This is a genomic window from Kitasatospora albolonga (assembly GCF_039535905.1).
Lineage (GTDB): Bacteria > Actinomycetota > Actinomycetes > Streptomycetales > Streptomycetaceae > Kitasatospora > Kitasatospora albolonga.
In genome coordinates this window covers 1-53,716 of sequence record NZ_BAAAYB010000028.1, presented here as the reverse complement: position 1 = coordinate 53,716, position 53,716 = coordinate 1, and the positions used below count along the sequence as shown (strand labels likewise).

47 protein-coding genes and 4 pseudogenes are annotated in these 53,716 nt (G+C 74.2%); 23 read left to right on the top strand and 28 right to left on the bottom strand.

Going from position 1 to position 53,716, the window contains the following annotated elements:
* Positions 1–165: 165 nt before the first annotated feature.
* From ABD946_RS07265 to ABD946_RS07235, 7 genes and pseudogenes are all read right to left on the bottom strand, one after another.
* Positions 166–414 carry a GNAT family N-acetyltransferase gene (locus tag ABD946_RS07265; RefSeq protein ID WP_345281238.1) on the bottom strand — a complete coding sequence of 83 codons (249 nt, stop codon included), beginning with the start codon at positions 412–414 and terminating at the stop codon, positions 166–168.
* Positions 415–1,277: 863 nt separating this feature from the next.
* Positions 1,278–2,414: pseudogene (locus ABD946_RS07260) on the bottom strand (FAD-dependent monooxygenase).
* Positions 2,415–2,457: 43 nt separating this feature from the next.
* Complete coding sequence (locus ABD946_RS07255; RefSeq protein WP_345281244.1) at positions 2,458–2,757, bottom strand: hypothetical protein; 300 nt, start codon at positions 2,755–2,757, stop codon at positions 2,458–2,460.
* A gap of 80 nt (positions 2,758–2,837) precedes the next feature.
* Positions 2,838–2,957, bottom strand: a pseudogene (locus tag ABD946_RS07250) (ATP-binding protein); the annotation flags it as partial.
* Positions 2,958–3,033: 76 nt separating this feature from the next.
* Positions 3,034–3,354 (bottom strand): DUF742 domain-containing protein, encoded by a 321-nt coding sequence (locus tag ABD946_RS07245; protein WP_425558536.1) that lies wholly within the window; start codon positions 3,352–3,354, stop codon positions 3,034–3,036.
* 81 nt (positions 3,355–3,435) lie between these two features.
* Positions 3,436–3,878: pseudogene (locus ABD946_RS07240) on the bottom strand (roadblock/LC7 domain-containing protein).
* Positions 3,879–3,923: 45 nt separating this feature from the next.
* A complete protein-coding gene (locus ABD946_RS07235; RefSeq protein WP_345281237.1) occupies positions 3,924–6,581 on the bottom strand; it encodes a nitrate- and nitrite sensing domain-containing protein in 2,658 nt (885 codons plus the stop codon).
* Between the two features lie 210 nt (positions 6,582–6,791).
* Here ABD946_RS07235 and ABD946_RS07230 point away from each other — a divergent pair, with 210 nt between their 5' ends.
* Both ABD946_RS07230 and cobC read left to right on the top strand, forming a co-directional pair.
* Positions 6,792–7,268 (top strand): OsmC family protein, encoded by a 477-nt coding sequence (locus ABD946_RS07230; protein ID WP_345281235.1) that lies wholly within the window; start codon positions 6,792–6,794, stop codon positions 7,266–7,268.
* 78 nt (positions 7,269–7,346) lie between these two features.
* Positions 7,347–8,858, top strand: a complete 1,512-nt coding sequence (gene cobC / locus ABD946_RS07225) for an Rv2231c family histidinol phosphate aminotransferase CobC (protein WP_345281233.1) — start codon at positions 7,347–7,349, stop codon at positions 8,856–8,858.
* A gap of 7 nt (positions 8,859–8,865) precedes the next feature.
* Here cobC and ABD946_RS07220 read toward each other — a convergent pair whose 3' ends face one another.
* From ABD946_RS07220 to ABD946_RS07205, 4 genes are all read right to left on the bottom strand, one after another.
* Entirely contained in the window at positions 8,866–9,459 is a 594-nt protein-coding gene (locus ABD946_RS07220) for a hypothetical protein (RefSeq protein ID WP_345281231.1), read from the bottom strand.
* 89 nt (positions 9,460–9,548) lie between these two features.
* Positions 9,549–10,901: a VWA domain-containing protein gene (locus tag ABD946_RS07215; protein ID WP_345281229.1), complete on the bottom strand. Its 1,353-nt coding sequence runs from the start codon at positions 10,899–10,901 to the stop codon at positions 9,549–9,551.
* A gap of 85 nt (positions 10,902–10,986) precedes the next feature.
* Complete coding sequence (gene nadE / locus ABD946_RS07210; protein WP_345281227.1) at positions 10,987–11,817, bottom strand: ammonia-dependent NAD(+) synthetase; 831 nt, start codon at positions 11,815–11,817, stop codon at positions 10,987–10,989.
* A gap of 41 nt (positions 11,818–11,858) precedes the next feature.
* The gene (locus tag ABD946_RS07205; RefSeq protein ID WP_345281225.1) at positions 11,859–12,401 is read right to left on the bottom strand and encodes a hypothetical protein; all 543 of its coding nucleotides are present in this window, start codon (positions 12,399–12,401) and stop codon (positions 11,859–11,861) included.
* A gap of 199 nt (positions 12,402–12,600) precedes the next feature.
* On the opposite strand from ABD946_RS07205, the gene ABD946_RS07200 reads away from it, so the two are divergent.
* On the top strand, positions 12,601–12,900 hold the full coding sequence (locus ABD946_RS07200; RefSeq protein WP_345281223.1) for a hypothetical protein: 300 nt from the start codon (positions 12,601–12,603) through the stop codon (positions 12,898–12,900).
* 14 nt (positions 12,901–12,914) lie between these two features.
* Here the strand turns inward: ABD946_RS07200 and ABD946_RS07195 are convergent, their stop codons facing one another.
* The 5 genes from ABD946_RS07195 to ABD946_RS07175 form a co-directional block, all read right to left on the bottom strand.
* Positions 12,915–14,042, bottom strand: coding sequence for a M48 family metalloprotease (locus tag ABD946_RS07195; RefSeq protein WP_345281222.1), 1,128 nt, complete (start codon positions 14,040–14,042; stop codon positions 12,915–12,917).
* Between the two features lie 108 nt (positions 14,043–14,150).
* Positions 14,151–15,173, bottom strand: a complete 1,023-nt coding sequence (glnII, locus tag ABD946_RS07190; RefSeq protein ID WP_345281242.1) for a glutamine synthetase GlnII — start codon at positions 15,171–15,173, stop codon at positions 14,151–14,153.
* Between the two features lie 184 nt (positions 15,174–15,357).
* The gene (locus tag ABD946_RS07185; protein WP_345281220.1) at positions 15,358–16,281 is read right to left on the bottom strand and encodes an SCO1860 family LAETG-anchored protein; all 924 of its coding nucleotides are present in this window, start codon (positions 16,279–16,281) and stop codon (positions 15,358–15,360) included.
* 133 nt (positions 16,282–16,414) lie between these two features.
* The gene (locus ABD946_RS07180; protein WP_345281219.1) at positions 16,415–17,092 is read right to left on the bottom strand and encodes a uracil-DNA glycosylase; all 678 of its coding nucleotides are present in this window, start codon (positions 17,090–17,092) and stop codon (positions 16,415–16,417) included.
* Positions 17,093–17,125: 33 nt separating this feature from the next.
* The gene (locus tag ABD946_RS07175) at positions 17,126–18,211 is read right to left on the bottom strand and encodes an amidohydrolase family protein (RefSeq protein ID WP_345281217.1); all 1,086 of its coding nucleotides are present in this window, start codon (positions 18,209–18,211) and stop codon (positions 17,126–17,128) included.
* A gap of 88 nt (positions 18,212–18,299) precedes the next feature.
* Here ABD946_RS07175 and ABD946_RS07170 point away from each other — a divergent pair, with 88 nt between their 5' ends.
* The 4 genes from ABD946_RS07170 (at position 18,300) to tmpA (ending at position 23,872) form a co-directional block, all read left to right on the top strand.
* Positions 18,300–19,412: a pyridoxal-phosphate-dependent aminotransferase family protein gene (locus ABD946_RS07170; protein ID WP_345281215.1), complete on the top strand. Its 1,113-nt coding sequence runs from the start codon at positions 18,300–18,302 to the stop codon at positions 19,410–19,412.
* Between the two features lie 80 nt (positions 19,413–19,492).
* The gene (locus ABD946_RS07165; protein ID WP_345281212.1) at positions 19,493–20,938 is read left to right on the top strand and encodes an ATP-binding protein; all 1,446 of its coding nucleotides are present in this window, start codon (positions 19,493–19,495) and stop codon (positions 20,936–20,938) included.
* Between the two features lie 210 nt (positions 20,939–21,148).
* The gene (locus ABD946_RS07160; protein WP_345281210.1) at positions 21,149–22,150 is read left to right on the top strand and encodes a zinc metalloprotease; all 1,002 of its coding nucleotides are present in this window, start codon (positions 21,149–21,151) and stop codon (positions 22,148–22,150) included.
* Between the two features lie 114 nt (positions 22,151–22,264).
* Positions 22,265–23,872 carry a 2-trimethylaminoethylphosphonate dioxygenase gene (gene tmpA / locus ABD946_RS07155; RefSeq protein WP_345281209.1) on the top strand — a complete coding sequence of 536 codons (1,608 nt, stop codon included), beginning with the start codon at positions 22,265–22,267 and terminating at the stop codon, positions 23,870–23,872.
* Positions 23,873–24,014: 142 nt separating this feature from the next.
* On the opposite strand, the gene ABD946_RS07150 is transcribed toward tmpA, so the two are convergent.
* Together ABD946_RS07150 and ABD946_RS07145 are read right to left on the bottom strand one after the other, a co-directional pair.
* On the bottom strand, positions 24,015–24,845 hold the full coding sequence (locus ABD946_RS07150; RefSeq protein ID WP_345281207.1) for an inositol monophosphatase family protein: 831 nt from the start codon (positions 24,843–24,845) through the stop codon (positions 24,015–24,017).
* A gap of 242 nt (positions 24,846–25,087) precedes the next feature.
* The gene (locus tag ABD946_RS07145) at positions 25,088–25,855 is read right to left on the bottom strand and encodes a GntR family transcriptional regulator (protein WP_345281205.1); all 768 of its coding nucleotides are present in this window, start codon (positions 25,853–25,855) and stop codon (positions 25,088–25,090) included.
* 265 nt (positions 25,856–26,120) lie between these two features.
* Between ABD946_RS07145 and ABD946_RS07140 the strand changes: the two genes are divergently transcribed.
* From ABD946_RS07140 to ABD946_RS07105, 8 genes are all read left to right on the top strand, one after another.
* Positions 26,121–27,296, top strand: coding sequence for an ABC transporter substrate-binding protein (locus ABD946_RS07140; RefSeq protein WP_345281203.1), 1,176 nt, complete (start codon positions 26,121–26,123; stop codon positions 27,294–27,296).
* An 8-nt stretch (positions 27,297–27,304) separates the two neighbouring features.
* Entirely contained in the window at positions 27,305–28,261 is a 957-nt protein-coding gene (locus ABD946_RS07135; protein WP_345281201.1) for an ABC transporter permease, read from the top strand.
* Positions 28,261–29,076 (top strand): ABC transporter permease, encoded by an 816-nt coding sequence (locus ABD946_RS07130; RefSeq protein ID WP_345281240.1) that lies wholly within the window; start codon positions 28,261–28,263, stop codon positions 29,074–29,076. Before ABD946_RS07135 ends, ABD946_RS07130 begins: the two co-directional genes overlap by 1 nt.
* A gap of 22 nt (positions 29,077–29,098) precedes the next feature.
* Positions 29,099–30,175: an ABC transporter ATP-binding protein gene (locus ABD946_RS07125; protein ID WP_345281199.1), complete on the top strand. Its 1,077-nt coding sequence runs from the start codon at positions 29,099–29,101 to the stop codon at positions 30,173–30,175.
* Positions 30,176–30,199: 24 nt separating this feature from the next.
* Positions 30,200–30,940 carry an HAD family hydrolase gene (locus ABD946_RS07120; protein WP_345281197.1) on the top strand — a complete coding sequence of 247 codons (741 nt, stop codon included), beginning with the start codon at positions 30,200–30,202 and terminating at the stop codon, positions 30,938–30,940.
* Positions 30,940–31,260, top strand: a complete 321-nt coding sequence (locus ABD946_RS07115; RefSeq protein WP_345281195.1) for a DMT family transporter — start codon at positions 30,940–30,942, stop codon at positions 31,258–31,260. Before ABD946_RS07120 ends, ABD946_RS07115 begins: the two co-directional genes overlap by 1 nt.
* A gap of 170 nt (positions 31,261–31,430) precedes the next feature.
* Positions 31,431–32,576 carry a serine hydrolase domain-containing protein gene (locus tag ABD946_RS07110; protein WP_345281193.1) on the top strand — a complete coding sequence of 382 codons (1,146 nt, stop codon included), beginning with the start codon at positions 31,431–31,433 and terminating at the stop codon, positions 32,574–32,576.
* A 103-nt stretch (positions 32,577–32,679) separates the two neighbouring features.
* The gene (locus ABD946_RS07105) at positions 32,680–34,227 is read left to right on the top strand and encodes a S8 family peptidase (RefSeq protein WP_345281191.1); all 1,548 of its coding nucleotides are present in this window, start codon (positions 32,680–32,682) and stop codon (positions 34,225–34,227) included.
* Positions 34,228–34,250: 23 nt separating this feature from the next.
* On the opposite strand, the gene ABD946_RS07100 is transcribed toward ABD946_RS07105, so the two are convergent.
* Together ABD946_RS07100 and ABD946_RS07095 are read right to left on the bottom strand one after the other, a co-directional pair.
* The gene (locus tag ABD946_RS07100) at positions 34,251–35,183 is read right to left on the bottom strand and encodes a S1 family peptidase (protein WP_345281189.1); all 933 of its coding nucleotides are present in this window, start codon (positions 35,181–35,183) and stop codon (positions 34,251–34,253) included.
* Between the two features lie 133 nt (positions 35,184–35,316).
* A complete protein-coding gene (locus tag ABD946_RS07095) occupies positions 35,317–36,348 on the bottom strand; it encodes an NADP-dependent oxidoreductase (RefSeq protein ID WP_345281187.1) in 1,032 nt (343 codons plus the stop codon).
* A gap of 136 nt (positions 36,349–36,484) precedes the next feature.
* On the opposite strand from ABD946_RS07095, the gene ABD946_RS07090 reads away from it, so the two are divergent.
* A complete protein-coding gene (locus tag ABD946_RS07090) occupies positions 36,485–39,739 on the top strand; it encodes an ATP-binding protein (RefSeq protein ID WP_345281185.1) in 3,255 nt (1,084 codons plus the stop codon).
* On the opposite strand, the gene ABD946_RS07085 is transcribed toward ABD946_RS07090, so the two are convergent.
* Together ABD946_RS07085 and ABD946_RS07080 are read right to left on the bottom strand one after the other, a co-directional pair.
* Positions 39,721–40,278, bottom strand: coding sequence for a phosphotransferase (locus ABD946_RS07085; RefSeq protein WP_345281183.1), 558 nt, complete (start codon positions 40,276–40,278; stop codon positions 39,721–39,723). The genes ABD946_RS07090 and ABD946_RS07085 overlap by 19 nt on opposite strands.
* Before the next feature lie 57 nt (positions 40,279–40,335).
* On the bottom strand, positions 40,336–40,716 hold the full coding sequence (locus tag ABD946_RS07080; RefSeq protein ID WP_345281181.1) for a hypothetical protein: 381 nt from the start codon (positions 40,714–40,716) through the stop codon (positions 40,336–40,338).
* Between the two features lie 104 nt (positions 40,717–40,820).
* Between ABD946_RS07080 and ABD946_RS07075 the strand changes: the two genes are divergently transcribed.
* Both ABD946_RS07075 and ABD946_RS07070 read left to right on the top strand, forming a co-directional pair.
* On the top strand, positions 40,821–41,447 hold the full coding sequence (locus tag ABD946_RS07075) for a 3'-5' exonuclease (protein WP_345281179.1): 627 nt from the start codon (positions 40,821–40,823) through the stop codon (positions 41,445–41,447).
* Positions 41,437–41,856, top strand: a complete 420-nt coding sequence (locus tag ABD946_RS07070; protein WP_345281177.1) for a DUF3224 domain-containing protein — start codon at positions 41,437–41,439, stop codon at positions 41,854–41,856. Before ABD946_RS07075 ends, ABD946_RS07070 begins: the two co-directional genes overlap by 11 nt.
* Before the next feature lie 86 nt (positions 41,857–41,942).
* Here the strand turns inward: ABD946_RS07070 and ABD946_RS07065 are convergent, their stop codons facing one another.
* Positions 41,943–43,007, bottom strand: coding sequence for a caspase, EACC1-associated type (locus ABD946_RS07065; protein WP_345281174.1), 1,065 nt, complete (start codon positions 43,005–43,007; stop codon positions 41,943–41,945).
* Positions 43,008–43,483: 476 nt separating this feature from the next.
* On the opposite strand from ABD946_RS07065, the gene ABD946_RS07060 reads away from it, so the two are divergent.
* Positions 43,484–44,272 (top strand): cupin domain-containing protein, encoded by a 789-nt coding sequence (locus ABD946_RS07060; RefSeq protein WP_345281173.1) that lies wholly within the window; start codon positions 43,484–43,486, stop codon positions 44,270–44,272.
* The gene (locus ABD946_RS07055) at positions 44,269–44,652 is read left to right on the top strand and encodes a hypothetical protein (RefSeq protein ID WP_345281171.1); all 384 of its coding nucleotides are present in this window, start codon (positions 44,269–44,271) and stop codon (positions 44,650–44,652) included. Before ABD946_RS07060 ends, ABD946_RS07055 begins: the two co-directional genes overlap by 4 nt.
* 173 nt (positions 44,653–44,825) lie before the next feature.
* On the opposite strand, the gene ABD946_RS07050 is transcribed toward ABD946_RS07055, so the two are convergent.
* Positions 44,826–45,338, bottom strand: a complete 513-nt coding sequence (locus ABD946_RS07050) for a pyridoxamine 5'-phosphate oxidase family protein (protein ID WP_345281169.1) — start codon at positions 45,336–45,338, stop codon at positions 44,826–44,828.
* Positions 45,339–45,443: 105 nt separating this feature from the next.
* Positions 45,444–46,091 (bottom strand): phosphatase PAP2 family protein, encoded by a 648-nt coding sequence (locus ABD946_RS07045; RefSeq protein WP_345281168.1) that lies wholly within the window; start codon positions 46,089–46,091, stop codon positions 45,444–45,446.
* A gap of 204 nt (positions 46,092–46,295) precedes the next feature.
* Here ABD946_RS07045 and ABD946_RS07040 point away from each other — a divergent pair, with 204 nt between their 5' ends.
* Positions 46,296–47,654, top strand: coding sequence for a helix-turn-helix domain-containing protein (locus ABD946_RS07040; protein WP_345281166.1), 1,359 nt, complete (start codon positions 46,296–46,298; stop codon positions 47,652–47,654).
* Here ABD946_RS07040 and ABD946_RS07035 read toward each other — a convergent pair.
* Complete coding sequence (locus tag ABD946_RS07035; RefSeq protein ID WP_345281164.1) at positions 47,641–48,141, bottom strand: SsgA family sporulation/cell division regulator; 501 nt, start codon at positions 48,139–48,141, stop codon at positions 47,641–47,643. The two genes, ABD946_RS07040 and ABD946_RS07035, sit on opposite strands and share 14 nt — an antisense overlap.
* A 276-nt stretch (positions 48,142–48,417) precedes the next feature.
* Here ABD946_RS07035 and ABD946_RS07030 point away from each other — a divergent pair, with 276 nt between their 5' ends.
* Positions 48,418–49,392 carry a hypothetical protein gene (locus ABD946_RS07030; RefSeq protein ID WP_345281162.1) on the top strand — a complete coding sequence of 325 codons (975 nt, stop codon included), beginning with the start codon at positions 48,418–48,420 and terminating at the stop codon, positions 49,390–49,392.
* A 195-nt stretch (positions 49,393–49,587) separates the two neighbouring features.
* Here ABD946_RS07030 and pepN read toward each other — a convergent pair whose 3' ends face one another.
* Positions 49,588–52,068 (bottom strand): aminopeptidase N, encoded by a 2,481-nt coding sequence (gene pepN, locus ABD946_RS07025; RefSeq protein WP_345281160.1) that lies wholly within the window; start codon positions 52,066–52,068, stop codon positions 49,588–49,590.
* 147 nt (positions 52,069–52,215) lie between these two features.
* Here pepN and ABD946_RS07020 point away from each other — a divergent pair, with 147 nt between their 5' ends.
* Positions 52,216–53,403, top strand: a complete 1,188-nt coding sequence (locus tag ABD946_RS07020; protein WP_345281158.1) for a TerD family protein — start codon at positions 52,216–52,218, stop codon at positions 53,401–53,403.
* Positions 53,404–53,470: 67 nt separating this feature from the next.
* Here the strand turns inward: ABD946_RS07020 and ABD946_RS07015 are convergent.
* Positions 53,471–53,572 (bottom strand): annotated as a pseudogene (locus tag ABD946_RS07015) (proline dehydrogenase family protein); the annotation flags it as partial.
* Between the last annotated feature and the right edge of the window lie 144 nt (positions 53,573–53,716).

Genomic DNA, 53,716 nt, shown 5'->3' with positions numbered 1-53,716 from the left:
GGGTTTAGGGGCGCGAGGAACTGCGCGAGACGGGAGCGGCGACCCGTGTGCCGGGTACGGACGCTCACGTGCAAGTGCATCTCCGTACCCGGCACACGGGTCTGTGCCTTCCGCTTCGCGCAGTTCCTCGCGCCCCCGAAGCATCACGTTCTTCCCGAAGGGGCGCTACCGGAGCGGGAGTTCGTAGATCAGCTCCAGGCCGTCCTCCTCGTCCCACTGTTCGCCGACGTGGGTGAAGCCGAAGGCGGCGACGGTGGCGAGGGAGGCCTCGTTGTCGGGGCTGATGGTGGCGGCGGACGACGGTTCACACGTCCCGTTTTCGGCCTCCGCCTGCCGGATCAGGCGCGAGGATGCACTGGCGTAGCCGCGGCGGCGGTGTGTCGGGTCGACCCGTAGGCCGACCTCGGAGACCATGGCCGCGGCTCGTCCCGGTCGGGCCGTGGAATGCCGGGGCGGCGGCGGGGTTGGAGCGGGGGGGGTGCGGGGGCGTGCGGTGGGGCTTGTGGCGGCGGTCTGGCTGCCAGGGCGGGGGCCGTTGGGGTCGGGCCGGCATGAAGACAGCCCAGGCAGTGGAGTCTCCCGGGATGGACCAAGCCGCGCAGTGTCGAGGTCCGCCAAAACAAGCCCGGGATCCCTGGGGCGCGCATGCGGGCGGGGGGTGGGGAGCGGGACGCCGGCTGGAGCCGCGTGCTGGCGGGGGGCGGCGGCGCGCGGCACCGAGCGGGGCGAGGGCTGGCGGGCGGGCGGGCCAGGTCTGCGGGGGAAGGGCCAGGTCGGTCGGCGAACTCGCGAGTGGTAAGCGGAGGCCGGTGGCGCCGGTTGGCGGTTGGGCCGGGGGCGGGAGCTGGGGAGGGGTGGCGGGGCGGGCTGGGGGGCGGGCCGGCAGGCGCCAGGGGGCGGCCGTCGGGCGCCGGATCGGAAAAAAAAGAAAGAAAAAAAGTAAAAAACCTCGCCGGAGAGCGCGGCCCGGGTGACCCAGTCGGCGCTGGTGGGGGTCGTCGGCGATCTGGTGGTAGCGGCGGCGCCAGGTGCCGCGCATCTTCTCGTCCGCGGCGTAGTCGGCCAACGGCAGGCCCAACTCGGCGACGGCGGCGGTGAGGTCACCCTCCATCAGGAGGCCCATCACGGGGCGGGGCACCTGCACCAGGCTGACCTGGAGCGGGGCGTCGGGGGCGGAGGTCCACGGGGCTGATCGTTCTGTCACGCACGGATGCTCGCCCACCGGACGGGGGCTGTCCACCGGTTATCGGCCGGACAGCCCCCTGCCGGGGAGTGCGTCAGTAGGGCTTCACCAGGACGTGGGCGGCGCCGGGGATGCCGATCTTGAGGAGCTCGTCCTCCTCGGGGGTGGTGGGGGTGCCGGTCTCCTGCTTGAGGACGGCGCGGGAGAGCGACTGCACGAACATCGCGCGCGGGCGGCGGCGGGCCTCCCAGGCGGCCAGGGCGGCGGGCACGGACTCGGCGGCGTCCAGCTCCTGGGCGAGCACCAGGGCGTCCTCGACGGCCATCGCGGCGCCCTGGGCGAGGTGCGGGGTGGAGGCGTGCGCGGCGTCGCCGGCCAGCACCACCCGGCCGACGTGCCAGGGCTCGTCGACGGTGACCTGGGAGATCCGGGAGTAGACCACGGCGGCCGGGTCGGTGACGTGGCCGAGCGCCTCGGCGACCGGGCCGGAGAAGCCGGCCAGGCGCTCGGCGAGCTGCTCGTGGGCCCGCTCCGGGTCCGGGCGGAAGTCCTCGGTCTCGGCGAACACGGCGCCCAGGTACATGAGGTCGTCGGTGATCGGGGTGAGCAGGGCCTTGGCGGCCTGGTTCCCGGTGCTCATCACCACGCCCTGCACCTCGGGCTGCCGGGGCACGGTGACCCGCCAGTTGGCGAAGCCGGTGTACTCGGGGGCGGTAGCGCTCGCCGTACAGGCGGGTGCGCAGCGGGGAGCCGATCCCGTCGAAGCCGACCACCAGGTCGTAGCGGGCCGGCGGTGCCGTCGGAGAGGGTGACGTCCACGCCCTCGCCGTCGTCGGCGAGTTCGGCGACGGTGGTGGAGAAGCGCACCGTGGCGCCGGCCTCCGCGGCGGCCCGGCCGAGCAGCCCGGCCAGGGCGGGGCGGGGTATGCCGTTGTTGGCGGGGGGCGTCGTCCATCCGGGGCTGCGGGATCTTGGCCAGGGTGGCGCCGGCCGGGTCGCAGATGGTCAGCACCTCCCACTCGAAGCCGGCCTTCAGGCAGTCGTCCAGGACGCCGAGTTCGCGCATCACGTGCAGCGCGTTGGAGGGCTGGATGATGCCGACGCCGAGCGCGTCGAGCTCATCGCGCACCTCGGCGACCTCGACGGTGTGGCCACGTCGGGCGAGGGCGACGGCGAGGCTCAGGCCGCCGATGCCGCCGCCGTGGACGAGGACGCGCAGGGGTTGTGCCATGGGGTGTCTCCGTTGGTTCGGGGGAGGTTCGCGGGGGACGGGGTCAGGCGACGGGGAGGGCCATCAGGTGGTCGACCAGGGCGAGCAGCACGTCCCGGCCGAAGGGCCGTTCGCGGATGTCGCCGACCAGCATCGGGACGTGCGGGTCGAGGTCGAGCGGCGGCCCCGGATCTCGTCCGGGGTGCGGGTGTTGACGCCGTGGAAGCAGTTGGATCGCCACCACGAACGGGATGCCGCGGCTCTCGAAGAAGTCGATCGAGGCGAAGCTGGTCTCCAGCGTCGGCGGGGTGTCGGCGATGACCACCCCGGCCGAGGGCGCGCCGTTGACCAGGTCGTTCCACATGAACCAGAACCGTTTCCTGACCCGGGGGTGCCGAACAGGTAGACCACCAGCTCGGGCTGACGGTGATCCGGCCGAAGTCCAGGGGCGACGGTGGTGGTCTCCTTCTGGCCGACCCCGGCCAGGTCGTCCACGCCGACGCTGGCGGTGGTGAGGTACTCCTCGGTGCGCAGCGGGGCGACCTCGCTGACGGCCCCGACCATGGTGGTCTTGCCGACGCCGAAGCCGCCGGCGATCAGGATCTTGACGGCGTTGGCGCCCGCCTGAGTGGTCGTCATCTCAAAGCCTCCTCAGGCCTTCGCGTACGGCGGCCAGCAGACTCCGGTCGGCCCCGCCGGCGGCCCGGGCCACCGAGATCGGGGCGCGGGCGGTCAGCAGCCCCTGCTCGACCAGGTCGCCGAGCAGGATCTTGGTCACCGAGACCGGCAGGTCCAGGTCGGCGGCGACCTCGGCCACCGCGGCGGGGCGGCGGCAGCGGTCCAGGATCATCCGGTGCTCCGGCTGGAGCCGGCCGGGCCGGGCCGGCGCGCCGTAGGCGTCGACCGGTGCCGGCACGCTGGTGAGCAGGGTGATCAGGGTGAGGTCGTCCCGCTCGGACACGGTGCGGCCGGAGGTGATGGTGTAGCGGCCGGACCATGCTGTCCGCACCGTCGTCGCCCTCCTCCTCGTCCCAGTAGGAGGTCACCCGCGCTGCCCGCTCCGGGCGGCGAACGCGTCGAACTCGCCGCGCTGGCGGCGGCGCCGAGCTTCTGGCCGACCTGCTGCACCAGGTTGTGCATGGCCAGCGACATCACCTCGGCGTCGACGTCCTGGGAGGCGACGACGGCCAGGTGGGTGCCCTGCCCGGCGGCGATGACGAACAGCCAGAGCTCGGCCAGCTCGACGATCACCTGGTGCACCGGCCCGCCGTTGAACAGCTGGCCGACGCCGCGGGCCAGGCTCTGCTGGCCGGTGGCGACGGCAGCCAGCCGCTCGGCGTCGGAGCGGTCGATGGTGCGGGAGTGGCTGACCACCAGGCCGTCGTCGGACAGCAGGACGGCGTGCCTCGTCCCGGCCACCTGGTCCACCAGGCCGTCCAGCAGCCAGTCGAGGTCCTGGTGGGTGGCGGTTGTACGCGTCGTCATGTCCGGTCTTCTCTCGTCGGGATGGTGGTGTGGTGGTTTCCGGTGTCACCGGAGCGGGCCTCCCGGGACCGCCGCTGGAACGCACCGATGGCTGCTCCGGCCCGTCGGGGGGGCCGGTCGGAACAGCGGGTTCTCGTCCCAACGGGGCGGCACGGGGGCGGGCTGCGGACCGTCGAGGTCGATCCGCAGCTCGTCCACCAGGCTGGCCTGGCGGACCCGGCGGGGCAGCGGCGGTTCGCCGCCCGGAAGGTCGGACACCGGCTCCGGGCGGTACGGCTCCGGCTGGTGGGGCTCGGGCCGGACGTGCTCGGGGTCGGTGCGGTGCGGCTCCGCCGCGTACGGCCCGGTCCCGTACGACTCCGCCCCGTACGGCTCGGCCTGCCACTGCGGCTCGGGGCGGTGGGGCTCCGGCTGGAACGGCGCGGGCTCGTAGGGCTGCGGCTGGTGTGCCTGCGGCTGGAACGGATCCGGCTGGAACGGCTCCGGCTGGAACGGCTCCGCGCGGAACGGCTCCGGGGCGGCGAACCCCGCGGGCAGCGCGGGGAGGTCGTGACGGACCGTCACCTGCTCCCCGAACGGTGTCGCCGGCGGCCCGCCGAGCTGCGGGAGCGGCTCGACGGTGGCGTACCGGTCGGCGCCGCCGATGGCGGTGACGCCGGCCAGCGCCTGGCCGCGCGAGCGGGTGGGCAGGCCGCCGTCCTGCTGCGGGGCGACGGCGAGCGGGCGGACCGTCGGGTCCGGGACGATCAGCTCCTCCGGGACGAGCACCACGACCCGGGTGCCGCCGAAGGCCGACTGGCGGAACTCGATCCGCAGGCCGTGCTGCGCCGCCAGGCGGGCCACCACGTAGAAGCCGAGCCGGATGTCGTCGCCGCGGGCCAGCACGTCGGTGCGGGGCGGACGGGTCATCAGGCGGTTGGCCTCGTCGATCTGGTCCTCGTCCATGCCGAGGCCGCGGTCCTCGACCTCGATCGCCACGCCCCGGCTGACCCGGCCGGCCCGGAGCTCGACCGGGTTCGGCGGGCGGGAGAAGCTGAGCGCGTTCTCGATCAGCTCGGCGAGCACGTGGGCCACCGGACCGACGGCGCGCTCGGAGAGCCAGGGGCTGCCGTCCAGGTCGATGACGACCCGGCGGTAGTCCTGCACCTCGCCCTGGGCGGCGCGCATCACGTCCAGCAGCGGGACCGGCTTGCGCCAGCGGCGGTGCGGGGTGCCGCCGGCCAGGATCACCAGGTTCTCCTCGTAGCGGCGCAGGCGCGCGGTGAGGTGGTCGAGGTCGAAGAGGCCCTCCAGGATCTCCGGGTCCTCGTGCCGGCGCTCCAACTCGTCCAGCTTCTTCAGCTGCTGACCGATCAGCAGCTGGGTGCGGCGGGCGATCCGCTGGAGCAGCCGCTCGAAGCCGCGGTGCTGGTCGGCCTGGGCGACGGCGGCCTGGATCGCACTGGCGCGGGCCAGGTTGAAGGCCTCGGCCAGCTTGGCCAGCTCGTCCTCGGTACGGGCCCAGGGATCGGGCTCGATCGCCCGGGCCTGCTCCTCGGCGTCGATCTGCTCACCGTTGCCGAGGCGTTCGACCACGGCGGGCAGGGTGTTCTCCAGCTCCTCGGCCTGCTCCTGGAGCCGGCCGATCCGGCGGCGCAGGGTGCGGGTGAGCCGCCAGCTGGTGATCGCGACCGCGACCACCGCGATCAGGCCGACCACGGTGGTCAGCAGCAGCCGCAGCGCGAGGGACATGATGCTGCCCTTGCCCTCCTCGACCACCAGCCCGGTGCGGTGCTCCAGCAGCGCGACCAGCTGCGGGGTGATGGCGTCGACCGACTGGCGCCAGACGTCCCGGTCGACGGTCAGCGCGATCCGGCCGTCGCGGCCGGGGGCGGCCTGCTTGAGCAGCTCCTGCTCGGCCCGGGTCTTGGCCTGCCAGGACTGGCCGGTGGCGATCTGCTGCCACATCGCGGTCTCTTCGGCCGGGAGGTAGGGCGCGACCTGGGTGTTGAACTGGAAGGTCTGCTCGGCGATCGCCTGCCGCAGCAGGAGGTGGTCGTCGGGGGCGAGCGAGCCGCTCGGCCAGCCGCGGGCCAGCAGCGCGTCCGAGCGGGAGATCATCTCCTTGGCCCAGAACAGGTTCACCAGCGGCTGGGAGATGGTGGTGATCCGGCCGTTGTCGACGTGGCTGAGCGCGGAGAACAGCTTGAGGTCCACCGCGATCAGGTCGGTGTAGTAGCCGTAGACGGCGGCCTGCTGCTGCTCGCTGCCGCTGTTCACCAGGGCCCGCTGGGCGGGCAGCTGGTTGATCGCCTGCCGGGCCTGCCGGACCGCCTCGCGGACCTCCTCGGGCGCGTCGTCGGCCGACACTCCCGAGAGCTTCTGGAAGTCGGCGATGGCCTGGTCGGTCTTGACCCGCTGCGCCCGCAGCGCGTCGTTGACCCCGCTGTGCGTGGCCAGGACGTCGGCGCTCAGGCGCCGCTCCTCCTGGAGGTTGTAGTACACGATGTTGGACGGCTGACCGGCCTCCTGCGCGAGCAGGCCCTGGGCCGCCTGGCGCTGGAAGTCGAAGAGGAGCTGTCCGCTGGTGACCGCCCAGAGGGCGGCCAGCGCCAGCCCGGGGACAATGGCCAGCACGAGCAGGGTCGCGCGGAGCGACAGTCGGCCCGTGACGATCCGGCTGGAAGCGCGCGTGCGCAGGGCTAGCTCCTTCGGACGTGGCACCAGTCGTTCACAACTGGTCGAATCTGATAGGACTCTGACGGATGGATATTAGTCGTACCGCATATCGACGGGTGAAACCCCCATGGCGGTCTCGTGAACGACAGACCGTCACACCCCCTCTGAACTGCCGTTCCACACAACTGAACTGATGCAGCGACCAGGGCCGACAGGTCCAGACCTCACGACCACCCCGCACCCTCCGGAGACGTGATGAGCCGTCAGCACACCTACACCCTCGCCGTGACCTGGACCGGGAACACCGGCGCCGGCACCGCGAACTACCGCGCCTACGAGCGCTCCCACGAAGTCGCGGCCGAGGGCCTGCCGACCATCATCGGCAGCTCCGACCCCCTCTTCCGGGGCGACCCCTCCCGCTGGAACCCGGAGCAGCTGCTGCTCGCCGCGCTCTCCCAGTGCCACCTGCTCTCCTACCTGCACCTCTGCGCGGTGAACAAGGTGGTGGTCACCGCCTACGTGGACGAGCCGGTCGGCACCATGGTCGAGGGGGCCGGGGACGGGCGCTTCACCGAGGCGGAGCTGCGGCCCCGGGTGGTGGTGACCGAGCCCGGCATGGTGGAGAAGGCGATCGCCCTGCACGCCGACGCCAACCGGGCCTGCTTCATCGCCAACTCGGTCAACTTCCCGGTGCACCACCGGCCCGAGGTGACGGTCGCCACGGCCGACTGAGCGGCATTGACCGCCTCTGGCCAGGCGTGATGGGATTCCGGCGGTCCATCGGTCGTCAGGAGTCCGGAGAAGCCCCCCGTGCAGCAGCCCTCCCTGGTCATCGGCGTCGGCGGCGGCAGCGGAGTGCCGGGAGCCGAGGTGCTGGCCCTGATCGACGCCACCCTGGCCGGCCTCGGCCGCGACCGCCGCGACGTGGCCCGGCTGGCCACCGTCAGCGCCAAGACCGCCGAGGCCGGGCTGCTCGCGGCGGCCGCCGCCCTCGCCGTCCCGCTCACCGGCTACCCCGCCGAGCAGCTCGCCGCCGTCCCGGTCCCGCACCCCTCCGGGACGGCCGCGGCGGCGGTCGGCACCCCGAGCGTGGCCGAAGCCGCCGCCCTGCTCGCCGCCGGCACCGGCGCCCGCCTGCTCGCCCCCAAGCACCGCTCCGCCCGCGCCACCGTCGCCATCGCGACGCCGGGCCCGGCCAGGGCCGCCGAGGGGAACGGGCACGGAAGCACCGCGACGGGGACCGGACCTGACACGGCGGAGCCCGGCACGGCCCTCCCGGGAGGGCCCGGCGGGGAGCCGGATCTGCGGCATCACGGGGACGCGGAGGTGCGGGCGGCCGGGCTGGTGGACCTGGCGGTGAACGTGCGGACCGGGACGCCGCCGCAGTGGCTGCGGGAGCGGCTGGCCGCGACGCTGGGCGACCTGGCGGCGTACCCCGAGGGGAGCCGGGCCAGGGCCGCCGTCGCGGGGCGGCACGGGCGGCCGGTGGAGGAGGTGCTGCTGACCTCGGGGGCGGCGGAGGCGTTCGTGCTGCTGGCCCGGGTGCTGGCGCCCCGTCACGCCGTGGTGGTGCACCCGCAGTTCACCGAGCCGGAGGCGGCACTGCGCGACGCCGGGCACCGCGTCGGCCGGGTGCTGCTCTCCCCCGCCGACGGCTTCCGCCTCACCCCCGGCGCCGTCCCCGAGGAGGCCGACCTGGTGGTGGTCGGCAACCCGACCAATCCCACCTCGGTCCTGCACCCCGCCGCCACCCTCGCCGCCCTCGCCCGCCCCGGCCGGACCCTGGTGGTGGACGAGGCCTTCGTCGACACCGTCCCCGGCGAGCGCGAGAGCCTGGCCGGCCTGCGCGGCCTGCCCGGTGAGGTGGTGGTGCTGCGCAGTCTGACCAAGACCTGGGGCCTGGCCGGACTGCGGATCGGCTACGTGCTGGGCCCCGCCGGGCTGATCGCCCGCCTCGCCGCCGCCCAGCCGCTCTGGCCGGTCTCCACCCCCGCGCTGGCCGCCGCCGAGGCGTGCAGCACCCCCGCCGCGCTGGCCGAGGCGGAGGCCGCCGCCCACACCATCGCGGCCCAACGCGCCCATCTGCTGGCCCGGTTGGCGGAGTTCCCGGCCGTCACCGTGCACGGGGAGCCGGCCGCCTCCTTCCTCCTCGTCCACGTCCCCGGCGCCGCCGCGCTGCGCGAGCGCCTGCGCGGGGCCGGCTACGCGCTCCGCCGCGGCGACACCTTCCCGGGCCTGGGCCCGGACTGGCTGCGGATCGCGGTCCGGGACGAGGCCACCACGGACGCCTTCGTCGCGGTGCTCCAGGAGCTGCTGCCCTGACGGGTGGTCAGTGCCCGCCCTTGGGTTCGAGGCAGCCGCCCTCCATGTAGACGCCGTGCACCTCGGCGTTCACGGTCGGCCCGAAACGGACCGTCACGCACGGCCCGACGCCCGGGACGAAGAGGGCCAGCAGCCCCGGCGCGTAGTCCAGTTGGACCTGGACGATCTCGCGCGGGTAGCCGAGGTTCTCCACCGTGGCCCGCACCGAGGCCTCCCCCGCCGCCATCCCGTCGCGCGGAAGCGCCGCCACCAGGCGGGCGGCGTGCGCCTCGCCCCGGCAGCGGGCCGTGGCGGAGAGTCCGAGGGTGGTCTTGAAGGCGTGGTTCTCCGCGTACTTGGGGTTCTCCGGCGCGGGGCCGCCGCCGGTGGCCGCAGTGGGCGTCGCGGTGGGCGTCGCGGTGGCGTCAGTGACGGCGGCACAGCGCCGCGCCACCTCCGGGAAGCGCGCGTCGTGCTCGGCCAGCGCCTCGGCCGCCCGCTGCGCGGCGGAGGGCTGGACCGGGGGCACCATCGCCCCGGGGCCGGTCGGCGCCGGACGGCTGCCGCAGGCGGCCGTGGTCAGGAGCAGGCCGGCGAGGGCGGGCAGCAGCAGGCGTCTCACGGCGGGGCTCCGGTTCACGAGGGGTGCGGCACGGTCGTGCCGATCATGCCGCACCCGTCCCACGGCGGTCGTGAGTACCCCTGCTCACCTCAGGCCCGGCGCACGATCCCCAGCGCCGTGGCCTCGGTCAGCCAGCGCGGGTACTCCTCCAGCAGGGCGTCGTAGAGCGCGTCCTCCTGCCAGGAGCGCGGGTCGTCGCCGGCCGCGAAGAAGTCGGCGTTGTCCACCTTGCGACCGTCCAGGTCGTCCAACCCGGCCAGGAAGCCGAGCTGTTCGCGGCGGCCGAAGCCGACGAACTTCCAGAACAGCGGCTGCTTGGACGCCGACTTCAGGGCCCGCCGGGTGGCACCGCCGTCCGAGGGGTCGCCGTCGGTCTGGAAGACCACCAGCGCCGGGGTCCCGGGGGCGCGGCGCTCGTGCAGCTTGGTGACGGCCTTGATGGCCGGGGCGTAGTTGGTGCCGCCCATGAAGACGCCCTCGCGGACCTCGTTGATCCGGCCCTGGTGGGTGGCGAGTTCGAGCTCGGTGGTCTTGGCGATGGTGTGGGAGAAGAGCACCAGCGGGACGGTGCCGTCGTCGTCGAGGTTGGCCGCCAGGCCGAGCACCTGCTCGGCGAAGACCTGGACGTCGCCGCGGTCGTAGAAGCGCCCCATGCTGCCCGAGTAGTCCAGCACCAGGTAGACGGCCGCCCGCTGTCCGGCGAGCCCGAGCCGCTGCAGGGAGGCCCCGGCGCTCTGGTACTTCGTCAGCAGCGCGGGGGCGACGGCGGCGACCTTCTCCAGGCTGATCGCGGGGGCGGCGAGGGCGGGAGTGTGAGCGACGGAAGGAGCGGGGGTGACCGCAGGAGCGGGGAGGACCGCAGGAGCGGGGGCGACCGCGGGAGCGGGGGTGGGGGTGGGGGTGGGGGCGACGGCGGGTTCGGGAGCGGCCGGTGCGGGTTCGTCCTCGACGCTCACGCCGTAGTCGGTGGCCAGCGCGGCCAGCCCGCCCGCGTAGCCCTGGCCGACGGCGCGGGCCTTCCAGAGCGTGCCGCGCCGGTAGAGCTCGGCCAGCACCAGGATCGTCTCGCCGTCCGCCATCCCCGGCGGGACGAACTCCAGCTCCGCCGCCGTCCCGTCGCCGATCCGCACCGAGGGCGTGGTCTCCGGCCGGAAGGTGGTGCCGGGCAGCTCCACGTCCACGCTGGCGACCACCACCACGGCAGCCACCTCCGTGGGGAGCTCGGCCAGCCGGGCGGTGATCCGTGCCCCGTCCAGGCGCACGCCGTCGCGGTGCGGGTTGTTGAAGAAGACCAGGTCCTGGTCGGTCCTGACCTTGCCCCGCTCGTCGACCAGCAGCGCCGAGACGTCCACCGCCACCCCGCCGGAGGTGACCGTGACGGTCACCTCCGGTCCGGTGAGCGGGGCGTTGGCGCCCTTGGCGAGGCTTCTGGTGTCGGGCATCTGGGTCCCCCGTGTCGTTCCTGCGGAGGTCACAGGGTCACGGCCGGGCGGACGGCGCGTCAAGGGAGGCGGCGGGCCCGGGACTTCAGGGGGCGATCGGGAGGCGGCGCTTGTGGTCGGTCAGCCGGTAGCGGTTGACGATCTTCTCGAAGGAGGCCGCGTCGACCGGCTTGCCCTCCAGGAAGTCGTCGATCTCGTCGTAGGTGACGCCGAGCGCGTCCTCGTCGGCCTTGCCCGGGTCGAGGTTCTCCAGGTCGGCGGTCGGCACCTTCCAGACCAGCTCGGCCGGGGCGCCGAGGGCGTCCGCGACGGCGCGCACCCGGCGCTTGGTCAGGCCGGTCAGCGGCACCAGGTCGGCGGCGCCGTCACCGAACTTGGTGAAGAAGCCGGAGACCGCCTCGGCCGCGTGGTCGGTCCCGACCACCAGGCCGTCGTGGGCACCGGCCACCGCGTACTGGGCGATCATGCGCTGGCGGGCCTTGACGTTGCCGAGCAGGAAGTCCTGGTGGTGGGCGTCCCGGAAGGCGGTGCCGCCGGCCAGCACGGCGGCCAGCATGGCGTCGCTGGCGGGCTTCACGTCCACGGTCAGCACGTGGTCGGCCTCGATGAAGGAGAGCGCCAGCTGCGCGTCCTTCTCGTCCGCCTGCACCCCGTAGGGCAGCCGCATCGCGTAGAACTCCGCCTGGTGCCCCGCCGCCCGGGCCCGCTCGACGGCCAGCTGGCAGAGCCGGCCGGCGGTGGTCGAGTCCACCCCGCCGCTGATCCCCAGCACCAGCGACCGCAGCCCGGTGGAGGTCAGCCGCTCGGCCAGGAAGGCCACCCGCCGCTCGATCTCCGCCTCGGCCTCGAACGCCTCCGCGACCTCGAGCTCCCGGGCGATCTCCCGCTGGAGGGCACTGCCGGCCGGCTCACTCACGTCTGCTCCCACTGCTGTCCCGACACTCTGTCCCACCCACCCTACTCAGCCCCACCGCGCAGGCCTCCGGCCCACTCCGCCAGCAGCCCGAAGTGCGCCTCGCCGAGCCCGTGGCGGTGGTCCACCCACACCGTCAGCGCGGGCCCCGGATGGTGCGCCTCGATCCACTCGGCATCCCGCGGCTCCAGCTCGTCGTCCACCCAGGCGAACGGCCGTCCGGCGGCCCACTCGACGATCCGCCGGGTCTTCCAGTGCAACCCGTCGGGATCGCCGCTGTGCGCGGACGGCCAGTCCACGTACGGGAGTTCGGGCAGGCCGAGGAGCGGGGAGATCCAGGCGTTGGCCTCCCCCTGCCAACTGGTGCACCAGACCGGCCGGTAGGGCAGGGCGCGCAGCGCGGGGCCGTGCGCCGGGTTCAGCCGAACCGTCCGGGGCAGCCGCGCGGAGAGCGGACGGACCGGGTGCGGGGCGTAGCCTCCCGGACAGTGGTCCGGGTCGGCGGTGTAGGGGCTGAGCGGGCCGTCCACGTCGAGGAGGAGCAGGGGGAGGTCCGCAGCGGGGTCGGCCTTCCGTTCGACGGTCACGCCGTGCATCGTGACCGGCGGGTCCGCGCGGGTCAAACGAGTTGATCAGCCGCGGCGGCCGGGGATCCACCGTACGGGTGAGGGAGCGTCACCCCTGACGGCGAAGTCGGGCCGGGAGGGCCGGACTTCGGGGGGACGGGGGTGCGGCGGGCGGGATGATCGGGGGCGACCGCGAACCGCTTTCCGAGAGGCTGCTCTGATGATCCGTAAGGCCGCGACCGCCGTGACCGCCGCCACCCTGGCCGCGCTGGCCTTCGCTCCCGCCACCGCCCAGGCCGTGCAGGAGGAGAACGGGCTGCAGGGTGCGCTGGACACCTCCTGCGAGGAGGTCGGCAAGCTGGGCACCCAGCAGGGGTTGGCGATGGCGGCCTTCCTCACCCCGGACCTGCCGGGCGGCCGCGTGCTGGGCAACTGCACCGCGCACGCGATCTCCGAGGGCGACGGCCAGCTGGCCTCGCTGCTGAACTCCACCCCGATCCGCTCGGTCGACCTGCGCTGACCCCCGCGAGGCCGCTACGCCGCCGTCCAGGCCCGGGCGGCGGCGATCCGGGCCGTGGTGGTGGGGTGGGTGGCGAAGAGCAGGACGACCCAGCGCGGCGGGTCCACGTCGGCGACGTTGGTGACCGCGAGGCGGCGCTGCATGGCGATGAACTGCGCCGGGTCGCCGGTGAGTTCGAGGGCGTGCCGGTCGGCCCGGCTCTCGATCCGGCGGCTGGCGGCGCACTGGGCGGGCCCGGCCACGGCGGAGAGCAGTGCCCCGCAGGCGGCGAACAGGAAGAGCGAGCGCGGGTCGGCCGCCGAGTCGGCCCCGGCGGCCGTGAGCAGCGGCTGCCAGGAGGTCAGCAGGCCGAGCAGGACGACCGCGAGGGCTGCGCCGAGGGCGGCGAGGGTGGTGCCGGTGAGGACGTCCCGGTGCTTCACGTGGCCGAGCTCGTGCGCGACCACCAGCTCGGTCTCGCGCGGGTCGGCGGTGGCCAGCAGGGTGTCGTAGCAGACGATCCGCCGGGTGGCGCCGAAGCCGGAGACGTAGGCGTTGAGCGCGGTGGTGCGCCGGGAGGCGTCGGCGACCAGCACCTCGCGCACCCGGATGCCGTCCCGGCGCGCCAACTCCAGCAGCTCGGTGCGCAGTTCGCCCTCGGGCAGCGGGGTGAAGCGGTTGAACAGCGGCTCCACCAGCAGCGGGAAGAGGAAGGACAGCAGCACCACCAGCACGGCCGCCGCCCCGGCGGCGGGCAGCCACCAGCCGTCCGGGGAACGGTCGGTGAGGGCGTACAGGCCGTACCCGAGCGGGAGGCCGAGCAGCAGGCTCAGCGCCAGGCCGCGCAGTTGGTCGACCGCCCAGCCGCCCCAGCCCTGGGTGACCAGCCCGTACCCGCGGCGGACCTCCCGCAGCCGCGCCCCGAACGGGAGCCCGGCGAGCTGGGAGAGAAGCACCAGGGCCGCCACCCCGGCGAGCACCTCGGCGGTGCGCGAGCCCCCGAACAGGCCCCCGGCCCAGGAGACCAGCCCGGCCCCGGCGGGGGTCAGGCCGAGCACGAGCGGGAGCAGCAGACCGACCGCGCGGGCTCCGAGCGCCCAGGGCAGTTGGGCCCGGCGCAGGGCCCGGCCGCGGGCGAGCTGGTCGGGGGTGAAGTCGTCCATGCCGGCAAGGATGGCAGGGATGGCGGGGAACGGCGGAGACCCGCTCTCCCCCCGGGGGTGAGCGGGTCTCCGTGACACTCGGTCAGCCGTGGTGCGGCGTCGGCCGGATCAGACCTGGCCGGCCTTCTCCAGGGCCTCGCAGCAGGTGTTGATCAGGAGGCGGGTCACGACGTACGGGTCGACGTTGGCGTTCGGGCGACGGTCCTCGATGTAGCCCTTCTGGTCCACCTCGACCTGCCACGGGATGCGCACCGAGGCACCGCGGTCGGAGACGCCGTAGGAGTAGACGTTCCACGGGGCGGTCTCGTGCTTGCCGGTCAGGCGGGACTGGATGTCGTCGCCGTACTGGTTGACGTGCTCCAGGACGATCTCCTGCGAGGCGCCGAGCGACTCGCAGGCGGTGATGATGGCGTCGTAGCCCTCACGCATCGCCTTGGTGGAGAAGTTGGTGTGGGCACCCGCACCGTTCCAGTCACCACGGGCCGGCTTGGCGTCCAGGGTGGCGTCGATGCCGAACTCCTCGGCGGTGCGGTAGAGCAGGTAGCGGGCGATCCACATGTCGTCCGAGACGGTCAGCGCGTCGACGGGGCCGATCTGGAACTCCCACTGGCCGGGCATGACCTCGGCGTTGATGCCGCAGATCGCCAGACCGGCGTCCAGGCAGCGGTCCAGGTGCAGCTCGACGATCTCGCGGCCGAAGACCTCCTCGGCGCCGACACCGCAGTAGTAGCCGCCCTGCGGGGCCGGGTAGCCGCCCTCCGGGAAGCCGAGCGGACGGGAGCCCTTGAAGAAGGTGTACTCCTGCTCGATGCCGAAGATCGACTCCTGCGAGGCGTACTTCTCGGCGACCTCGCGCAGCGCGGCGCGGGTGTTGGACTCGTGGGCGTCGCCGTTGGTCTCCAGCACCTCGCAGAGGACGAGGATGTTGTCACCGCCGCGGATCGGGTCCTTGACGACCTTCACCGGGTCGAGCACGCGGTCCGAGGCGTGGCCCTCGGCCTGGTTGGTCGAGGAACCGTCGAAGCCCCAGGTCGGGATCTTGTCGGCGTTCGGCAGGACGCGAGTCTTGGAACGGAGCTTCGCGGTCGGCTTGGTGCCGTCGATCCAGATGTACTCGGCCTTGATCGCCATTGCGGTGAACCTCACTGCTTGGGTGGTGGGTGCCCGCGTAGCGTCGCAAGCCGCCGTTTCCCGGTTGTTCCTCCGATGTAACGCCCATGTGAACCAACCGTCCGCAGCGGCACCGGCACGGTCCGACAGTGTCAGGTCCGGAATGTGGGCCGACGATTCCGTCAGACGGGCACATTCCGGGACCTCAGTGCCTGCGGGCGTGCGCCCGGCGGCGGCGGGTGAGGCGGAGCGCGACCGCGCCGACCAGCAGCAGGGTGCCGGCGACGGCCACCGTCGTGCCGGTGCCGCTGCTGCCGGTGGCGGCCAGCTGCTCGCCGGACCGGGTGGGGCTCTGGCTCGCCACGGCCGGGACGGCGCGGTTGGCCCTGCTCGGCTCGGCGGAGGGCGAACCGCTCGGCGAGGCGCTCGCGGAGGGGCGCGGGGCGGGCTTCTCGCAGCTGACCGAGGCGACGGTGATCTTCCCGGTGACCTTGGCGACGTTCAGCTGGAGCGGGTTGAGGTCCAGCTCCACCTCCAGGGCGGAGGCCGCGGCGGTGCTGCTCGTGGTGGCGCGCTTGGAGAAGGTGACGTCCAGCTTGCCGACGCCGGGGACGTCCACCTTGGTCGGACCCTCGACCTTGAGGGTGACCGGCTTGCCCAGCACCGTGATCCTGGCCGGGGAGTCCACCTTGGCGGTGGGCGGCCCGTCCACCGGGCAGGTCGCCTCGGCGGTGAGCGCCTCGACCGCGAGCAGCGGGGCCCCGACCAGGCCGGGCACCCCGAGGTCGGCCTTGGTCAGCTGCACCCGCGCGGAGGCGCCGCTCCCGTCGGCCTTGGTGGTCGAACGCCCCACCTCGGCACGGACCAGCTCGACCGGGCGGCCCTGGTCCACGCCCGCCACGGTGGCGGTCAGGGCGGTGCCGTCCTTGCTGGCCGGGGACTGCACCTTGTTCAGCGAGATGTTCACCGGCACGGCGGCCGTCCGGCCCAGCACGCTGACGTCGAGGTCGAGTTCGGCCGTGACGGCGTTGGCCTTGCCGGGGCTCGGCTCGGCGGCGTGTGCGGCGGGCACCGTCAGGAAAGCGACGAGGGCGGTGGCGGCGGCGGTACGGAGAACAGTGCTGGGCACGGGCATGACGAACGAGACCCCTGTGGAGTTGGCCGGACTGGATGAGCCGCCCAGTCTGGTCCGAACAGTCCGTCACATCAGTAACACTGTCGGTTAGTTCACTCGTTGGGGTTGTTTACCGAGAAGATGCCGCCTACGGGAGGCGCCAGTCGACCGGGGTGGCGCCCTGGTCGGCGAGCATCTGGTTGGCGCGGCTGAAGGGGCGGGAGCCGAAGAAGCCGCGGTCGGCGGACATCGGGCTGGGGTGGGCCGACTCCACCGCGGGGACGGTGCCGAGGAGGGGGCGGAGGTTGCGGGCGTCGCGGCCCCAGAGGATGGCGACCAGCGGGCCGCCGCGGGCGACCAGGGCGCGGATGGCCTGCTCGGTGACCTCCTCCCAGCCCTTGCCGCGGTGGGCGGCGGGCTTGCCCGGGGCGGTGGTGAGGGCGCGGTTGAGGAGGAGGACGCCCTGCTGGGTCCACGGCGTCAGGTCGCCGTTGGCGGGCGGCGGGAAGCCGAGGTCGCGGCCGTACTCCTGGTAGATGTTGACCAGGCTGCCCGGGATCGGCCGCACGTGCGGCGCCACCGAGAAGCTCAGCCCCACCGCGTGCCCCGGCGTGGGGTACGGGTCCTGACCGACGATCAGGACCCGGACGGCGTCGAAGGGCTGCTGGAAGGCCCGCAGCACGTCCGGCCCGGCCGGCAGGTACGTCCGCCCGGCGGCGAGCTCGCCGCGCAGGAAGCCCCCCATCTCGGCGACCTTGCCGGCCACCGGCTCCAGCGCCCTGGCCCAGCCAGGTTCGACGATCTCGTTCAGCGGACGTGCACCCATACGGCCCAGCCTATCCGTACGGGCGGACAGCGCTCAGCGCACGATCCGCCCCCGCAGCACCACCAGCTGAGGGTCCGCCAGCACCCGGACGTCCGCGCGCGGGTCCTCCGCGTAGACCACCAGATCCGCGGGGGCGCCCTCGTCCAGGCCGGGGCGGCCGAGCCACTCCCGGGCTCCCCAGGTGGTGGCGGAGAGCGCCTCGACGGCGGTCAACCCGGCCTTGGTCAGCTCGGCCACCTCGTCGGCCACCAGCCCGTGCGCCAGCGAGCCGCCCGCGTCGGTGCCGACGTAGACCGGCACGCCCGCGTCGTGCGCGGCCGCCACGGTGTCGTAGCGGCGCTCGTGCAGCCGCCGCATGTGGGCCGACCAGGCGGGGAACTTGCTCTCGCCGCCGGCCGCGAGCTTGGGGAAGGTGGCGATGTTGACCAGGGTCGGCACGATGGCAACGCCGCGTTCGGCGAAGGCCGGGATCAACTCCTCGGTCAGGCCGGTGGCGTGCTCCACGCAGTCGATCCCGGCGGCCAGCAGGTCCGGCAGCGACTCGGCCGCGAAGCAGTGCGCGGTGACCCGCGCGCCCTCCTCGTGCGCCGCCGCGATCGCCTCCTTCAGCGCGTCCCCGGGCCAGCAGGCGGCCAGGTCGCCGCGGTCCCGGTCGATCCAGTCGCCGACCAGCTTGACCCAGCCGTCCCCGCGCCGGGCCTCGTCCCGGACGTAGGCGGCCAGGTCGCCTGGCTCGATCTCGTGGGCGTAGTTGCGGATGTAACGCCGCGTCCGGGCGATGTGGCGGCCGGCCCGGATGATCCTCGGCAGGTCCTCCCGGTCGTCGATCCACCGGGTGTCGGCGGCCGAACCGGCGTCCCGGATCAGCAGGGTGCCGGCGTCCCGGTCGGTGACGGCCTGGCGTTCGCTGGTCGCGGCGTCCACCGCGCCGTGCGCGTCCAGTCCGACGTGGCAGTGCGCGTCCACCAGGCCGGGCAGCACCCAGCCGCGCACCGTGCGGGCCTCGGCGGCGGGCCGCCGGTACGTCACCCGGCCGTCCACCACCCAGAGTTCGTCCCGGACGTCCTGCGGACCGACCAGCACCCGACCCTTGACGTGCAGCACCGCACCATCGCTCATGGGCGCACTCTACCGACGGGGAAACCCACTGCCGAGGGGACGAACAGGGCAGACTGTCCACGAAGCGCTCCCGACGAAAGGCCGTTCCGTGAGTCCCGCCAGCCCCGTCAGCCCCGCGAGCCCGTTCCTCGACCTGCCGCCGCTCGGCGCGGCCCGGTTCGCCGCGATCGAGGACCGGGTCGCGGCCCTGCTGCACACCCGGGCCGACGTGATCGTCATGCAGGGCGAGGCGCTGCTGCCGCTGGAGGCGGCCATCCGCGGCGCGGTGCGGCCGGGCTCCACCGCGCTGAACGTGGTCACCGGCCCGTACGGGCAGACCTTCGGCGGGTGGCTGCGCAGCTGCGGCGCCGAGGTCGTGGACCTGGCGGTGCCGTTCACCGGCGCGGTGACGGCCGCTCAGGTGGCCGAGGCGCTGACGGCCCGTCCGGAGATCGACTTCGTCTCGCTGGTGCACGCCGAGGCCGCCACCGGGAACACCAACCCGGTCGCCGAGATCGCCGAGGTGGTCCGGGACCACGGCGCGCTGCTGATGCTGGACGCCGTCGCCTCGGTGGCGGCCGAGCCGCTGTACACCGATGCCTGGGGCGTGGACCTCTGCGTGATCGGCGGCCAGAAGGCGATGGGCGGCCCGGCCGGGGTGTCCGCCGTCTCGGTCAGCGACCGGGCCTGGGAGCGGATCACCGCCAACCCGGCCGCGCCGCGCCGTTCCTACCTCTCGCTGCTGGACTGGAAGGAGCGCTGGACGGACGCCGGGCGCTCCGTACTGCCGCACGCCCCGGCCCAGTTGGAGATGCTCGCGCTGGAGGCCTGCCTGGACCGGATCGAGGCCGACACCCTGGACGCGACCGTCGCCCGGCACCGCGCCGCCGCCGCGGCCCTGCGGGCCGGCGTCCGCACCCTCGGCTCGCTCTCCCCCTACGTCGTGGATGACGCCGCCGCGGCCCCGGTCGCCACCACCCTCCTCACCCCGTTCAGCCTGGACGCCACCACCCTGGCCGCCGCCCTCGCCGCCCGCTCCCTCCCGGTCCAGTCCGGCGGCGGAGCCCTCGCCACCACCATGCTCCGGGTCAACCACTACGGCCCGCACGCCTCCCTGGAGACGGTGCTCTCCGTCCTGACCGCCCTCGCCGAACACGCCCCGGGCGACGAGGGCTTCCTGACGGCCGCCGAGAAGGCCTGGGCCGAGGCGATCGGCGACTGAGGGCGAGCGGTCAGGGACACTGGGCAACATACATGGATGTATGATACTTCGATGTATGTTGCCCTAGCCCGAGGTGCCACGTGTCCTTCTACGGCCGCAAGACCGTCCTTCGGCAGCTGACCGAGCACCTGGACGGCATCCGCCGGAACGGCCAGGGCCGGATGCTCGCCGTCCGTGGCCGGCGCCAGGTGGGCAAGTCCCGCCTCTTCACCCGGTTCGTGGAGGAGTCCGGACTCCCGTACCTCTACTTCACCGCGGTGAAGAACGCCGACCCCGCCACCCAGCTCCAGGTCCTGACCGCCGACCTGGAGACCTCGCGGACCAGGCTCCCGAACGCCGAGGCCCTGTTCGCCACACCCCCGTCCTCCTGGAGCGACGCCCTGGGCCGGATCGGACTGGCCGCCGCGGACCAGCCGGTGATCGTCGTCCTCGACGAGTTCCCCTGGGCCGCCGCCACCGACCCGACCCTGGAGGGGACGCTCCAGAACGCCTGGGACCGCCGGCTCGAACGGACCCCGGTCATGCTGGTGCTGATCGGCTCCGACGTCACCATGATGGAGCGGCTGACCGAGCACGACCGCCCGCTGTTCGGCCGGGCGCGGGATCTGGTGATCAAGCCGTTCGACCCGGCGGAGTGCGCCGAGGCGATGGGCGCGGGCCACGGTCCGACCGAGGCGTTCGACGCCCACCTGGTGACCGGCGGCTACCCCCGGCTGCTGCTGGAGTGCGCACGGGCGGGCGGCGCCGGGGAGTTCGTCCGGCAGGAGCTGCGGGACGAGAACAGCAGCCTGGTGATCACCGGTCAACGGACCCTCGACGCCGAGTTCCCGGAAGGACCGCAGGCCCGCCGCGTGCTCTCCGCGATGGGCGGCCACGAGGTGGGCGTCGCCGCCTTCTCCCAGATCGTCGGCCGCCTGCCGGAGTCGGCCGGCACCGCAGCGCAGACCGCGACCACCAGGGCACTCACCCAACTCATCGACCAGAAGGGCGTGGTGGTCGCCGACACCCCGGTCGGCGCTCCGCCGAAGGGCCGGCTCAAGAGGTACCGGATCGACGACCCCTACCTGCGGTTCTGGTTCAGGTTCGTCGAGCAGCAGGTCGCACAGATCACCCGCGGGCGGGCCGACATCGCGATCGGCGCGTTCGAGCGCGACTGGGCCACCTGGCGGGGGAAGGCGATCGAGCCCCTCGTCCACGAGGCCGTGCGACGGCTCGCCCCCGAACTGCCGGGCTTCGACGGCTCGGAGGAGATCGGTAGCTGGTGGACGCGCGACAACGTCCACGAGTACGACCTCGCGGCCCGCTCGCCGTCCACCGGCCTGGTGACCGCCGTCGGCTCGGTCAAGTGGCGGGAGCGGAAGCGCGTCAGCGCCGCCGAGCTGGGCCAGCTGGCCACCGCCCGGACGGTGGTCCCGGGGGCGGACGGGGCGCGGCTGGTCACCGTCTGTCCGGCCGGGCTCCACTCCGGGGTCCGCCCCGATCTCCACCTGGGCGCGGCCGAGCTGCTGGCGGCCTGGCAGGCGTGAGGGACGGTTTTCGGACAGCGTGGCGGATTGCGCACGGGTAACAAGTGACTGCACCCGACCCGCGACCAGGGAAGATCTGCGGCGAACTGACGGTCTATCAGAATATTTTACGGCCGGAACAGGTCTGACACGTTCACGTCGAGCCTGCGTAGCCTCTGCTGCACGGCGGTCCCCTCACCGCCACACCCCCACAGACCACAGGAGCAGCAGATGCGTCTTCCGGTCCGTTCCCTCTCCGCCACCTCCAGCCGGGTGCTCGGCGTCGCCGCGCTGGCGGGCCTGCTGACGGCGGGCCAGTTCGTCGTACCGGGTTCGTTCGGGGTGCTGGCCGCGCCGGGTGCCGCCGCGTGCAGCTCCGACTCCGGCGACGCGGCCGCGCGGGTGGCCAAGGGCGCGCCCTCGCACACGGCCGAGCCGAACGCGGTCACCGACGCGCAGGCCAAGGCGATGAACGCCGACCTGGACGCCCGGGTGGCGCACCTGAAGTCGAGCGTCAACGGGCAGAACCTGCTGGCGGGCAGCGGTGCGCTGGCCGCCACCACCATCCCGGTGTACTTCCACGTGGTGCACGCCGGGACCACCGGCAAGCTGAGCGCGACGGCGATCAACAACCAGATCGCGGTGCTGAACGCGGCCTACGGCGGCCAGGGTTCGGGCAACACCGCCACGCCGTTCAAGTTCCAGCTGGTCGCCACCGACTACACCGACAACTCGAGCTGGTACAACGGGATCACCCCGGGCTCGTCCGCCGAGAAGTCGATGAAGACCTCGCTGCGCAAGGGCGGCGCCAACGCGCTCAACCTCTACACCGCCAAGCTGGGCCAGTCCCTGCTGGGCTGGGCGACGTTCCCGAGCTCCTACAACTCGAACCCCAAGGACGACGGCGTGGTGATGCTGGACGCCTCGCTGCCGGGCGGCTCGGCCACCAACTACAACGAGGGCGACACCGCGACCCACGAGGTCGGCCACTGGCTGGGGCTCTACCACACCTTCCAGGGCGGCTGCAACGGCCAGGGCGACCAGGTCAGCGACACGCCGGCCGAGGCCAGCGCCGCGTTCGAGTGCCCGACCGGCCGCGACTCCTGCGCGGGCAAGCCGGGCCTGGACCCGATCAAGAACTTCATGGACTACACCTACGACTCCTGCATGACCCAGTTCACCCCGGGCCAGGTGACCCGGATGACCAACGCCTGGGCCTCGTACCGCGCCTGACCGGACACCGGGAGCCCCCGACCGCGACCCGCGGCCGGGGGCTCCCGCGTGTCGGCCGCCGTTCGCGGGCCGGACAGCTGCCGGACGTCTGGATCTCACCCGGGCCACTGAGAGTTGTCTGTACAACTTGACCCGGAGGGTGAGATGGAAACGTCCCTGTACTGGCTCCGCGACAACTGCCCCTGTGCCGAGTGCCGCGATCCGCGCACCGGCCAGAAGCTGTTCCAGATCAACGACCTGCCCGAGGAGTTGACGATCCGCAGGGAGGTGGAGGAGGACGGCCGGCACACCGTCGAGTGGTCCGACGGGCACCTGTCGGCGTACCCGTCCGGCTTCACCGCCGAGGGCACCCCCGGCGACGACGGCCGCACCGAGCAGGGCCGCCCGCTCTGGACCGCCGCCGACTTCGCGGCCGGGCCGCCGGAGGCGGAGTGGTCCGCCTACCTGGCCGATCCCGCCGAGCGGGCCGCCGTACTGGGAGCCGTGCGGCGGTTCGGCTTCGCGCTGCTGCGCGGGGTACCGCTGGTGGAGGGCCGGGTGCTGGCGGTGGCCCGCAGCTTCGGCCACGTCCGGGTGACCAACTACGGCGAGCTGTTCGACGTCCGGGTCGAGCCCGACCCGAACAACCTGGCCTTCACCAACGCGGCCATCGCCCCGCACACCGACAACCCCTACCGGGACCCGGTGCCCACCCTCCAGCTGCTGCACTGCCTGCGCAACGAGGCCGAGGGCGGCGACTCCGGCCTGGTGGACGGCTTCCGGGCCGCCGCCCTGCTGCGTGAGGAGCACCCGGAGGACTTCGCGGTGCTCACCCGCACCCCGGTGCCCTTCGTCTTCCGGGACCGGCGCACCGAGCTGCGCGCCGACCGGCCGCTGATCGAGACCGACGCGCTCGGCCGGATCCGCGAGGTGCGCTTCAACAACCGTTCGATCTCCACGCTGCGCGGGTTCTCCGTGCCGGAGCTGGACGCCTTCTACACCGCCTACCGCCGGTTCGCCGCGATCACCCTGCGGCCGGAGCTCCAACTGGAGTTCCGGCTCGGCCCCGGCGACTGCCTGGTCTTCGACAACACCCGCCTGCTGCACGCCCGGACGGCCTTCGAAGCGGACGGGGCCCGGCACCTCCAGGGCTGCTACGCCGACCTGGACTCACTGGCCTCCACCCTGGCCCTGCTGCACCGTCAGGAGGAGGCCCTGGACCGGATCGCCGGGCTGTTCGCCGGCGAGGGCGCCGGGGAGTACCTCGGCGAGGAGGTCACCATGGCCGAGCACATGCTCCAGGCGGGCGCGCTGGCCGAGGCGGCCGGGGCGCCCGACCACCTGGTGGCCGCCGCCCTGCTGCACGACGTCGGCCACTTCGGCGGCACCGGGCTGGAGCTGATGGAGGGCCGGGACAACCGCCACAGCTCCTCCGGCGCCGACTGGCTGGCCCAGTGGTTCGGCCCGGAGGTGACCGAGCCGGTCCGGCTGCACGTGGCCGCCAAGCGCTACCTGTGCACCGCCGAGCCCGGCTACCGCGAACGCCTCTCCCCCGCCTCGGAGTTCACCCTCCGGGTGCAGGGCGGTCCGATGACCGAGGAGCAGGCGGCCGCGTTCGCCGCCCGGCCGGGCGCGGTGGACGCGGTGACGGTGCGGCGCTGGGACGAGCAGGCCAAGGAGGCCGGAGCCGAGGTGCCCGGATTCGACCACTACCGCCCGCTGCTGGCCCGGCTGATGGGCTGACGAGGTGACGGGCTGACGGGCTGACGGAGAAACGCGCCGCGCCAGGGGCGCGGGGAACTGCGTGCGGCGGGAGGCACGGGCCCTGGTGCCGGGTACGGACCCGGCCGCTGCAGGTGAGCCTCCGCACCCGGCTGACGCCCGCTCAGCCGCCGGAGAGCAGCCGGCGGATCCGCTCGGCGGTGGCCGCGTCCCGGGCCGCCGTGAACGGCAGCGCGTTGCCGCCCGCCAGGCGGAACGGTTCGCCGCTCACGGTGGTCTGGGCGCCGCCGGCCTCGGTGACCAGCAGCAGGCCGGCCGCGTGGTCCCAGGCGTTCTCCCAGTCGTAGGCGGTCCCGTCGAACTCACCGCGGGCCAGTGCCAGGTACTCCAGCCCCGCCGAACCGGCGGAGGGCCGGATCCGCACCCCCGGCACCCGCAGGCCGAGCAGGGCCCGGCGCCGCTCCGGGGTGGTGTACTCGTGGTGCGAGGACGAGACCTCCAACTCGGCGCCGGGGACGGCGGATCCGGTGCTCAGCCGCTCCCCGTCCAGCCAGGCCCCGCCGCCGCGGACGGCGGTGGCGAACTGCTCCAGCGCCGGGGCGTGGGTCCAGGAGGCGAGGGTCTCGCCGCGGTGGGCGAGCGCCACCAGGGTGCAGAAGCCGGTCTTGCCGTGGACGAACGGGCGGGTGCCGTCCACCGGGTCGACGATCCAGACCGGGGCCTCGCCGGCCAGCGCGGCGTAGCGGGCGGGCTCGGCGTGCACGCCCTCCTCGCCGACCACCGCCGAGCCCGGCAGGATCGCGGTCAGGGCCCGGGTCAGGTACGCCTCGGCCTCCCGGTCGGCGGCGGTGACCAGGTCGTACGGGCCCTTCTTCTCGGACACCTCGCCGGGGGCCAGGTGCCGGAACCGGGGCATGATCTCGGTGGCGGCGGCCTCCCGGACCGCCTCCTCGACACGGGGGAGCAGGGCGGCGAGTACGCGTTCGTCGATCACGGGCCCATCAGACCACAGCGAGGGCGACCGGCGGACGAACTGCGGCCGACAAGGCGGAGGTCCGGGGCGTGAGGCCACTCACGGGAACCGCACCCACGAGGGTCGGTGGCAACTGCCGCGATCTGACCGGCGGGAGGTGGTTGCCCGCGCCCACGCGGCGGAGCCGCACATGTCACAGCCTCGCGCCCCTGGGTCGCTGCCCTGCCGTCGCGCCTCGGTCGTTCTGCCTCGGTCGTTCTGCCTCAGTCGTTCTGCCGGGTGTGCCGCGAAAGTGCGGAGGAGGCCAGCGAGTTGTGGATGCTGAAGGCCACCGTGCCCGGCAGGTAGCGGTCCTGGGACCACTCGACCGGGGTGCCGGTCGGGTCGGTGGTGCGGCGCTTCTCGCGCAGCAGGGGGGAGCCGCGGCGGCAGCCGAGGAGCCGGGCGTCGTCGGCGTTGGCGGCCACCACGTCGATGGTGTGGTCGGCGTCGGTGAAGAGGATGCCGTGCTCGCGCAGCGGCTCGGTGTGGGAGACCACGTCCGGCGGGAGCTGGGCGACCAACTCGCCGACCCGGGGCGGGTAGACGGTGCGCTCGACCATCACCGGCGTGCCGGAGAGGGTGCGCAGACGGAGCGTCACGTACACCTCGGTACCGGGCTCCAGCCGGAGCTGCTCGCGCTCCGCCGCGTCGGCCGGCCGGCGGGTGAAGGACTCCAGCCGGCCGCCGGGCTCCTCGCCCATGGAGCGGGCCCAGTGGGTGAAGGAGAGGAGCTCGGAGAAGCTCTGCACCCGGGCGGTGCCGAGCACCACCCGGCGGGTGCCGCGGCGGGAGGTGACCAGGCCGTCCGCGCGCAGCACGGAGAGGGCCTGCCGGACGGTGCCGCGCGAGACGCCGTACTGCTCGGCCAGGGCACCCTCGGCGGGCAGCCGGCCGGAGTCGCCGTACGAGCCGGAGGTGATCGCCTCCCGCAGGTCGGCGGCCACCTTGCGGTAGAGCGAGCCGGCCGTGCTGTCCTGGTCGAGTGCCACGTGCCTCAAAGTCCTTCCCCGCGTTGGGCCCTGGACCGTTGGAGCACGCCAGGACGTAGCCGACTGTAGCCGCTGTGGATCACCCCGCAGCGGGCCGTGGTCACCGTTCCCGCATCCGCCCCCTGTACTGGGCCATCCGTTCACCTTCCCGTCACCGTACTCGGGCGTACTTACCCCGGCAGCCAAGTTGGCTGGCCAACTTGGCGCAGCGTCAGCTACGCCCCCTCCTTCGCTCGTGAACTCCCCTTCCTCAGGAGATCCACCCGTGATCGTGCACCGCTCCCGTGCCGCCGCCCTCGCGGCCGTGCTCACCGCCGCCGCGCTCTCCCTGACCGCCTGCGGCTCGGCCGGCTCGACCGCCAAGTCCGGTGACACCGCTGCCAAGGGCGGCGCCACCAAGGAGGCCAAGGACGCCACCTCGGCCGCCGACTTCGGCGGCATGGACGCCCTCGTCGCCGCCGCCAAGAAGGAGGGGAAGCTGCACGTCATCACGCTCCCCCGCGACTGGGCGAACTACGGCAAGATCCTCGACGGTTTCAAGGCCAAGTACGGCATCGAGATCGAGGAGGAGAACCCGGACGGCTCCAGCCAGGACGAGATCAACGCGATCAACTCCCGCAAGGGCCAGGACCGTGCCCCCGACGTGGTCGACCTGGGCAGCGCCTTCGCGCTCCAGGCGGTCAAGGACGGCCTGCTCGCCCCCTACAAGGTCGCCACCTTCGACAAGGTGCCGGACAGCATGAAGGACGCCACCGGCGCCCGGGTGAACGACTACGGCGGCTACATCTCGATCGGCTGCGACGCCAAGAAGATCCCGACCTGCCCGAAGACCTTCGCCGACCTGCTCAAGCCGGAGTACAAGGGCAAGGTCGCCCTCAACGGCAACCCGACCAAGTCCGGCTCGGCCTTCGGTGGCGTCTACGCCGCCGCGCTGGCCAACGGCGGTTCGCTGGACAACATCCAGCCCGGCATCGACTTCTTCGGCAAGCTGAAGCAGTCCGGCAACTTCAACCCGGTCGAGTCGACCCCGGCCACCATCGAGAAGGGCGAGACCCCGATCTCGATCGACTGGTCGTACCTGAACGCCGGTTACACCGACAAGTTCAAGCCGAAGGGCATCGACTGGCAGGTCGCCATCCCGGTCGACGGCTCCTACGCCCAGTACTACAACCAGGCCGTCAACAAGTGGGCGCCGCACCCGGCCGCCGCGCGCCTGTGGCAGGAGTACCTGTTCAGCGCCGAGGGCCAGAACCTCTTCATGGGCGGCTACGCCACCCCCTCCACCTTCGAGGCCATGAAGAAGGACGGCTCGCTCGACGCCACCGCCGCTGCCAAGCTGCCGACCGTCGAGAAGCCCTTCACCACCTTCCCGACCCAGGACCAGATCACGGCGGCCAAGAAGGTCATCACCGAGAACTGGACCAAGGCGATCGCGGGCTGATCACCGAGATGACTACGGCTCCCACCCCGGTGCCGACCCCCGCCGCCACCGAGAACGGTGGCGGCGCGGGGGTCCTCACCGCCACAACCCCCGCCCCCCGCAAGCGCGTTGCCGGCCTCCGCCGGTTCGGCGGCAGCTGGCTGGCCACCGTGCCGCTGCTGCTGTTCTTCCTGGTCGCCTTCGGCCTGCCGGCCGTGGCGATCGTCAGCGGTGCCTTCACCGCCTCCAGCGACGCCGAGTCCGGTGCCGGTGCGTTCACCACCCTCAACCTCACCGACTCGGTGCAGGGCGCCTACTGGACCGCCCTGCTGAGCAGCCTCAAGCTCTCGGCGCTGACCGCCCTGCTGGGCACCCTGATCGGCCTGCCGATCGCCCAGGCGGTCGTCACCTCCCGGTTCCGCGCGCTGCGCGAGGCGGTGCTCACCGCCTCCGGCGTGCTGGCCAACTTCGGCGGCCTGCCGCTGGCCTTCGCCTTCGTCGCCACCCTCGGCAACGCCGGTGAGATCACCAAGCTGTTCAACCTGACCGACCACGGCTGGACGCTCTACTCGTTCACCGGCCTGACCATCGTGTACCTGTACTTCCTGGTGCCGCTGATGGTGCTCACCATCACCCCGGCGCTGGACGGCCTGCGGGTGCAGTGGCGGGAGGCCGCGCAGAACAACCGCGCCACCGCCCTGCAGTACTGGCGGCACGTCGCGCTGCCGATCCTGCTTCCCTCTCTGCTCGGCGGTTTCGTGCTGCTCTTCGGCAGCGCCTTCGCCGCGTACGCCACCGCCGCCGCGATGGTCGGCGCCACCGTGCCGCTGATCAGCCGTTCGATCGCCGACGCGCTCTCCGGCAACGTGCTGGTCGGCCAGGGCAACCTGGCGCTCGCGCTCAGCCTGGACATGATCCTGGTCGCCGTCCTGGTGATGGCCGTCTACCTGCCCCTCCAGCGCCGGAGTGCAAAGTGGCTCAGCTGATCTCTCGTCTCCGGGTCTGGCGCGGGCTGGTCCTGCTGGTCGCCGGGATCTACTTCCTGGTGCCGATGGCCGCCTCGCTCTGGTTCTCCATCGACACCAACGAGGGCATCGACTTCGCCGCCTACACCGGCCTGTTGAGCGCCCCCGGCTTCACCGAGAGCCTGGTGCTCACGCTGGAGCTGGCCGCCGTCACGGTGGTGCTGCTGCTGGTCCTGCTGGTGCCCGCGCTGATCGCCGTCCGGCTCGGCTCGCCCCGGCTCCGGCCGGTGCTCGAAGTGGTCTGCACCCTCCCGCTGGTGGTGCCGCCGGTCGCGCTGACCGCCGGTCTGATCGGCGTGCTGCGCTGGGGTCCCGACTACCTGATGGACACGCCGTTCTTCCAGACCTTCGTGTTCGTCCAGGACCCGAAGTTCCCGCTGGTGCTGGTCATCGCGTACGTGCTGATGTCGCTGCCGCTGGCGTACCGGGCGCTGGACGCCGGCCTGCGCGCGGTGGACGTGCGCACCCTGGTCGAGGCCGCCCGCAACTGCGGCGCCAGCTGGCCGCGCGCCGTGGTCACGGTCGTGCTGCCGAACCTGCGCGGGGCGCTGCTGAACGCCTCCTTCCTCACCCTGGCCCTGGTCCTGGGCGAGTTCACCGCCTCCTCGATCCTCGGCTACCAGCCCTTCGCGGTGTGGATCTACACCGTCGGCAACAGCGAGGGCCAGATGTCGGTCGCGGTCTCGATCCTGAGCCTGCTGATCACCTGGGTCCTGCTGCTCCTGCTCGCCTCCGCGGGCCGCGAGCGCCGGGCCAAGACCGCCGCCGCCTCCTGACACCACGTTGGAGACAACCCCCATGAGCACCGCCACCACCACGGCCTCCACCACCACGACCGGCGCCACCGTCGAGTTCCGCGGCCTGCGCCGCGCCTTCGGCCCCACCACCGCGTTGGACGGCCTGGACCTCACCATCAACCCGGGCGAGCTGCTCGCCCTGCTCGGCCCCTCGGGCTGCGGGAAGACCACCGCGCTGCGCATCCTGGCCGGCTTCGAGACCCACGACTCCGGCCAAGTGCTGGTGGACGGCCAGGACATCACCCAGGTGCCGGCGCACCGCCGCGACGCGGGCATGGTGTTCCAGTCCTACAGCCTGTTCCCGCACCTGACCGCCGCCGACAACGTGGCCTTCGGCCTGCGGATGCGCGGCACCGGCAAGGCCGAACGCCGCAACCGCGCCCAGGAGTTGCTGGAGCTGGTCGGCCTGCCGCAGCACGCCGGCCGCTACCCGCACCAGCTCTCCGGCGGCCAGCAGCAGCGCATCGCGCTGGCCCGTGCGCTGGCCCTGCAGCCGCGGGTGCTGCTGCTGGACGAGCCGCTCTCCGCGCTGGACGCCAAGGTCCGGCTCAACCTCCGGGACGAGATCCGGCGCCTGCAGCAGGAGTTGGGCATCACCACCCTGTTCGTCACGCACGACCAGGAGGAGGCGCTCTCGATGGCCGACCGGGTCGCCGTGCTGCGGGCCGGCCGGCTGGAGCAGTGCGCGGCGCCCGCCGAGCTGTACTCCCGCCCCGCCACCGCCTTCGTCGCGGAGTTCGTCGGCACCATGAGCCGCATCCCCTGCACCCGCGCGGGCTCCTCCGTGGAGCTGCTCGGCCGGACCTTCCCGGTGGACGGCGAGCTGCCCGCCGACGGTGAACTCGACGTCCTGGTGCGACCGGAGAACGTCGGCCTGGTCTCGAACGACGCGGGCGCGGCGGTCGTGGTCGGCGCCTCGTTCCTGGGCAGCGCGACCCGGATCACCGTACGGTTGTCCGACGGCACCGAGATCAAGGCCGACCTGCCGACGGAGGCCGCCGCAGGCCTGCCGGTCGGCGGCAACGCCGACGTCACGCTGCCCGACCGCCCGGTGCTGGTCGACCGCCGCACCGCCTAATCCGTCTCTGCCGAAGGTACCGCCATGCCTGCCCTCTCGACCGACAACTCATCCACCGACGACGGGAGTTCACCCCGGAGCGAGCCGCTGCCCCGCCCGGCCGCCGTGCTGTTCGACATGGACGGCACGCTGGTCGACACCGAGGAGCTCTGGTGGCAGGCCGCCGTCGAGTGCGCCGCCGGGCTCGGCCTCACCCTCACCGAGGACGACCTGCCGGAGGTGCTCGGCCAGGCCGTCGAGCACACCGCCGCGCACCTGCACCGCCGCGCCTCCGGCACCTCCGGCGGCACCGGCCTGGCCGAGCTGACGGCCCGTCTGGACGAGGCCTTCGCCTCCCGGGTGGCCGCCGAGGTGGTCCCCCGCCCCGGCGCGCTCGACCTGCTGGGCCGCCTGCGGGCGGCCGAGGTCCCGATGGCCCTGGTCTCGGCCTCGCCGCGCCGGGTGATCGACCTGGTGCTGGCCACCCTGGGCCGGGACTGGTTCCGCACCGTGCTGGCCGCCGAGGACACCCCGCGCACCAAGCCCGCCCCGGACCCGTACCTGGCCGCCGCCGCCCGCCTCGGCCTGGCCCCGGCCGCCTGCGTGGCGGTCGAGGACACCCCGACCGGCGTGGCCTCCGCCCACGCGGCGGGCTGCGCGGTGCTGGCCGTCCCCTCCGCCGTGCCGATCCAGGCCTCCGACCGGGTCACCGTGCTGGACAGCCTGGTGCACGCGGACCTGCCGCTGCTGGCCTCGCTCACCGCGGCCGCGCCGGGCGACCGCTGATGCCGTACGTGCTGCTCGCCCTGGCCATCATCAGCGAGGTGGCGGCCACCAGCTGCCTCAAACTGACCGAGGGCTTCAGCAGGTTCTGGCCGAGTCTGGGGGTGGGGATCGGCTACGTGCTCTCCTTCGCCCTGCTCGGGAAGGCCCTGAAGCACATACCGGTCTCGGTCGCCTACGCCGTCTGGTCCGGGGCCGGGACCGCCGCGGTCGCGGGCATCGGCGTGGTCGCCTTCGGCGAGCAGCTCGGGAAGGCCCAGTGGCTCGGCCTGGTGCTGATCATCGTCGGCGTGGTGGTGCTCAACCTGCGCGGCAGCCACTGACGGACGGCCCCTCAGGGTCGTTCAGGACCTGGGTCCCGGAGCCCGGTACCCCGTCGGTATGACGACGGGGCGCCGGGCTCCTTCCGCGTGCCGACGACCGGCCCGGGTGCGGGGTGGTGACCTGGAGGGACCGGGGGCGACCGTGCTCCCCGCACCGGAGGAGACCACCCGTGCCCCTGACCCCGCTGCGCCGCGCCGCCGTCGTCGTCACCGCCACGGCCGGCCTGGCCCTGCTCGCCTCCGCCGCGCCCGCGCCGGCCCTTGCACCCCGACCCTCCGCCCCTTCGCTCCAGCGGCAGTTGGACGCCCTGGTCGGCGACCTGGGCGTGCCCGGGGCGCTGGCGGTCGCCCGGGACCGGAGCGGCCGGACCGAGAGCCGCACGGCCGGGGTGGGCGACCTGGCCACCGGCGCGCCGGTGCCGGCGGACGGTGCGATCCGGGTCGGCAGCAACACCAAGACCTTCGTCGCCGTCGCGGTGCTCCAACTCGTCGGCGAGCGCCGGATCGAGCTGGACCGCGACCTCGACCACTACCTCCCGGGCCTGGTCCGCGGCCCGGGCGGCGACGGGCGTCGGATCACGGTGCGCCGGCTGCTCCAGCAGACCAGCGGCCTGCCCAACTACAGCGCCCACCTGCCCGACGAGATCCGCCACTACGAGCCGGGCGAGCTGCTCGCGCTCGCGCTCGCCCACCCGGCCACCTCCGAGCCCGAGGAGCGCAGGTGGGCGTACAGCAACACCAACTACCTGCTGGCCGGCCTGGTGGTGGAGAAGGTGACGGGCCGGCCGCTGGCCGCGGAGCTGGACCGACGGATCATCCGCCCGCTCGGCCTGCGCCGCACCCACTTCCCCGCCCCCGGCGAGCTGACCATCGAGGGCCCGCACCCCAGGGGCTACTACCGGGAGTCGGCGGGCGAGCCCTTCGCCGACGTCACCGACATCGACCACTCCTGGGCCTGGGCGGCCGGCCAGCTGGTCTCCACCCCGTCCGAGCTGGACCGGTTCTTCTCCGCCCTGCTCAGGGGCGAACTCCTCGGTCCCCGCCAGCTGGAGGAGATGCGCACCTCCACCTCCGACGCCGCCGCCGTCTTCGGCCCGGGCGCCCGGTACGGCCTCGGCCTGGTCAGCCGGCCGCTCTCCTGCGGCGGCGTCTACTGGGGTCACGGCGGCAGCATCCCCGGCTACGAGAGCCGGGTCGGCGTCACCGAGCACGGGCGGCGGGCGGCCAGCGTCGCGGTGAACGAACAGCGGGGCGACGCCGGGCGCTCGCGGTTGGATGGCGTAGTGGACGCCGTACTGTGCGCGTACCCCCGCTGAGGTATTTCAACTCACTCTGCTTGTACGGGAACTGACGGTACGTCACCCTCGGGGAACGGGGTGCCGGGGGCACGGAGCCCCCGGCCGGACGAGGGGGGTTCGGATGTACGGACGGGTTCAGGCCTGCCGGTCGGCGGCGGCCGCGCTGCTGCTGGTGGGCGTCGTGGCGGGCGGTTCGCCCGCCCTGGCGGCCGAGCGGGAGGGCGTGGTCCGGCACGCCGGGGCGGCCGACGCGGTGCCGGGAAGCTACCTGGTGGTGCTCAAGGAGACGGCGTCCCGGGGGACTTCGGCCCCGGCGCTGGCCTCCCGCTACGGCGGGCAGGTGAAGCGGAGCTTCGACTCCGCGCTGCACGGCTTCTCGGCGCGGCTGACCGACCGTCAGGCCCGCCGCCTGGCGGCCGACCCGGCGGTGGCGAGCGTGGCCCAGGACCGGCGGGTGAAGCTGGACGCCACCCAGAACGAGCCGCCGTCCTGGGGGCTGGACCGGATCGACCGGCACCGGCGGCCGCTCGACAACCGCTACGTCTCGCCGGACACGGGCGGGCGCGGGGTGACGGTGTACGTGGTCGACACGGGGGTGAACATCGAGCACCAGGACTTCGGGGGGCGGGCCCGGTACGGCTTCAACGCGATTGACGGCTCGGCGGTGGCCGACGACGGCAACGGCCACGGGACCCACGTCGCGGGCACCGCGGCGGGCAGCACCTACGGGGTGGCCAAGCAGGCCTCGGTGGTCGCGGTCCAGGTCCTCGACGGGAACGGCGAGGGGACGTACGAGCAGGTGATCGCGGGCGTCGACTGGGTGACCCGCAACGCGGTCAAGCCCGCCGTGGTGAACATGAGCCTCGGCGGCGACCCCGACGAGACGCTGGACGCCGCCGTCCGCGCCTCCATCGCCTCCGGGCTGACCTACACCGTCGCGGCGGGCAACCAGGGCATCGACGCCGCCGAGCACTCCCCCGCCCGGGTCTCCACCGCGATCACCGTCGGGGCGAGCGACATCGACGACCGGGCGGCCTGGTACTCCAACCACGGCCCGCTGGTGGACCTCTACGCCCCGGGCGACGAGATCGTCTCGGCCTCCGACGGCTACGACGAGGCCGAGGCGACGCTCTCCGGCACCTCGATGGCCGCCCCGCACGTGGCGGGCGCCGCCGCCCTCCACCTGGCCGGCCACCGCACCGCCACTCCCGCCCAGGTGGCCGCCGCCCTCACCTCCACGGCGACCTCCGGCTCCCTGCGCGACCTGGAGGAGGGCACGCCCGACCGCCTGCTCTACCTCGGCCCGCCCGCCACCACCGGCCCCCACCCCCGCTTCGCCAACCCGGCCGTCCGGCCGATCCCCGACCCGGGCGTCCTCGACTCCACCATCACCGTGACCGGCGTCCCGGGCCGGGCCCCCACCGAGCTGGACGTCGAACTCGACGTCACCCACGACTTCATGGGCGACCTCCTGATCGACCTGATCGCCCCGGACGGCACCCCCTACCGCCTCAAGGACGGCGACTTCGCCTGGGGCGACGACGCCATCCGGACCACCCTCGGCGCCGACGTCTCCTCCGAGACCGCCAACGGCGTCTGGACCCTGCGGATCACCGACCCGTGGGAGTACCTCGAAGGACAGTTGAACGGCTGGGCGCTGAAGTTCTGACGCCCCGTCCTCCGGCGCCCCGCCTACCGCGCTGCGACCCCGGCCCGGCGGCGCAGCGCGAAGGCGGTGCCCGCACCGGCGGCGAGGACGAGGCCGGCACCGAGCACGAGGGTACGGGTGTGGTCCTCCGTCGCCGCCGGAGCCGGGTTGTCGGCCATGGTGGTGCGGATCCACGAGGCGTAGGCGGGGGCGCTGGTGTAGAGGCCCGGGCCGTCCTGGCAGGGGACCTTCGGGGCGCCCGGGCCCGAGGTGACGCCGACGAGCTCCCAGCGGTCGTCGCGGCCCTTCTGCAGCTGGGGGCCGCCGGAGTCCCCGGCACAGGCCATGGCCTTGGGCTTGGTGCTGACGGTGCACAGCCGGGTCGGGCCCGCGTAGCCGGGGGCGCACTCGGTCTCGGCGCCCAGGCGGGTGTCCAACTCCTGGAGCTGCTCCGGGAAGCGCCACTCCCCGAAGACCGTGGTCCCGAAGCCGAGCAGGCGCGTCGGGGTGCCGGCCGGGCCCGCCGCGTCGGCGATCCTGACGGGCTGTTCGCCGACCGGCCGGTCCAGCCGGACCAGGGCGATGTCGACCTGGTTGGCTCCCTGGCCCTCGCCGTTGCGGTAGCCGGGGTGGACGAAGCTGCGGTCGATCTTCCGCACCGTGCCGCCCTCCTTGCGCCGGTCGCTGCCGATCCGCACCGTGCCGTCCAGGACCAGCCCGTCGCCGGTCACGCAGTGGGCCGCCGTCAGCACCCACTGCCGGTCGATCAGCGAGGCTCCACAGTTGCCGTCGAGCAGCCCCAGGCTGGGTGCGGACTCCGGGATGGTCGCCATGAAGGGGTGACTCGCGGTGGCCGCACCACCGTTGACGATGGCGCCGGCGGTGCCCGCCAGGGCGGTGGTGCAGGCGAGGGCGGCGACGGCGCCCACGACGGCGGTGCGGACGGTGCGGCGGCGGGAGGGCTTCGGATGGAGCACGAATCGTTCCTTCTGTCCGGGAATCGGTACGTGCCCAGCCTCTCCGCCCAAGATCCACCGCACCACGGGGACAGCCCCTGGATCCGCGCTCCGGGCAGCCACCCGCGGCACGGTGGGGCTACCCCCCGGTCCGTCAGGAGCCGAGCCGGACCAGCATCTTGCCGGTGTTGGCGCCGTTCATCATGCCGAGGAAGGCGGCCGGGGCGTTCTCGATGCCCTCGACCACGGTCTCGCGGCTGGTGAGGGTGCCGTCGGCCAGCCAGGCGGCGGCGCGCGGGACGTAGTCGGCGAAGCGGTCGAACCAGTGGGTGACCAGCATGCCGCGCAGGGTGGCCTGCTGGGCGGCGGCGCGGAACAGGTTGGCGGGGCCGGGCTGCGGGGTGGTGGCGTTGTAGGTGCTGATGGCGCCGACCAGGGCGATCCGGCCGTCGTGGCGGATCGAGGCGAGGGCGGCTTCGAGGTGGTCGCCGCCGACGTTGTCGAGGTAGACGTCGATGCCCTCGGGTGCGGCCTCGGCGAGTTGGGCGGCCACCGATCCGGCCCGGTAGTCGATGGCGGCGTCGAAGCCGAACTCGGTGAGCAGCTTCCCGGCCTTGACCGGGCCCCCGGCCGAGCCGATCACCCGGGAGGCGCCGAGCGCCCGGGCCAGCCCGCCGGCCACGCTGCCGACCGCGCCCGCCGCCCCGGAGACGAAGACCACGTCGCCGGGGCGGACCGGGGCGGTCTCGGTGAGCGCGATGTACGCGGTCAGCCCGGTGGCCCCCAGCACGCCCAAGTAGGCCTGGGCCGGGGCGAGTTCCGGATCGATGACGGTGACGGCGGCCTCGTCCAGCGCGGCGTGCTCGCGCCAGCCGAGGAAGTGCGACACGGTGGCGCCGACCGGCACCGCCGCGGCACGCGAGGCGATCACCTCGCCGACCGCACTGCCCTGGAGGGCCGCGCCGAGGGCGAACGGCGGGAGGTAGGACTCGACGTCGTCCATCCGGCCGCGCATGTACGGATCCACCGACATCCAGGTGTTGCGGACCAGGACCTGACCCTCCGCCAGGTCGGTGGAGAGCTCGACGGTGGCGAGGGAGAAGTGCTCGGGGCCGGGGGCGCCGACCGGGCGGGCGGCGAGGCGGATCTCACGGCTGGTGACGACGGTGCCGGCCTTGGCGGACATGGGGTGCTCCTCGGGGTCGCAAGGTTCCTGCTGACGGGGACCACTCTGCGGGCGGGGTGTTCGGGAACCGTTCGGGTCCGGTTCGGGGCGGGCCCGGGGCCCCGCCGGTGTTGATCATCTGCACTACGGTGGAGCCATGCGATTCGGGGTGCTGGGCGGGGTCGAGGTGCACACGGACGACGGACGGCCCGTCGCCGTGCCGGAGGCGAAGGTCCGCACCCTGCTGGCCGCCCTGCTCGCCGCCGACGGCCGCCCCGCCTCCGCCGAGCGCTTGGTCGACGCCCTCTGGCCGGAGGAGCCGCTGCCCGCCAACCCGGGGCGGGCGCTCCAGGCCAAGGTCTCCCAGCTGCGCCGGGCGCTGGAGGAGGCGGAACCGGGCGCCCGCGCCCTGGTCGAGGCCGTCCCCGCGGGTTACCGGCTGGCCGCGACCGCCCACGATGTCGCACGCTTCGGCGAACTGACCGGGCGGGCAAGGGAGTCGGCCGACCCCGGCGAGCAGCGGGCGCTGCTGGCCGAGGCGCTGGAGCTCTGGCGCGGCCCTGCCTTCGCGGGCTTCGAGGAACAGCCGTTCGCCCGCACCGCCGCCACCCGGCTGACCGAGCAGTGGCTCACCGCCCGGGAGGGGCTGGCCGAGGCCCGCCTGCGCCTCGGCGAGTACGCCGAACTGATCGCGGAGACCGCCGAGTTGATCGACAGCCGGCCGTTCCGGGAACGCCCGCGCGCGCTGCACTGGCGGGCGCTCCACCGCACCGGCCGGACGGCCGAGGCGCTGAACGGGTACCAGGAGTACCGCGAACTGCTGGCCGATCAGCTGGGCAGCGATCCGGGCCACGAACTCGCCTCCCTGCACCAGGAGTTGCTGCGACAGGACGATTCGGCGGCACCGGCACCGCCGGCCCCTCGGCGGCCGGGCGGCCTCCCGGCCGCGGTCACCGGACTGCTCGGGCGGGACGCCGACCTCGCCGGGATCCGGCGGCTGCTCGACGACGGACGGCTGGTGACGCTGACCGGCACCGGCGGCGTCGGCAAGACCCGGCTCGCGCTGGCCGCCGCCGAGCAGGCCCGGCACCGGTACCCGGACGGCGCGTGGCTGGTGGAGCTGGCCGGGCACGGCCCCGGCTCCGACCCGGGCGATCTGGTCTGCGCCGCCCTGGGCATCCGCGACGACGGCAGCTGGGGGCCCGCCCCGGGCCGCGGCACCACCCCGACCGAGCGGCTCGCCGGTGCTCTGCGCGGGCGGCGGACGCTCCTGGTGCTGGACAACTGCGAGCACCTGGTGGAGCCGGTGGCCCTGCTGGTCGGCACGCTGCTGCGGGCCGCACCCGGCCTGGTGGTGCTGACCACCAGTCAGGAGCCGCTGGCCGTGGACGGCGAGGCGCTCTGGACGGTCGGTCCGCTGGCCGAGCCGGACGCCGTGGCGCTCTTCACCGCCCGGGCCGCCGCCTCCGCCCCGGGCTTCGCCCCCGACCCGGCCGAGCGGGACGCCGTGGCGGCGATCTGCCGGCGGCTGGACGGCCTGCCCCTGGCCCTGGAGCTGGCCGCCACCCGGATCCGTGCGCTCGGCGCGGCGGAACTGCTGGCCCGGCTGGACGACCGCTTCCGGCTGCTCACCACCGGCCGGCGCGGCGCACCCGCCCGCCAGCAGACCCTGCGGGCCGTGATCGACTGGAGCTGGGGCCTGCTCGGCGAAGCCGAGCGGACCGTGCTGCGCCGCCTGGCCGTGCACGCCGAGGGGTGCACCCTGGACGCGGCCGAACGGGTCTGCGCCGGGGGCGCGGTGACGGAGGCCGAGGTGGTTGACGTCCTGGCTCGGCTGGTCGACCGCTCGCTGCTCACCGTCCGCACCGGTACCGACGGAGCGGTGCGCTACCGGCCCTACGAGTCGGTGGCCGCCTACGCCCTGGAACAGCTGGAACTGGCCGGGGAGTCGCAGGAGGTGCGGGCGCTGCACCGCGCGCACTACACCGAGCTGGCCGCCCGGGCCTCGGCCCGGCTGCGCGGGCCCGAGCAGCGCCACTGGCTGGACCGGCTCAGCACCGAGAGCGCCAATCTGACGGGCAGTCTGGACCAGGCCGTCCGGGCCGGGGACACCGGCCAGGCACTGCGGCTGGTCGACTCGCTGGCCTGGTGCTGGGTGCTGCGCGGACGGCTCGGCGAGCTGCGCCGGGCGCTCGACGCGGCCCTGGCACTGCCCGGCGGCGAGCCGCTCGACCGGGCCCGGGCCACCGCCTGGCAGGCCGGGACGGCGGTGCTCAGCGGCGCCACGGCGGACCGCACCAGCCGGTACGCCGCCGCCCTCGCCGCCCACCGCCCCGCCCGGTCCGCCGGAGCCGACGGGAACGGGGGAAACGGCGGGAACGGCGGAGCCGACGGGAGCGACGGGGCCGGTGCGGGCGACGACGGGCTCGCGCTGGCCGAGGCGCGGTGGTTCCTCGGGCACGCGGTGAGCAGCATCGGCGACCTGGTGGCCGGCGAGGAGCTGACCGCGCTGGCCCTGGCCGATTTCGAACGGCTCGGCCACCGCTGGGGCACCGCCGCCGCGCTCGGTGACCGGTCGGTGCAGCTGCTGGCCCGCGGCGACCTGGAGGGCGTCCGGCTCCACGGCGAACGCAGCGCCGCCACCTTCCGCGAACTCGGCGACCGCTGGGGCGAGTTGCGCACCGTCTACCCGCTCGCCGCCCGGGCCGAGATCCTCGGGGACTACCCGCAGGCCGCCGAACGGCTACGGGACGGCCTGGGGATGGCGGAGGAGCTGGGGCTGGCCACCACCGCCGGGGACCTGATGGCCGGGCTCGGCCGGATCGCCCTGCTGACGGGCGACCTCGCCGGAGCCCGCGAACTGCACGGGCGGGCACTGCGCCGCAGCGCCGAGCACGACTTCCGGGCCGGTGAGGTCAACGCCCAGCTCGGCCTCGCCCTCGGCGCCCGCCGCGAGGGCGACCTGGACACCGCCGAGGGCCACCTGCTGGCCGTCCTGGCCTGGCACCGGGAGGCCGGCCTGGAGAGCGCCAACGCGCTGGTGCTGGCCGAGTTGGGCTACGTCGCCGAGCTGCGCGGAGACGCCGGGGCCGCCCGCGCCCACCACCTGGCCGGTCTGGCGGCCGCCCGCACCACCGGCGACCCGCGGGCCCTGGCCCTCGCCCTGGAGGGCCTGGCCGGGGCGGCGGCGCTCGCGGGGGCGGCCGAGCCGTCGGCGTACCGGCGGGCGGCCGTTCTGCTCGGCGCCGCGGCGGCCGCCCGCGCGGGGACCGGCGCGCCGCTGCCGAGGGCCGAACGCGCCGACGTCGACCGGATCACGGCGGCGGTCCGCACCGCCCTCGGCCCCGAGGCCTTCACCGCCGCCTTCGCGGAGGGCACCGGCCTGACACCGGATCAGGCGATCGCCGACTGATCCGGTGGCAGTGCGGCGAGGACCCGGGCGAGGTTGTGCTCGACGACGGCGAGCATGAACGCGCGGTCGGGGAAGTCGCCGTCGAGGAGCCGGAGCGGGCCGGCCACCAGGGAGAGGCTCATCGCCAGGTCGTAGAGCGCCAGCCGCTGCGGGTCGAGGCCCTCGGCGTGGAGGGCGGGGTAGTGCTCGGCGAAGCGCAGGCGGAGGAAGACGTGCTCCCACTCCAGGTCGAAGAACATCAGACCCTCGATGTCGATCAGCACCGGCTGCCCCCGGTGGTCCACCAGCACGTGGTCGGGGCCGAGTTCGCCGTGAACCAGCGCGTACCGCTCCCGGGGGCGGACCTCGGCGGCCAGCGCGTGCAGCTCGGCCTCGACCCGGTCGCGGACGGCGGCTGCCCGGGGGTCGCGGGCGGCCGCCTCGGCCAGGTCGGCGAGGGCCCGGTCGAGGACCAGCTGCTCGCAGGAACTGCCCTGGGAGCGGCCGCCGCCGTCGATCAGGGCGGCCTTGCCGAAGGCCGGGGCGGTCTGCCGCCGCATCAGCCGGAGGCTGTCGGCGAGGCGGGCCAGGACGGGTGCGGCGGCCTCCGGGTCCCGTTAGAGCAGGACCTCCAGGCTCTCGCCGGGGACGTCCTCGACCACGGCGAACTCGGCCGGATGGAGGGTCCTGGAGCGGTCCGCCGCCAGCAGGCCGGGCGTGCGCACCCCGAGGGCGGTCAGGTGGCGGTGGGCGGCCAGGAAGAGGTCGATGCCCGAGGCGTGCGAGAACGGATCCGTGTGGTCCACGGCGGCGTCCGGCGTCGTCGGCCAGTAGTTCTCGGAGGCGTGCCAGAGGTAGGCGACGGCCGTGCCGCCGTCGTCGAGGCGGAGCCGGTAGACGCCCTTCTTGCTGCCGCCCCGCAGCCGCTCGACGCTCCGCAGCCGCCGCTCCGGCCCGAACACGGCCCGGGCCACCCCCGCCAACTGATCGACCGTCACGTCCTCGACCCTCTTCCTCCGGTGGGCAAGGGCGCGATTCTAGAGGAGCCCCGCCCCCGGAAAAGGGGATTTTCCGGCCGGGCACGGCGGCTACGCTCCGTCGGATGAGCGAGGACGCGCAGCTTCTGAACGTGGTCGACGTCGAGGCGACCTGCTGGGACGGGCAGCCGCCGCCCGGGGCGGTGAGCGAGATCATCGAGATCGGGCTGACGGTGGTGGACCTGGCCGCCCGGCGGCGGGTGGCGCGGCACCGGATCCTGGTGCGGCCGGCCCGGTCCGCGGTGAGCGCGTTCTGCACCGAACTGACCGGCCTGACCCAGGCGGAGGTCATGCGGGGGGTCGAATTCGCCGAGGCCTGCCGCCTGTTGGCCGCCGAGCACCTCAGCGGGCAGCGGGTCTGGGCGAGTTGGGGCGACTACGACCGGCACCAGTTCACCCGGCAGTGCCGGGCTGCCCGGGTGCGGTACCCGTTCGGACACCGGCACGTGAACGCCAAGGCCGCCTTCACCGAGGCGTACGGGCTGCGCAAGCGGCCCGGAATGGCGCAGGCCCTGCAGCTCGCCGGGCTCCCCCTGGAGGGGCGCCACCACCGGGGCGAGGACGACGCGTGGAACATCGGGGCCCTGGTCCTGGAGGTGGCGGCCCGCGGCGGCTGGCCGGCCGACGCGCCGCCGCCCTGGGCGTCCGGATCTGTCGGTGGGGCTGACTACCATCCGCCCCATGAGAGCTGACGCGACGTTCACCGTGAAGTCCTTCGTCCCGGCCGAGGTCACCCCGGCCTTCGAGGTCACCACCGGCGCCCCGGCCGGGGTCGCCACCATGGAGAAGCTCTTCGAGGGCGAGGCCGCGGGCCGCTCCGCGACGATCTTCACCTCCGCCTTCGACCACGCCACCGGCGTCGGCACCTACCTCGCCCTGGAGTCCTTCGAGGGCACCCTGCACGGCCGCGAGGGCACCTTCAACTTCGCCCACTCCGCCAGCACCACCGGCAGTGACCGGCTCTCCCCCTTCTTCGTCATCGTCCCCGGCAGCGGCACCGGAGCCCTCACCGGCATCACCGGCGCCGGCTCCCTCACCGTCGACCAGGACGGCACCCACCGCGTCACCTTCGAGTACGAGCTCGGCGGCGCAGGGGCCTGACGCCCGGCCGCCCTACTCCGGGACGACCGCGAAGGCTTCGATTCGGGCGGGACGGGCTGCCGGGCCCATCCTTCCCTGAGGGGTCGTCAATTCTGCCAGCGGGCCAGGGACTCCTTGACCGTCGCCAGCACCGGGGAGCCGGCCGGCAGGATCGCGGCGGCCAGCGCGGCCAGCGGCCGGAGCAGGGCGAGGGCGGCCTCCCCGCCCTCGGTGCTGCCGACGGCGTCGGCGTGGGCGGTGCGGAGCTGGAGGGTGAGCAGGTCGGCCGGGCCGAGCACGGCCGCCGCGTCGGCCGCGATGGCGGCCAACCGGGCGGCGGCCTGCGGCTGATGCCAGGGCCGCCGGTACTGGCGGACGGCGAACTGCCGGGCGGCGAACCCGGCCCGGGCGCGCAGGCCGGTCGCGGTGAGCGCGGTGCCGTGGGCCGGATTGCGGGCCAGCGCCAGGTGGCCGCTGCCGTCCACGGCCCGCTGCATCGGCACGGGGGGCCGGTAGAGGCTCGGCACCGGGTCCGGCACCTGCGCCAGTTCGACCGCCAGGTGGTGGTGGATCAGGTCCAGCGGGAGGTCGGCGGGCCCGTCCGGGACACCCTCGCGCAGCAGCCGCAGCAGCTCCTCGGCGAAGCGGGTGAGCCCGAGCTCCTCGTTGAGCAGCGCCCTGCGGTCCCGGTCCACGGCCGTGAGCAGGTGCAGGTCGGCGGCGGCCGGTTCGTCCAGCGCCAGACCGGCGAAGCAGCAGTCCAGCACCGCGATCCGGTGCGCCGCCCCCTGCCCCAACGCGGCCAGCGCCGCCTCGGCGGAGAGCGCGGTGCCCGGCACCCGCTCCGGGTCGTCCTCCGTCCCGGGCAGCGCCAGGTGCAGGCGGCCCTCCGCGCTGGTCACGCCGTGCCCCGCGAAGTAGAGCAGCACCGTCGAGCGGGCCCGGCCGGCCGCGTCGGCGATCCGGTCCAGCACCTCGCCGGGACTCCGGGGATCGGCCAGCCGCACCACCCGCTCGGGGGCGAAGCTGCCGTCCGGGCCGGCGAGGTGGTCGGCGAGCAGCTCCATCGAGGCCACCGCCTCGGGCATCGGCGGCAGCCCGGCGTAGGTGCCGACCGCGACCAGCACCGCCCAGGAGTCGGCACGGTCGGGTGTCAGGGTCCAGGAGGTCACCGGGCTGCCGCCCCGCGGGGAAGCCCTCGGCCCGGTCCAGGACTTCGTCCGTGCCGGGCGATCGTCACGACGGCGGAGTGGGCGGCACCGGCGGAACCGGCGGGGCCGGTGGCACGGGCGGGGTGGGCGGTACGGGCGGGGCCGGCGGGGTGGGCGGCACCGGCGGGGCCGGAGGCACCGGCGGGGTGGGCGGAGTGGGCGGCACCGGCGGGGTGGGCGGCTGTGGAGCCGCCGTTCCGGTCGGGGCGGTCACGGCGCTGCCGTACGTCATGCGATTCCCCCTGGCTGTCCGTCAGATCGCTTGCGAGGAGCACATGTTGGCATATCGACAGGTCCTTGTCAGTGGTGCCGGAGGAACCGGGGTGACGGACGGGACCGGTTGGTGACGCCTGCCCCAGGTGTCCGGGACAGCGGGCCGCACAGCATGGAGGCCGGAACCGAACCGTGTCCCGAGGACCCGACGGAGGAGGAGAGGCATGCTGGCGAACCGGACCACCCCGGTCACCGGGTACTCCGACGAACTGATCGTCGCCGACCCCGGCGGCGCCGCCGACGTGCACGCGATGCACGGCGGCAGGAACGTCGCCCGGTGGAAGTGCCTGGCCCGCCGACGCGGCCTGTCCGGCACCTGGGAGGCGATCGAGATCTCCACCCTGCCGCCCGCCACCGAGTGCGGCGTGCACCACCACAGCCGGACCGAGGAGCTCTACTTCGTGGTCTCCGGCGAGGGCGAACTGCTGCTGGACGGCGTCCTGCACACCGTCGGCCCCGGCACCCTGATCACCAACCCGGTCGGCACCCGGCACCGGCTGAACAACCCGGGCGCCGTCGACCTGGACTGGATCGTCATCGAAGTCATCAGCCCACCGGTCGCCGCCGTGCTCACCGGCGACCCCGGCCACACCGGAAGGCCCCTCATGCGCACCGCCACCATCATCGACCTCGCGGCGGACGGCACCGCCGACCTCACCGCCCTGCTCAGCGGCCCGCTCCGGGAGGCCCGGCTGGTCACCCTCGGGCCCGGCCGGCAGGAGGAGCTCCGCTCGGACGACCGGGAGCACACCCTGTACGTGCTGGCCGGCACCGGACGGGCGCTCGCGGGAGCCACCGAGGTGCGGCTCGCTCCGGGGACGGCGGTGACGCTGCCGCTCGGAAGTGCGGTGACGCTCCGCTCGGACGGGCAGTCGCTGCGGTACTTCACCGCGAGCCTGGCCGTGCCGGACGCCGAGGACGGGCGACGGGCGACCGAACGGGGTGCGGCATGATCGTCTCGCGACCGGGGAACGCACCCCGGACCCTTCGGGGCAACACGGTACGGAGCACCGGGCGCTCGCTGGCCCGGCGGGGGTTCTTCCACAGCGAGACCGAGTCGGTGGACCACCTCGACCTCGCTCCCGGCAGCCGGATCGACGCCCGGGGGCGGGAGGGCACGGAGGAGATCTGGTTCGTCGTCAGCGGCGGCGGACGCCTCGTCGGCCCGGACGGCTCCACCCTCCCGCTGCGGCGCCACACCCTGGCCGTCTGCCCCCTCGACACCGGCGCCACCCTGCACGCCGGCCCCGACGGCCTCTCCGCCGTCCTCATCGCCGTCGTCCCGCCGGGCCTCACCGACGCCATGCCCATCCGCTACCCCGCCGGCGGCTAGCTGTAGTGGCCCGGCCCGGCAGGGCAGCCCCCAGGGGCGCGAGGAACTGCGCGACCAGCCGTGCACCGCCGTTCAGATCGCGGCACGTGCAACTCGCCCTCGTGGAGGCGATCTGACGGTGGTGGTCTTCCGCTTCGCGCAGTTCCTCGCGCCCCTGTTCCGCTTTGCGGCGGCTAGCGCAGGACGCGGGCGGAGAGGTAGTTGCGGCGGCCGAAGCGGGGTTCGTCGACGGCGGTGAGTTCGTCGACCTGGAAGCGGTAGAGGGCTGCGGCTCCGGCGCCGCTGAGGTACTGGCGGCGTAGGTCGGGGTCCTGTCCGAAGGACGGGTAGCGGCCCTGGTAGGCCGCGAAGGCGGCCTCCGCGTGGTGGCCCCAGGCCTCGCCGGCCCGGCCGGTGAACTGGATGCCGCGGAGCTGTTCGCCGAAGACCGGCGGCGGGAGGAAGACGGTGGCGGCGGCCCTGGCCTCCTCGGTGAGGTGGAGGCTGTGGCGGGTGGAGCGCTCGCTGACGAAGTAGAGGACCAGGTCCTCGTCGTAGGCGAAGAAGGCGAGGTTGGCGTGCGGGCCGCGCTCGGGGCCCGCGGTGGCCAGGGTGAGCACCATGCTCTCGGCCAGCAGCCCCTCGACCCCCTTGGCGAACTCGGCCGCCGGCCAGTCCCCCTGGGTCATCTCCAACCGGAACGTCACGGTTCTCCCCCTCCGCCGCGTTGCACGTGGACCGAGCCGGCCCGGAGCGTTCTGCCGGACCGGCTCACATGCTCTCCCCGCGGCCGCGGGCACACAAGGGGCCCGTCAGAGCGCTCCCGAGGGGACGGCGTGCGCCCCGGAGCCCGCGCCGAGCACGGGCCCGAGCGCCCCCGCGCGGGCGCGGGCGACCAGCGGGGCGGCCCGGGCGGCGAGCAGGGCGGGCGGGGCGGCCAGCAGGACGCCGACCGCGACCCCGGCCAGCACGTCGTGCGGGTAGTGGACGCCGACCCAGACCCGGGAGGCGGCCATCAGCAGCGCGGCCACCGCGCAGAGCCGGCCGAGCCCGCGCCAGGCGAGCCAGAGGGCGGTGGCCGAGGCGGCGGCGATCACCGCGTGGCTGCTCGGGAAGGACCAGTCGCCCGGCGGCGGGCACGCCTCCAGGGTCGGCGGCCCGGGTAGCTGCCGGCACGGCCTGACCTCCTCGACCAGACCCTTGAGGACCAGGTTCACCAGGTAGGCGGCGACCACCACCAGTGGTGCGGCCAGTACCCGGGCCATCACCGCCGGGCTCCGGCCCCGGGCGTGCCACCAGGCGCCGAGCATCAGCAGCGCGAACAGGGCGAGGCCGAACTCCGACCAGATCCGCACCAGTTCGTCCAGCCAGGGCGGGGCGGCGTGCGCCCAGCCGGTCACCGTGGAGTAGAGCCCCCCGTCGATCGCGCCGCCGTCGAACGCGAGCGGCACGGCGGTCATCTGAACATCCTTCGAACAAAACGGATCACACGGACAACTAGTACCAGAGCGGAGATGAAGAACGGATAACCGGTCAATCCCCCTCTTCCGGCAGATAGCGGCCGGTCCAAAGATTCCCCAACCCCACCAACGCCCCGGCTCCCGGCCTTAACCTGTCTCCGGTACACCAGTGGACCGACGTGGGCCCGACGGGGGAGGCACCGGTTGCAGGAGAGTCATCGAGCGGTCCCGCAGCCCCGCCGAGCCCCCGAACAGGCGGACCTGCCCGAGCGCTACGAGCGGGCCATGGCCTCCTCCGCGCCGCCGTCGGACGGGCCCGGGGCGGGCCCCAGGCCCGAGATCGGCGACTCCTGGGACCGGCTGCGCCGACTCGGCCTCGACCCGGACCGCGGCCGGGAGGCCCGCCGGATCGGCCCCGCCGAACTGGAGCACCGCCGCCGCGAGACCCACCTCTCCGAGATCCTCCCGGTGCTGCGGGCGACGCTGCTGCTGCCCACCGGCTCCACCCCGCTGATCCTGGCCATCGCCGACGGCGAGGGCCACGTGCTCTGGCACGAGGGCGAGCGCCCGCTGCTGCGCACCGCCGACTCGATCGGCTTCGAGACCGGCGCCCGCTGGGTCGAGGACGAGGTCGGCACCAACGGGATCGGCCTGGCCCTGCGGGTCCGCCGCCCGGTCCAGGTGCACTCCGCCGAGCACTACCTGCGCAGCCACCACGGCTGGACCTGCGTGGCCGCCCCCGTGCACGACCCGCGCACCGGCCGGCTGCTCGGCGCCGTCAACCTCAGCGGCCCGGCCCGCTCGATGGCCCCCTACCTGCTCCAACTCGCCGCCACCGGCGCCCGGCTGGCCGAGGCCGAACTGAGGGCCCGTCAACTGGAGGCGCTGCACCGGCTGCGCACCGTGGCCACCCCGCTGCTGGCCCGGGTGGACCAGCCCGCCGTGGTGGTGGACAACGAGGGCTGGACGGCGGCCACCGTCGGCCTGGCCCCGGTGCCCCGGCTCCGTTTGCCCGCCGAGGGGCTCGGCGGCTCGCCCCGGGTCTGGCTGCCCACCCTGGGCGAGTGCGCGGTGGAGCCGCTGGCCGACGGTTGGCTGATCCGTCCCACCGCCGACCCCGGCCCGGACCATCCCGGCGACGGCTCCCTGATCACCCTGGACCTGCGCCGGGCGGCCCGGCCCGAGCTCACCGTGGAGGGCGCGGTCGGCCGCTGGTCGCACGGGCTCAGCCCGCGCCACGCGGAACTGCTGCTGCTGCTGGCGGTGCACCGGGAGGGGCTCAGCGCGGCCCGGCTCTCCGAGGCGCTCTTCGGCGACCCCTCCCGGACGGTCACCGTCCGGGCCGAGGTCTCCCGGCTGCGGCGCTACCTGGGCGGGCTGCTGGACCACCGCCCGTACCGGCTGACCCCGGCGGCCGAGGTGACGGTGCTCCGCCCGAGCGACCCGTACGACCTGCTGCCGACCTCCTCCGCCCCGGCCGTGCGCGAGGTCCGCTCGGGCCTGCTGCGCGGCACGCTGCGGCTGCCCGGCGAGGGGATCGGCGAGGTGCTCAGAACCCGTTGAGCAGCTCGGTGAGCTGACCGTCCGTCGGCCCGGCGAGCGCCTCCTCCTCGGCCGACACCACGGCGTAGGTGCGCTCCAGCCAGGCCTGCACCCGGGGCTTGGAGGCCTCCAGGAGCGCCCGCCCGTGCGGCGATTCGAGGGCCAGGTGCAGGGTCGAGCCGTGGCAGGGGCAGTACGCGGGCCAGAGCTTGACGTCGCCCTGCCCGCTCAGACCGGAGAGGCCGTCCCGGAGCAGCTCACGGGAGAACACCCAGTCCGCCTCGTCGGAGCGGCCGAGGTGGAAGGTGAGCAGCACCTCGTAGGGCCTCTCCGGGTCGTACCGGAAGCGGGTGCGCACCTCTCCCACCGAGTCCTCGTCGAGCGCGATCCGCAGCGTCAGGACCTCCTCCACCGGCCCCGGCACGACGTCGGGTCCGACCGCCTCGTCGCCCGTGGGGGTGGCGGCGAACGGCGGGTTCGAGGCGGCTGACAGCGGGTCGCGCGGCATGACGATATCTCCGAGGCGGCTGGGGTTCCGCCCAGCCTGCGGCAGCGGCGCCGCCCTTGCAACCGTTGCAAGGGGGTTGCAACAACGGCCCGCGGCCCCGGATCCGACTGCCGCGCACCGGGTCTGGCGGTCCGTCAGGTGCGCACTGGTAGTCTCAGCTGGCCCCGCCACGTGCCCTGCCCCGTACCCGGACCGCGACGAGCGGACGGGCCGCAGCGGCGGCGGGACGGGTCTTCGATGGTTCTGGGTCGGTGAGTCGGGAAGGAGGCGGGCCGGTTGCTCCGGGAGCTCCGCGAGAAGGACGGGACGGCGGCCGCCGCACGACACGACGGGCCGTCACGGCACGCGCGGCACGGACGGCCGAAGCCGGTCGGAGCGCGGTTCCGGCTGCCGGGCTTCCGCTTCTCCGGCGCGGCGATGGCGATGTCCACCGTGGTCGGCATCAGCGTGGCCACCACCTGGCTGGTCAGCGAGCAGCAGAGCGTCGGCCGGCTGCCCGGGGTCACCAACGTCGGCGCCAGCCCGCCGGTGCCCAGCCCCGACTCGGCCCCCGAGCCCTCCCGGGAGGGCACGCCCCCGCCGACGCCCAGCCCCTCCGCCACGGTGCCCGGCCCGCGGGCGCTCGGTGCCCGCACCCCGTCGGTGACCCACCCGGCCAGCCCGAGCCCGGTCCGTCCCCGGACGTCCTCGCCCACGCCGGCCGCCCCCACGACCGCCACCACCCCGGCGACCCCGGCCCCCGGGCCCTCGCTCTCGGCTCCGCCCGCGCCGTCGTCCTCACCGTCGCCCTCTCCCAGCGGCGGCGCGCCCGGCCCGGTCGGACCGGTACCGGTGGCGCCCACCCCCTCCCCGAAGCCGACCGAGGCGATGACCGGCCTGGCCGAGCGCACGCCGCTCGGCCAGACCGGCTCCCGGCACACCCTGACCCTGGCCGTCGGCGAGGACCTCACCGCCCTCCAGGTCGAGTTCCAGCTCGCCCGCCCGGAGTCGCTGCCCGGCACGCTGCCGTGGACCACGCTGCCCGGCGCCGTGGTGACGGTGCTCCAGGAGCGCGGCACCCTGGTCTACCGCTTCACCCTCCCGCCGGGCCTCGACGTCGCCCCGGGCAGCTACCTCTTCGCCGTCCACACCGTCGACCCCTCCGCCTCGGCGAGCCCCGGCCCCGCCCGCCCCGCCACGGAGACCTGGTCCGCCTCGGCCTTCAACCTCCGCCGCTCCACCGCCACCACCACCCGCGGCACCTTCGGCTGACGCCCCGGCAGGGCAGCGGCCCAGGGGCGCGAGGCTGTGACACGTGCGGCTCCGCCGCGCGGGCGCGAAGCGGAAGACCACCACCGTCAGATCGCCTCCACGAGAGCCAGTTGCACGTGCCGCGATCTGACCCGCGGTGGGTGCTTGGCCGCGCAGTTCCTCGCGCCCCTGGGGGCGCTGCCCTGGCGGGTGGCCTCAGCTGCGGATGCGGGTGGCCCGGGTGAGGTCGTCGATCTGGTCGGCCAGGGTGCGGCGCAGTCCGGGTGTCAGGTCGTCGCCGGCCAGGGCGGCCTCGGCCAGGGCGAGGGTCTCCGGGGTGGACCAGCCGGTCGGGAAGAGGACGGAGCCGAGGACGCGCGAGACGGTTTCGCCGCGCTCGCCGGCCGCCGGCACCTCCGCGAAGTACCGTTCCACGTAGGGCCGTTGAAGCTCCTCACCGCCCGACTGCCAGAAGCCCTGGGCCACTGCGGTGAGCAGCGCGTTCGACAGCCCGCTCTCGCCGAACAGCACCCCCCACGCGGCCTCCTTGGCCTCGGCCCCCGGCAGCGCGGCCCGCGCCCGGGCCGCGCCCTCGGCGGCGGTCACCCCGGGGTCGGCCGCCAGCTCGGCCGCGATCCGCTCCTCGCCGATCACGCCGCGCGCGGCGAGCCGCACCAGCGCCGCCCACCGCAGCTCCGCGCTGAGCTCGATGCCGAAGGCACCGCCGGCGAGCCACCCCTCCAGCTCGGCCGACTCCCGCTCGCCGGTGGCGTTGTCGACGGCGGCCCGCAGCGCGGCCAGCCGCAGGCCCTGCTCCACGTCCTGACGGGCCAGCAGCTCCCGGGCGGCGGCCGCCAGCCGGGCCTGGGCGGCGGTCCGCTCCGCCGGCGGCAGGTAGGCGAGCATCTTGGTGCGGGCGAAGGTGAGGACCGCCTCCACGATGGCGTCCGCCGTCTCGCCGGGCAGGTGCGCGGCGACCAGGTCGAGGTACCCGGAGGGCGTCAGCTCGCCGTCGCGGACCAGGTCGCGGGCGTGCTCCCAGAGCACCGCGCGGACCAGCTCGTCCTGGAAGAGCGAGAGCTTCTCGGTGACGGTCCGCCAGGAGGCCTCGTCCAGCCGGATCTTGGCCCAGGACAGGTCGCCGTGGTTGGGCAGCAGCAGCGCGGGGCGGGGCGCCCCGGCCAGCTGCGGCAGCGGAGCGGGGGTGCCGGGCTCCAGCTCGACCCCGAAGGACTCCCGGAGCACCGGCCTCCCGTCCGCGTCCAGGTCGAAGACGCCGACGCCGACCAGGTGCGGGCGGCTGCCGTCCGGCACCAGCTCGGCGGAGACAACGGTGTCGCCGTCGTACGCGACCGACAGCCGCAGGGTGTCGACGCCGGAGGTGCGCAGCCAGCGCTCGGCCCAGCCGCGGACGTCCCGGCCGCTGGTCTCGCTCAACACGTCCAGGAACTCGGCGAGTTCGGCGTTTCCGAAGCGGTGCCGGGCGAAGTGCTCGTTGATCCCGGCGAAGAAGGCCTCGTCGCCGAGCCAGGCGACCAGCTGGCGCAGCGCGGCGGCGCCCTTGGCGTAGGAGATGCCGTCGAAGTTGCCCATCGCCTCGGCGACGCTCTCCAGGCCCTCGGCGGCGATCGGGTGGGTGGTGGAGCGCTGGTCGGCGTCGTAGCCCCAGCCCTTGCGCTTGATCGCGAAGCCGCTCCAGGCGCCGCGGAAGCGGGTCACCTCGTCGGTGATCCGGAAGCCGAGGTACTCGGCGAAGGACTCGTTCAGCCAGATGTCGTCCCACCAGCGGAGGGTGACCAGGTCGCCGAACCACATGTGGGCCATCTCGTGCGCCACCACCATGGCGCGGAAGGTGCGCTCCACCTCGGTGGGGGCCGAGTGGAAGAGCATCTGCTCGGCGAAGACCACGCAGCCGGGGTTCTCCATCGCGCCCCAGTTGAACTCGGGCACGAACGCCTGGTCGTAGTCGCCGAACGGGTAGCGCTCTTCGAAGAGCTCGTGCAGCCGGTCGAAGGACTGCCGGGTGACCTCGAACAGCTCCTCGGCCTCGCGGTCCAGGTCGGCGGCGAGCGCCTTGCGGCCGTGCAGGCCGAGCCGGATGCCGTCGTGCTCGGAGTGCACCGAGTGCAGCGGGCCCGCCACCACGGTGAACAGGTAGGTGGAGAACGGCTTGGTCGGCTCGAACTCCCAGCGGCCCTCGGCCACCTGCTTGCCGGTGCCGTTGCCGAGCACCGTCCAGCCGGCCGGGACGGTGGCGGAGAGGGTGAAGGCCGCCTTGAGGTCGGGCTGGTCGAAGCAGGGGAAGGCGAGCGGGGCCAGGTCGGGGCCGCAGCTCGCGTAGAGGTAGACCGAGCCGTCGGCCGGGTCGACGTAGCGGTGCAGGCCCTCACCGGTGGAGGAGTAGCGCTGGTCGGTGACCAGCAGCAGCTCGTTCTCGGCGAGCAGACCGGTCAGCGGCAGGCGGTGGTCCGCCACGGCGGCCGGGTCCAGCTCGGTGCCGTTGAGTACCGCGCGGTGCAGGACCTCGGGCCGCAGGTCGAGGAAGGTCCCGGCACCGGGCTCGGTGCAGGCGAAGCGGATGGTCGTCGTGCAGCCGTAGACCGTCTCGCCGCAGGTCAGGTCCAGGTCGAGGGTGTAGCCGTGGACCTGGAGGAGTCGGGCACGGGTGCGCGCCTCGGAACGTTGTAGGGCTGGCATGTCCTGCATGCTTTCCCAGCGGCCGGGACGGGACAAGCCGCTTTCCGTGCCGACTCGCCGATTCAGCTGAGAGCTTGGCTACGCTGGGCCTTCGCAGCCGCCAGAGTTGAGTGTGCATCAGGGATGCGCGTGGAGAAGGAGCAGCCAGTGACGACGGTCCTGACCCAGGGCGGCAACGCGCCGCTCGCCTCGGCCCGGGTGACGGTCGAGGTGACGGCCCCCAAGGCGCTGGACGTCTCGGGGCTGCTGCTCACCGAGGCGGGCAAGGTCCGCTCGGACGCCGACTTCGTCTTCTTCAACGCCCCGAACGGGCCCGGGGTGACGCACCGTCCGGCCGCCGGCGGTGCCCCCGACGCGATCACCGTGGACACCGGGGCGCTGCCCGCCGGCATCGAGAAGGTCGTCGTGACGGCCAGCCTCGACGACGCGGGCGCCACCTTCGCCGGCACCGAGCCCACCGCCACCATCCGCAACGCCGACACCGGGGAGGTGCTGGTCACCTTCACCCCGCCGCGGCTCACCCGGGAGACCGCCCTGGTGGTGGTCGAGGTCTACCGCCGGGGCGGCGCCTGGAAGGTCCGCGCCGTCGGCCAGGGCTACGCCGACGGCCTGGCCGGCATCGCCACCGACTTCGGCGTCACGGTGGACGACTCGCCCGCCCCGCCGCCCGCTCCCCCGCAGTCCGCCCCCACCCAGGCCGCGCCCACCAAGGCACCGCCGAAGCCGGTCACCCCGCCCGCCGTCCCGGCCTCGCTCACCAAGGTCACCCTCGACAAGGGCCGGGTCAGCCTCACCAAGGGCGGCTCCGTCTCGCTGGAGAAGAACGGCAAGCCCTTCCTCGCCGCCGTCCGGATGGGCCTCGGCTGGGAGCCCGCCGGGCGCGGCCGCAACATCGACCTGGACGCCTCCTGCATCGCCTTCGACGCCCAGCGCAACAAGGTCGAGACCGCCTGGTTCATGAAGCTCTCGGTCTTCAACGGCGCCATCGCCCACTCCGGCGACAACCTCACCGGCGAGGGCGCGGGCGACGACGAGGCCATCACCGTCCACCTGGACGGCCTCCCCGCCGAGGTCTGCGGCCTGGTCTTCGTCGTCAACTCCTTCTCCGGCCAGAAGTTCACCGACGTCAAGAACGCCTACTGCCGCCTCCTCGACGCCGGCTCCGGCCAGGAGCTGGTCCGCTTCGACCTCACCACCTCCGAGCCGAGCACCGGCGTCGTGATGTGCAAGCTGGTCCGGCAGTACTCCGGCGAGTGGGTGATGACCGCCATCGGCGAGTACGTCAACGCCAAGACGGCGCGCGCCATGGTCAAGCCCGCGGGCGCGATGCTCTGAGCCCCCCTCGCGGGGACGCCGAAGGGCCCGGGGCTGCTGCCCCGGGCCCTTCCGCCGTGACGACCCGTCAGCCCCGGGTGGCCATGGCGCGGAGGAAGAAGGTGAGGTTGGCCGGGCGCTCCGCGAGGCGGCGCATGAAGTAGCCGTACCACTCCTGGCCGTAGGGATGGAATATAGAACCGCGCTATGGTGAGATGGTTTTGATTCGGACTCCTAGCCGTTAGCCTGGCATCGGCCGAGCGGCAGGCTGCTCCTCGCGGGGCGGATGCCGAGCCCATCACTGTGGCTACTCGCTCTAACGACGGCGGTTCAA

Bases quoted from the DNA above. Each gene is read 5' to 3' on its own strand.
- ABD946_RS07265 (WP_345281238.1), bottom strand. From the start codon at position 414: ATGGTCTCCGAGGTCGGCCTACGGGTCGACCCGACACACCGCCGCCGC.
- ABD946_RS07255 (WP_345281244.1), bottom strand. From the start codon at position 2,757: ATGTGGAACGACCTGGTCAACGGCGCGCCCTCGGCCGGGGTGGTCATC.
- ABD946_RS07230 (WP_345281235.1), top strand. From the start codon at position 6,792: ATGAGCCGTCAGCACACCTACACCCTCGCCGTGACCTGGACCGGGAAC.
- ABD946_RS07215 (WP_345281229.1), bottom strand. From the start codon at position 10,901: ATGCCCGACACCAGAAGCCTCGCCAAGGGCGCCAACGCCCCGCTCACC.
- ABD946_RS07200 (WP_345281223.1), top strand. From the start codon at position 12,601: ATGATCCGTAAGGCCGCGACCGCCGTGACCGCCGCCACCCTGGCCGCG.
- ABD946_RS07195 (WP_345281222.1), bottom strand. From the start codon at position 14,042: ATGGACGACTTCACCCCCGACCAGCTCGCCCGCGGCCGGGCCCTGCGC.
- glnII (WP_345281242.1), bottom strand. From the start codon at position 15,173: ATGGCGATCAAGGCCGAGTACATCTGGATCGACGGCACCAAGCCGACC.
- ABD946_RS07180 (WP_345281219.1), bottom strand. From the start codon at position 17,092: ATGGGTGCACGTCCGCTGAACGAGATCGTCGAACCTGGCTGGGCCAGG.
- ABD946_RS07175 (WP_345281217.1), bottom strand. From the start codon at position 18,211: ATGAGCGATGGTGCGGTGCTGCACGTCAAGGGTCGGGTGCTGGTCGGT.
- ABD946_RS07160 (WP_345281210.1), top strand. From the start codon at position 21,149: ATGCGTCTTCCGGTCCGTTCCCTCTCCGCCACCTCCAGCCGGGTGCTC.
- ABD946_RS07135 (WP_345281201.1), top strand. From the start codon at position 27,305: ATGACTACGGCTCCCACCCCGGTGCCGACCCCCGCCGCCACCGAGAAC.
- ABD946_RS07125 (WP_345281199.1), top strand. From the start codon at position 29,099: ATGAGCACCGCCACCACCACGGCCTCCACCACCACGACCGGCGCCACC.
- ABD946_RS07120 (WP_345281197.1), top strand. From the start codon at position 30,200: ATGCCTGCCCTCTCGACCGACAACTCATCCACCGACGACGGGAGTTCA.
- ABD946_RS07115 (WP_345281195.1), top strand. From the start codon at position 30,940: ATGCCGTACGTGCTGCTCGCCCTGGCCATCATCAGCGAGGTGGCGGCC.
- ABD946_RS07105 (WP_345281191.1), top strand. From the start codon at position 32,680: ATGTACGGACGGGTTCAGGCCTGCCGGTCGGCGGCGGCCGCGCTGCTG.
- ABD946_RS07095 (WP_345281187.1), bottom strand. From the start codon at position 36,348: ATGTCCGCCAAGGCCGGCACCGTCGTCACCAGCCGTGAGATCCGCCTC.
- ABD946_RS07090 (WP_345281185.1), top strand. From the start codon at position 36,485: ATGCGATTCGGGGTGCTGGGCGGGGTCGAGGTGCACACGGACGACGGA.
- ABD946_RS07085 (WP_345281183.1), bottom strand. From the start codon at position 40,278: ATGCGGCGGCAGACCGCCCCGGCCTTCGGCAAGGCCGCCCTGATCGAC.
- ABD946_RS07075 (WP_345281179.1), top strand. From the start codon at position 40,821: ATGAGCGAGGACGCGCAGCTTCTGAACGTGGTCGACGTCGAGGCGACC.
- ABD946_RS07070 (WP_345281177.1), top strand. From the start codon at position 41,437: ATGAGAGCTGACGCGACGTTCACCGTGAAGTCCTTCGTCCCGGCCGAG.
- ABD946_RS07060 (WP_345281173.1), top strand. From the start codon at position 43,484: ATGCTGGCGAACCGGACCACCCCGGTCACCGGGTACTCCGACGAACTG.
- ABD946_RS07055 (WP_345281171.1), top strand. From the start codon at position 44,269: ATGATCGTCTCGCGACCGGGGAACGCACCCCGGACCCTTCGGGGCAAC.
- ABD946_RS07045 (WP_345281168.1), bottom strand. From the start codon at position 46,091: ATGACCGCCGTGCCGCTCGCGTTCGACGGCGGCGCGATCGACGGGGGG.
- ABD946_RS07035 (WP_345281164.1), bottom strand. From the start codon at position 48,141: ATGCCGCGCGACCCGCTGTCAGCCGCCTCGAACCCGCCGTTCGCCGCC.
- pepN (WP_345281160.1), bottom strand. From the start codon at position 52,068: ATGCCAGCCCTACAACGTTCCGAGGCGCGCACCCGTGCCCGACTCCTC.